Source organism: Vibrio sp. 10N.286.55.E10, assembly GCF_002872555.1.
GTDB lineage: Bacteria > Pseudomonadota > Gammaproteobacteria > Enterobacterales > Vibrionaceae > Vibrio > Vibrio crassostreae.
The window spans coordinates 403,701-461,371 of record NZ_MCSD01000024.1; the positions used below are offsets into that span (position 1 = coordinate 403,701).

At 43.0% G+C, this 57,671-nt stretch carries 56 protein-coding genes, 2 tRNA genes and 1 pseudogene (2 of these 59 cut by a window edge); 26 read left to right on the top strand and 33 right to left on the bottom strand.

Going from position 1 to position 57,671, the window contains the following annotated elements:
- A protein-coding gene (gene clcA / locus BCV39_RS15715) for a H(+)/Cl(-) exchange transporter ClcA (protein WP_048660058.1) crosses the window boundary here: on the top strand, positions 1-520 show its 3' portion. 887 nt of this gene lie to the left of the window's left edge; the window shows 520 of its 1,407 coding nt (coding positions 888-1,407); its start codon lies off the left edge, out of view; it ends in the stop codon at positions 518-520.
- Between the two features lie 206 nt (positions 521-726).
- Positions 727-1,707, top strand: coding sequence for a TDT family transporter (locus tag BCV39_RS15720; RefSeq protein ID WP_170960777.1), 981 nt, complete (start codon positions 727-729; stop codon positions 1,705-1,707).
- Between the two features lie 137 nt (positions 1,708-1,844).
- On the opposite strand, the gene hmpA is transcribed toward BCV39_RS15720, so the two are convergent.
- The gene (hmpA, locus tag BCV39_RS15725; RefSeq protein ID WP_102433489.1) at positions 1,845-3,041 is read right to left on the bottom strand and encodes an NO-inducible flavohemoprotein; all 1,197 of its coding nucleotides are present in this window, start codon (positions 3,039-3,041) and stop codon (positions 1,845-1,847) included.
- Positions 3,042-3,409: 368 nt separating this feature from the next.
- On the opposite strand from hmpA, the gene norR reads away from it, so the two are divergent.
- Positions 3,410-5,002: a nitric oxide reductase transcriptional regulator NorR gene (norR, locus tag BCV39_RS15730; RefSeq protein WP_048660055.1), complete on the top strand. Its 1,593-nt coding sequence runs from the start codon at positions 3,410-3,412 to the stop codon at positions 5,000-5,002.
- Between the two features lie 89 nt (positions 5,003-5,091).
- Positions 5,092-5,451, top strand: a complete 360-nt coding sequence (locus BCV39_RS15735; protein WP_017062638.1) for a glutaredoxin — start codon at positions 5,092-5,094, stop codon at positions 5,449-5,451.
- Between the two features lie 109 nt (positions 5,452-5,560).
- Here BCV39_RS15735 and BCV39_RS15740 read toward each other — a convergent pair whose 3' ends face one another.
- On the bottom strand, positions 5,561-6,196 hold the full coding sequence (locus BCV39_RS15740; protein ID WP_102433488.1) for an OmpA family protein: 636 nt from the start codon (positions 6,194-6,196) through the stop codon (positions 5,561-5,563).
- 269 nt (positions 6,197-6,465) lie between these two features.
- On the opposite strand from BCV39_RS15740, the gene BCV39_RS15750 reads away from it, so the two are divergent.
- The 6 genes from BCV39_RS15750 (at position 6,466) to BCV39_RS15775 (ending at position 12,085) form a co-directional block, all read left to right on the top strand.
- Positions 6,466-7,092, top strand: a complete 627-nt coding sequence (locus BCV39_RS15750) for a thioredoxin domain-containing protein (RefSeq protein WP_102433487.1) — start codon at positions 6,466-6,468, stop codon at positions 7,090-7,092.
- A 76-nt stretch (positions 7,093-7,168) separates the two neighbouring features.
- A complete protein-coding gene (locus tag BCV39_RS15755; RefSeq protein ID WP_019821974.1) occupies positions 7,169-7,642 on the top strand; it encodes an FKBP-type peptidyl-prolyl cis-trans isomerase in 474 nt (157 codons plus the stop codon).
- Positions 7,643-7,829: 187 nt separating this feature from the next.
- Positions 7,830-8,420, top strand: a complete 591-nt coding sequence (locus tag BCV39_RS15760) for a TetR/AcrR family transcriptional regulator (RefSeq protein WP_048662606.1) — start codon at positions 7,830-7,832, stop codon at positions 8,418-8,420.
- 143 nt (positions 8,421-8,563) lie between these two features.
- Positions 8,564-9,595, top strand: coding sequence for an NADP-dependent oxidoreductase (locus BCV39_RS15765; protein WP_102433486.1), 1,032 nt, complete (start codon positions 8,564-8,566; stop codon positions 9,593-9,595).
- A gap of 34 nt (positions 9,596-9,629) precedes the next feature.
- On the top strand, positions 9,630-10,250 hold the full coding sequence (locus tag BCV39_RS15770; protein ID WP_102433485.1) for a glutathione S-transferase: 621 nt from the start codon (positions 9,630-9,632) through the stop codon (positions 10,248-10,250).
- Between the two features lie 152 nt (positions 10,251-10,402).
- The gene (locus BCV39_RS15775) at positions 10,403-12,085 is read left to right on the top strand and encodes an RluA family pseudouridine synthase (protein ID WP_102433484.1); all 1,683 of its coding nucleotides are present in this window, start codon (positions 10,403-10,405) and stop codon (positions 12,083-12,085) included.
- Between the two features lie 165 nt (positions 12,086-12,250).
- Here BCV39_RS15775 and BCV39_RS15780 read toward each other — a convergent pair whose 3' ends face one another.
- The 3 genes from BCV39_RS15780 to BCV39_RS15790 all read right to left on the bottom strand — a co-directional run bounded on the left by BCV39_RS15780 (position 12,251) and on the right by BCV39_RS15790 (position 14,669).
- On the bottom strand, positions 12,251-12,544 hold the full coding sequence (locus tag BCV39_RS15780) for a YkgJ family cysteine cluster protein (RefSeq protein WP_080967419.1): 294 nt from the start codon (positions 12,542-12,544) through the stop codon (positions 12,251-12,253).
- A 174-nt stretch (positions 12,545-12,718) separates the two neighbouring features.
- Entirely contained in the window at positions 12,719-13,903 is a 1,185-nt protein-coding gene (locus tag BCV39_RS15785) for a D-alanyl-D-alanine carboxypeptidase family protein (RefSeq protein ID WP_048606313.1), read from the bottom strand.
- A 178-nt stretch (positions 13,904-14,081) separates the two neighbouring features.
- Positions 14,082-14,669 (bottom strand): DUF4136 domain-containing protein, encoded by a 588-nt coding sequence (locus BCV39_RS15790; protein ID WP_048662602.1) that lies wholly within the window; start codon positions 14,667-14,669, stop codon positions 14,082-14,084.
- Positions 14,670-14,937: 268 nt separating this feature from the next.
- Here BCV39_RS15790 and BCV39_RS15795 point away from each other — a divergent pair, with 268 nt between their 5' ends.
- The gene (locus BCV39_RS15795; RefSeq protein ID WP_017068159.1) at positions 14,938-15,192 is read left to right on the top strand and encodes a YgjV family protein; all 255 of its coding nucleotides are present in this window, start codon (positions 14,938-14,940) and stop codon (positions 15,190-15,192) included.
- A 133-nt stretch (positions 15,193-15,325) separates the two neighbouring features.
- Here the strand turns inward: BCV39_RS15795 and BCV39_RS15800 are convergent, their stop codons facing one another.
- Both BCV39_RS15800 and BCV39_RS15805 read right to left on the bottom strand, forming a co-directional pair.
- A complete protein-coding gene (locus BCV39_RS15800; protein WP_102433483.1) occupies positions 15,326-16,789 on the bottom strand; it encodes a sensor domain-containing diguanylate cyclase in 1,464 nt (487 codons plus the stop codon).
- A 275-nt stretch (positions 16,790-17,064) separates the two neighbouring features.
- Positions 17,065-20,232, bottom strand: a complete 3,168-nt coding sequence (locus tag BCV39_RS15805) for a glycosyl hydrolase family 18 protein (RefSeq protein ID WP_102433482.1) — start codon at positions 20,230-20,232, stop codon at positions 17,065-17,067.
- A gap of 451 nt (positions 20,233-20,683) precedes the next feature.
- On the opposite strand from BCV39_RS15805, the gene BCV39_RS15815 reads away from it, so the two are divergent.
- Entirely contained in the window at positions 20,684-22,270 is a 1,587-nt protein-coding gene (locus tag BCV39_RS15815; RefSeq protein WP_029405430.1) for a BCCT family transporter, read from the top strand.
- A 128-nt stretch (positions 22,271-22,398) separates the two neighbouring features.
- Here BCV39_RS15815 and BCV39_RS15820 read toward each other — a convergent pair whose 3' ends face one another.
- Positions 22,399-22,761, bottom strand: a complete 363-nt coding sequence (locus BCV39_RS15820; protein WP_048660042.1) for a RidA family protein — start codon at positions 22,759-22,761, stop codon at positions 22,399-22,401.
- A gap of 250 nt (positions 22,762-23,011) precedes the next feature.
- Here BCV39_RS15820 and BCV39_RS15825 point away from each other — a divergent pair, with 250 nt between their 5' ends.
- Complete coding sequence (locus BCV39_RS15825; protein WP_017108085.1) at positions 23,012-23,458, top strand: DUF417 family protein; 447 nt, start codon at positions 23,012-23,014, stop codon at positions 23,456-23,458.
- Between the two features lie 168 nt (positions 23,459-23,626).
- Here the strand turns inward: BCV39_RS15825 and BCV39_RS15830 are convergent, their stop codons facing one another.
- The 12 genes and pseudogenes from BCV39_RS15830 to BCV39_RS15875 all read right to left on the bottom strand — a co-directional run bounded on the left by BCV39_RS15830 (position 23,627) and on the right by BCV39_RS15875 (position 31,434).
- Positions 23,627-24,379, bottom strand: a complete 753-nt coding sequence (locus BCV39_RS15830; protein WP_065104713.1) for an alpha/beta hydrolase — start codon at positions 24,377-24,379, stop codon at positions 23,627-23,629.
- Positions 24,380-24,587: 208 nt separating this feature from the next.
- Complete coding sequence (locus BCV39_RS15835; protein ID WP_017108087.1) at positions 24,588-24,872, bottom strand: YciI family protein; 285 nt, start codon at positions 24,870-24,872, stop codon at positions 24,588-24,590.
- A 44-nt stretch (positions 24,873-24,916) separates the two neighbouring features.
- Positions 24,917-25,435, bottom strand: a complete 519-nt coding sequence (locus tag BCV39_RS15840; protein WP_102433481.1) for a GNAT family N-acetyltransferase — start codon at positions 25,433-25,435, stop codon at positions 24,917-24,919.
- Positions 25,436-25,487: 52 nt separating this feature from the next.
- Positions 25,488-25,970, bottom strand: coding sequence for an acyltransferase (locus BCV39_RS15845; RefSeq protein WP_102433480.1), 483 nt, complete (start codon positions 25,968-25,970; stop codon positions 25,488-25,490).
- A gap of 113 nt (positions 25,971-26,083) precedes the next feature.
- Positions 26,084-26,233 (bottom strand): hypothetical protein, encoded by a 150-nt coding sequence (locus BCV39_RS23190; protein WP_162929982.1) that lies wholly within the window; start codon positions 26,231-26,233, stop codon positions 26,084-26,086.
- 93 nt (positions 26,234-26,326) lie between these two features.
- Positions 26,327-26,683, bottom strand: a complete 357-nt coding sequence (locus BCV39_RS15850) for a hypothetical protein (protein ID WP_102433479.1) — start codon at positions 26,681-26,683, stop codon at positions 26,327-26,329.
- Positions 26,684-26,739: 56 nt separating this feature from the next.
- Positions 26,740-27,393, bottom strand: a complete 654-nt coding sequence (locus BCV39_RS15855; protein ID WP_102433478.1) for a DJ-1/PfpI family protein — start codon at positions 27,391-27,393, stop codon at positions 26,740-26,742.
- A gap of 115 nt (positions 27,394-27,508) precedes the next feature.
- Positions 27,509-27,973, bottom strand: a complete 465-nt coding sequence (locus tag BCV39_RS15860) for a GNAT family N-acetyltransferase (protein ID WP_048660035.1) — start codon at positions 27,971-27,973, stop codon at positions 27,509-27,511.
- A gap of 19 nt (positions 27,974-27,992) precedes the next feature.
- Positions 27,993-28,343 carry a hypothetical protein gene (locus BCV39_RS15865; protein ID WP_048660034.1) on the bottom strand — a complete coding sequence of 117 codons (351 nt, stop codon included), beginning with the start codon at positions 28,341-28,343 and terminating at the stop codon, positions 27,993-27,995.
- Between the two features lie 140 nt (positions 28,344-28,483).
- Positions 28,484-28,606: pseudogene (locus BCV39_RS23500) on the bottom strand (AraC family transcriptional regulator); the annotation flags it as partial.
- A gap of 62 nt (positions 28,607-28,668) precedes the next feature.
- Positions 28,669-29,916, bottom strand: a complete 1,248-nt coding sequence (locus tag BCV39_RS15870) for a RidA family protein (RefSeq protein ID WP_102433395.1) — start codon at positions 29,914-29,916, stop codon at positions 28,669-28,671.
- A gap of 633 nt (positions 29,917-30,549) precedes the next feature.
- Entirely contained in the window at positions 30,550-31,434 is an 885-nt protein-coding gene (locus BCV39_RS15875; protein WP_102433396.1) for an AraC family transcriptional regulator, read from the bottom strand.
- A 193-nt stretch (positions 31,435-31,627) separates the two neighbouring features.
- Here BCV39_RS15875 and BCV39_RS15880 point away from each other — a divergent pair, with 193 nt between their 5' ends.
- The 6 genes from BCV39_RS15880 (at position 31,628) to BCV39_RS15905 (ending at position 37,617) form a co-directional block, all read left to right on the top strand.
- Positions 31,628-32,776: an iron-containing alcohol dehydrogenase gene (locus BCV39_RS15880; protein ID WP_055318922.1), complete on the top strand. Its 1,149-nt coding sequence runs from the start codon at positions 31,628-31,630 to the stop codon at positions 32,774-32,776.
- A 234-nt stretch (positions 32,777-33,010) separates the two neighbouring features.
- The gene (locus tag BCV39_RS15885) at positions 33,011-33,757 is read left to right on the top strand and encodes an amino acid ABC transporter ATP-binding protein (protein WP_048662590.1); all 747 of its coding nucleotides are present in this window, start codon (positions 33,011-33,013) and stop codon (positions 33,755-33,757) included.
- A complete protein-coding gene (locus BCV39_RS15890; protein WP_102433397.1) occupies positions 33,757-34,554 on the top strand; it encodes an amino acid ABC transporter permease in 798 nt (265 codons plus the stop codon). Before BCV39_RS15885 ends, BCV39_RS15890 begins: the two co-directional genes overlap by 1 nt.
- Positions 34,555-34,566: 12 nt before the next feature.
- Positions 34,567-35,376 carry a transporter substrate-binding domain-containing protein gene (locus BCV39_RS15895; RefSeq protein ID WP_017093706.1) on the top strand — a complete coding sequence of 270 codons (810 nt, stop codon included), beginning with the start codon at positions 34,567-34,569 and terminating at the stop codon, positions 35,374-35,376.
- 177 nt (positions 35,377-35,553) lie between these two features.
- Positions 35,554-36,480: an amino acid ABC transporter permease gene (locus BCV39_RS15900; RefSeq protein ID WP_048660028.1), complete on the top strand. Its 927-nt coding sequence runs from the start codon at positions 35,554-35,556 to the stop codon at positions 36,478-36,480.
- Positions 36,481-36,672: 192 nt separating this feature from the next.
- Complete coding sequence (locus BCV39_RS15905; RefSeq protein WP_102433398.1) at positions 36,673-37,617, top strand: ADP-ribosylglycohydrolase family protein; 945 nt, start codon at positions 36,673-36,675, stop codon at positions 37,615-37,617.
- Between the two features lie 66 nt (positions 37,618-37,683).
- On the opposite strand, the gene BCV39_RS15910 is transcribed toward BCV39_RS15905, so the two are convergent.
- Positions 37,684-38,568, bottom strand: a complete 885-nt coding sequence (locus BCV39_RS15910) for a LysR family transcriptional regulator (protein ID WP_057623228.1) — start codon at positions 38,566-38,568, stop codon at positions 37,684-37,686.
- Positions 38,569-38,670: 102 nt separating this feature from the next.
- On the opposite strand from BCV39_RS15910, the gene BCV39_RS15915 reads away from it, so the two are divergent.
- On the top strand, positions 38,671-39,282 hold the full coding sequence (locus BCV39_RS15915; RefSeq protein ID WP_102433399.1) for a LysE family translocator: 612 nt from the start codon (positions 38,671-38,673) through the stop codon (positions 39,280-39,282).
- 113 nt (positions 39,283-39,395) lie between these two features.
- On the opposite strand, the gene BCV39_RS15920 is transcribed toward BCV39_RS15915, so the two are convergent.
- From BCV39_RS15920 to BCV39_RS15945, 6 genes are all read right to left on the bottom strand, one after another.
- Positions 39,396-39,956 carry a hypothetical protein gene (locus BCV39_RS15920; RefSeq protein WP_057623223.1) on the bottom strand — a complete coding sequence of 187 codons (561 nt, stop codon included), beginning with the start codon at positions 39,954-39,956 and terminating at the stop codon, positions 39,396-39,398.
- Between the two features lie 215 nt (positions 39,957-40,171).
- Complete coding sequence (locus BCV39_RS15925; protein ID WP_102433408.1) at positions 40,172-40,603, bottom strand: GNAT family N-acetyltransferase; 432 nt, start codon at positions 40,601-40,603, stop codon at positions 40,172-40,174.
- A gap of 120 nt (positions 40,604-40,723) precedes the next feature.
- Positions 40,724-41,218: a GNAT family N-acetyltransferase gene (locus tag BCV39_RS15930; RefSeq protein ID WP_102433400.1), complete on the bottom strand. Its 495-nt coding sequence runs from the start codon at positions 41,216-41,218 to the stop codon at positions 40,724-40,726.
- Positions 41,219-41,265: 47 nt separating this feature from the next.
- The gene (locus tag BCV39_RS15935) at positions 41,266-41,688 is read right to left on the bottom strand and encodes an N-acetyltransferase (RefSeq protein WP_102433401.1); all 423 of its coding nucleotides are present in this window, start codon (positions 41,686-41,688) and stop codon (positions 41,266-41,268) included.
- Positions 41,689-41,823: 135 nt separating this feature from the next.
- The gene (locus BCV39_RS15940; protein WP_004731484.1) at positions 41,824-42,162 is read right to left on the bottom strand and encodes a zinc ribbon domain-containing protein YjdM; all 339 of its coding nucleotides are present in this window, start codon (positions 42,160-42,162) and stop codon (positions 41,824-41,826) included.
- 179 nt (positions 42,163-42,341) lie between these two features.
- The gene (locus tag BCV39_RS15945; protein WP_004731486.1) at positions 42,342-43,505 is read right to left on the bottom strand and encodes a threonine/serine exporter family protein; all 1,164 of its coding nucleotides are present in this window, start codon (positions 43,503-43,505) and stop codon (positions 42,342-42,344) included.
- A 525-nt stretch (positions 43,506-44,030) separates the two neighbouring features.
- Here BCV39_RS15945 and BCV39_RS15950 point away from each other — a divergent pair.
- The 3 genes from BCV39_RS15950 (at position 44,031) to BCV39_RS15960 (ending at position 48,613) form a co-directional block, all read left to right on the top strand.
- A tRNA-Gly gene (locus BCV39_RS15950) sits at positions 44,031-44,105 on the top strand.
- 765 nt (positions 44,106-44,870) lie between these two features.
- Positions 44,871-46,604 (top strand): amidohydrolase, encoded by a 1,734-nt coding sequence (locus BCV39_RS15955; RefSeq protein ID WP_102433402.1) that lies wholly within the window; start codon positions 44,871-44,873, stop codon positions 46,602-46,604.
- A 269-nt stretch (positions 46,605-46,873) separates the two neighbouring features.
- Complete coding sequence (locus BCV39_RS15960; RefSeq protein ID WP_102433403.1) at positions 46,874-48,613, top strand: amidohydrolase; 1,740 nt, start codon at positions 46,874-46,876, stop codon at positions 48,611-48,613.
- Between the two features lie 784 nt (positions 48,614-49,397).
- On the opposite strand, the gene BCV39_RS15970 is transcribed toward BCV39_RS15960, so the two are convergent.
- The 5 genes from BCV39_RS15970 to BCV39_RS15990 all read right to left on the bottom strand — a co-directional run bounded on the left by BCV39_RS15970 (position 49,398) and on the right by BCV39_RS15990 (position 54,915).
- A complete protein-coding gene (locus BCV39_RS15970; RefSeq protein ID WP_102433405.1) occupies positions 49,398-49,817 on the bottom strand; it encodes a hypothetical protein in 420 nt (139 codons plus the stop codon).
- A 253-nt stretch (positions 49,818-50,070) separates the two neighbouring features.
- Positions 50,071-51,705, bottom strand: coding sequence for an MFS transporter (locus BCV39_RS15975; RefSeq protein WP_102433406.1), 1,635 nt, complete (start codon positions 51,703-51,705; stop codon positions 50,071-50,073).
- A 201-nt stretch (positions 51,706-51,906) separates the two neighbouring features.
- Positions 51,907-53,529 carry an MFS transporter gene (locus tag BCV39_RS15980; RefSeq protein WP_102433407.1) on the bottom strand — a complete coding sequence of 541 codons (1,623 nt, stop codon included), beginning with the start codon at positions 53,527-53,529 and terminating at the stop codon, positions 51,907-51,909.
- Between the two features lie 199 nt (positions 53,530-53,728).
- Entirely contained in the window at positions 53,729-54,202 is a 474-nt protein-coding gene (locus tag BCV39_RS15985) for a hypothetical protein (protein ID WP_102431802.1), read from the bottom strand.
- Complete coding sequence (locus BCV39_RS15990) at positions 54,187-54,915, bottom strand: winged helix-turn-helix domain-containing protein (protein ID WP_102431801.1); 729 nt, start codon at positions 54,913-54,915, stop codon at positions 54,187-54,189. The genes BCV39_RS15985 and BCV39_RS15990 overlap by 16 nt, the downstream gene beginning before the upstream one ends.
- A 326-nt stretch (positions 54,916-55,241) precedes the next feature.
- Here BCV39_RS15990 and BCV39_RS15995 point away from each other — a divergent pair, with 326 nt between their 5' ends.
- The 3 genes from BCV39_RS15995 (at position 55,242) to BCV39_RS16005 (ending at position 57,175) form a co-directional block, all read left to right on the top strand.
- Positions 55,242-56,057, top strand: coding sequence for a hypothetical protein (locus BCV39_RS15995; RefSeq protein WP_102433145.1), 816 nt, complete (start codon positions 55,242-55,244; stop codon positions 56,055-56,057).
- 453 nt (positions 56,058-56,510) lie between these two features.
- Positions 56,511-56,585, top strand: a tRNA-Gly gene (locus BCV39_RS16000).
- A gap of 332 nt (positions 56,586-56,917) precedes the next feature.
- Positions 56,918-57,175, top strand: coding sequence for a hypothetical protein (locus BCV39_RS16005; RefSeq protein ID WP_102433146.1), 258 nt, complete (start codon positions 56,918-56,920; stop codon positions 57,173-57,175).
- Between the two features lie 161 nt (positions 57,176-57,336).
- On the opposite strand, the gene BCV39_RS16010 is transcribed toward BCV39_RS16005, so the two are convergent.
- Positions 57,337-57,671, bottom strand: the 3' portion of a protein-coding gene (locus BCV39_RS16010) for a hypothetical protein (protein ID WP_019825867.1). It continues 151 nt past the right edge of the window; 335 of the gene's 486 nt are visible here — the last part of the coding sequence; its start codon lies off the right edge, out of view; the stop codon is at positions 57,337-57,339.

Consider the following 57,671-nt stretch of genomic DNA (forward strand, 5'->3'; position numbering starts at 1 on the left):
TGGTGGCTGTTTTGGCTTGTTGCTGCTTTATATCCCGGAATTGACTGGCGGTGGTATTGGTATCATCCCGAATATCACTAATGGCAGCTACAGCACCAACATATTGCTACTGATCTTTCTAGGGCGTGTTATCACCACTTTGCTTTGTTTTGGCTCTGGTGCTCCGGGCGGTATCTTTGCGCCGATGCTTGCACTCGGCACACTCTTTGGTTACGCATTTGGGCTTATCGCCGCGGCATTCTTTCCTGAACTGAATATCGAGCCGGGCATGTTTGCGATTGCAGGTATGGGCGCTTTATTTGCTGCAACCGTGCGTGCACCAATTACGGGTATATTACTGGTTATCGAGATGACCAATAACTACTACCTTATCCTACCGTTGATCATCACCTGTCTAGGTGCCGTAATCATTGCGCAGATGTTAGGGGGTCAGCCGATTTACAGCCAACTACTGAACCGCACGCTGAAAAACGAGAAGTTAAGACAACAAGACCTGCCTCAACAAGAGGAAGTGCGTTAATTACAAAAGACTCATGAAACAAAAGCACACATTCAACGTGCTTAATCTCCCGATTCCGTATCAAAATCAAAAAAGCAAACGTTAAACTTGGTATCATCCACTCAAAATTAGTTGAGTGCCCTCAAAATCTATTGATGAAATACTTACAGGCTCTAACTAAAGCAAATAATCCAATATTCTGTAATTAACTAAGTCGGAGCAAGTCGTTGAACTGGAGAAGATTAACCCAAGTAAAAAATGTGCCGCCATCTCAGGCGTCTTTAGCACTTGGCGTTATTGGGCTAGGACAAGCTTGGGCGCTATATATCCCGGGCATTGGTGAGATCATTCGTCCCTACCTCGCTTCATTCGGTGCGCTATTATTGCTGCCTGTTTTACTCCGTTATCTAACGAGCTTTAATACCTTCCTTAATGACATACGTCACCCATTAGTGGGTAGCTTAATGGCACCAATGAGCATGGCTTTGCTGATTCTGTGCGACTACTTAGCCGAGATATCGCCAGTCATCGCCTACCCAGTTTGGTTCTGTGCGCTATTGCTGCACTTTACCATGATGGTATTGTTCTTTGGTTTTCAGATCATCAACTTCAAAATGTCAAACATTGTACCGAGTTGGTTTCTGTATCCGGTAGGTTTGATCAGCAGTTCTTTAGCGGGCACACAGTTTGGCCATACGGTATTTTCAGAAACACTTGCGGCCACTTGTATCGGTATCTATTTCCTTATGCTGCCAGTGGTATTGTACCGCTTGGTGTTCGAAGGAAACCTGCCACGCAGAGCAAGACCAACACTGGCAATCATGGCCGCACCAGTAAACTTGTCTTTAGCCGCTTACTTGGTCAACTTTGATAATCCAGATCCTATTCTGACTGGCGCTTTGGCTGGCATTGCCATCACAATGACACTGCTGATCTACTTGTGTTACATCCGCCTAATGCGTCTGAAGTTCCAACCTTCAATTGCTGCCGTCACCTTCCCATCCGTGATCAGCGCTATTGCCATGCATCGTCTAACCACATTTTTCGGCGCGGAATACCCACAATGGTATTGGCTACACAAGTTTGGTTTCTTTGAGCTAACCATCGCGACCATTCTAGTGATTTGGGTTGCAGGTGGTTACGTGAAAATGTACTGGCCTGAGTTTTTTGATTCCGATTACATGTCTAAGAAGACGAAGCGTTCTTAATCAACTCAAGCCCTCTTTTCTAGAGACCTCTCGATTCAGCGCTCCTCCAAACAAAAAAGGCCTCACAATGTGAGGCCTTTTGAATAGGCAAGGTCGTTAATAGTTCAGGCGAGTGTTAATAGAACTATCGAGAACTATTAGAAGTTAGCGTGAGGGCCGAATACTTCGTAGTGCACGCGTGAACGATCAACGTTAAGTGCGTCTAGTTGTTCCACGATGTTCTTCATGAAACCAACCGGGCCACAGATGTAGAAGTCACTCTCTTCAAAGCCTTTAGTGTCTGAGATAGACGCTAGATCCATTTGGCCTTGATGCGTGTTTTCACATGCAGATTCGTCTTTGTTCATGTACCACGTTTTCGCTTCCCAACCTTTGTTGGCAACAATGTCTTTAACACGAGTCGTGAAAGAGTGTTGGCCTACGTTCTCACAAGCGTGAAGGTAAAGTACTGGCTCGTTTTTATCTTCCGTATTTAGGAACTCAAGCATAGACTGCATCGGCGTTACACCAACACCTGCAGAGATAAGTGTTACTGGCTTGCTGCGCTCTTGATACATGAAGTCACCCGCTGGTGCGTAAAGATTTACTTCATCACCAACAGCAACCATATCGTGTAGGTGGTTAGATACAACGCCTTGTGCCTCTTGACCTTGTCCCTCACGTTTGACAGAAATACGGTATTGCTTGCCGTTTGGCTTATCAGACAGTGAGTATTGACGAATCTCGCTGTATTGAGAGCCTTCAGGTTTCACTTCAATACCGATGTATTGACCTGGTGTGTAATCCAGAACTTCACCGCCGTCTTTTGGCTGTAAGATGAAGCTTGTTACTAGCGCTGACTCTTCGACTTTGTCTGCAATCACAAACGCACGCGCTGCTTCCCAACCACCAACAGCTTGCTTACGCTGTAGGTAAAGTTCAGCTTCACGATCGATGAATACTTGAGCTAAGAATAGGTAAGCGGCTGTCCATGCTTCTTCCACTTCTGGAGTAAACGCGTCAGCAGCTAATTCACGTAGTGTTTCAATCAGGTGCAAACCAACAATTTGGTAGTGCTCTGGTTGAATATTAAAGCTTGTGTGTTTCTGTGCAATGCGTTCAACTGCTGTGGTTAGCGCTGCTAGATTTTCAATGTTCTTTGCATAAGCCGCGATAGCTTCAAACAGTGCTACGCCTTGGCGACCTGTTCTTTGGTGAGTCATATTGAAGATATCTTTTAACTCAGGGTTATGTGTGAACATACGTTGATAAAAGTGCTGAGTTAAAGCTGGGCCTGCGCTCTCAAGTAGAGGGATAGTAGATTTGATGATTTCGATATGTGCATTGTTAAGCATGAATTTACTCCGAACACTGAGCCTTATGACCTATATGTCATTTTGACTACTAAAAATTAAGAATGACTTATCGATTTTCTGAAACCTGAGTTATTTTTAGAAACTGAGTTATTTTGACTCGTTTTCATTTCAAAAAATCGCGAAACCTGATTAATGCCACCTGATTGATTGAGATCAAGAATAGTCTGTTTAATCAGCGCTATAATTGGGCTTCGCTGTCTCTTTTGCACAATCAGTGCCAACTTTATCAATCCCCGTCATTACTGGTTTTCCTTTCAAAATACATCTTATAAAAATGTCAAAAAGACCTTTTTTTTAAGTCAATAAGACTCTATTATGTAGATAAACACACACAGTTAGAGTTTTTTATGCAAGATATCTCCGCATCTACCCTCATGGAAATGACCATTGGCCTCGCAAGTGGTGTGAACGATCAAGATCGTTTCAATCGCCTGATCGATGCCATTCGCAAAACCATAACGTGTGATTGTGTCGCGCTTTTAAGCCTTCAAGGCGACACGCTAGTACCTATAGCAATGCAAGGGCTCAGCCGAGATACATTCGGTCGTCGCTTTATCATTTCAGAACACCCTCGTTTTGATGAGATTTGCGCATCACGCTCTCCTGTTCGTTTTGATGCTGATAGCTCGCTACCTGATCCTTTCGATGGCTTACTGATCGATCATGACGGCGATCTACCAATGCACGCCTGCATGGGTTTGCCTCTGCTGTTTGGTGACAAATTGTTAGGGGTGCTAACCCTGGACAGCCTAAAACCAGATGTATTTGCGAATATTCCTGCCCGCAACCTTGAGGTGCTGGCAGCTATTGCAGCGTCAACTATGCAGATGGCACTGACCTTCTCGCAACTTGAGCATCAAGCAAAACAGTCAAAGCAATTACTGGAAGAGTTGAACGTAGAAGCCTGGGAACGTGACGGCGGCGAGTTAATTGGTAACAGTGACACCATGGTCGCGCTTAAGAACGACATTGCCGTTGTCGCACCGTCTGAATTTAATATCTTGATTCATGGTGACACTGGTGTTGGTAAAGAGCTTGTTGCTCGTACCCTGCACCATCAATCGCAACGTAAACGTAACCCGTTGGTCTACGTCAACTGTGCTGCTATTCCTGAGAACTTGGTAGAGAGTGAACTATTTGGTCACGTTCGTGGCGCGTTTACTGGCGCAGACAAAAACCGCTTAGGTAAGTTTGCGTTAGCCGATGGTGGCACACTGTTCTTAGATGAGATTGGTGAATTGCCTTTGGCCGCGCAAAGTAAACTACTACGTGCTCTACAAAACAACGAAATTCAACCTGTTGGCCAAGACAACATTCAAACCATTGATGTGCGAGTATTGGCAGCGACTAACCGAGATCTAAAGCAAGAAGTTGAAGACGGGCGATTCAGAGCCGATTTATATCACCGACTGAGTGTGTACCCTATCGCAGTACCTGCACTAAAAGATCGTGGTGACGACATCAGCCTATTAGCGGGTTTCTTCTTAGAACAAGCACGTCGTAAACTTGGTATCAACCAAGTTAAGTTCCGCTCTGACGTTCTTTCTTTCCTAAATCGTTATGGTTGGCCAGGTAACGTTCGTGAACTTGAGCACGTGATCAGTCGTTCAGCATTGAAAGCATTGGCGCGTAGCACGAATAAAAACCTGGTGACAATTACCAAGGAAGATTGTGGTCCACTCGACCAAGACCAGCCAATTGCGACGACACAGGTGAAGAACACACCGTTATCGACACCAACGATCGATCTTTCTGCAGGGCTGCGCGGTGCAACAGATGATTTTCAACGCAGTATCATTACTGAGGTATTGGAAGATGCCAATTTTAACTGGGCACAAGCAGGCCGTATTTTGAAAACAGACCGAGCAAACCTGACTCGACTGTCTAAGCGTTTAGGGCTAAATGTGGCTAAGTCTCACACGATCGAACGGACAAAATAGATATTAGCGGTTTGTTGCAAGCATCTGGCAAAACTTGTGTATATAATGCTGCAAATTGTAACGCTAATTTTAAATATGTAGAGAGAGTTATGAAGTTTATCCGTTGGTTCTTAGGTCGTGTCATCTTGTTATTGAATTTTGTTTTCAGCCCACGTGGTGTTAAGCGTTCTCAAGAAGAGCAAAGCAAAGTAAACGAGCAAGCAAAAACGCACACGTTATACCAATTCGAAGCGTGCCCATTTTGTGTGAAAGTGCGCCGCGCGATGAAACGTCAGTCGGTTCAATTTGAACTTCGTGATGCAAAAAACAACGAGCAACACCGTGCAGAGCTTGAAGCTGGCGGCGGTCGTGTGAAAGTGCCTTGTCTACGTATCGAAAAAGACGGCAAAACTGAGTGGATGTACGAATCTTCAGATATCGTGACTTACTTAGAAAAGCAGTTTGCATAAGCAATAAAGCGACAAAATCTAGATACAAAAAATCCCTCAAATGTGAGGGATTTTTTATGTCTATTATTTAGCATAAGCCGTTTCAAATGAGGTACGAAAGTTCAAACGACTACTTCGCTACGATCAGCATCAATTCTACACGGCGGTTACACGCCTTGCCTTGCGCAGAGGCGTTGGTACAAGCTGGAACATATTCACCAAAGCCACGAGTATAAATGGAGCGACTCGACACATAGTTACTCTCTAATCGAGTCTTCACTTCTTTTGCGCGCTTCTCTGAAAGCGGATCGTTGATTCGATCTGTGCCCGTATTATCAGTATGCCCTTCTATGACCACATCAATATCTTGGCGTTGAGCAAGATAGCTGCCTAGCGTATCTAGCCATTGATTATAAGCAGGCTCAGGGAATGCAGAACCTGTTTTAAAGTTCACGTGCTGCTCAAGCTTTACCATTACATGATTGCCCGGTAAAACTTCAAAATCGATACGGTTTTGTCTGAGGAAAACTTCTAGCGGATCATTGGTTGATACGCCTCGACCATAGTTGGTGGTAATGGTTGTTTGCTGACGAGAGTTGCTCTGTATTGTGTAGCCACGATTGCTCGCGACATGAGTCGTTTGAACCACACCCCATTCAGGATGCATCAAGTCGTAATCGGTTTGCGGCGCAGTTTCTAGCATATCATCGCCCAACATACCTGTTGGTAATGTCGTTTCACACCCTGCCAAAGCTATGCTTAACATTATTGCTAAATATCTCATTACTTCACCAACCACTCATGCAGATAAATCATTCACTAATGTCTATATCGGCACTGAGGGGAAAACTTTAGACGAAAACTTTCGACAAAAGAGCCTGCATCAAAAAAAGTGCTATTGATCACAGTTAACCGTCAACTAGACTGTCTTAACTCGCTAGTTCGAACTGTTTGCATTTATTTACCTTATAATTGTTTTCCAATTCGTCCTAAATAGTTAGAATCTCACGACTTCTCAACGCTAGAGCAAACATTATGTTTAAACCATTTACTAAATTCATCACAGCACTCGCTGCCGTACTTATCATCGCGGGTTGTAGTGAAACAGACGAGCCACAAAAAGGTGCTCAATACGAAGTGCTTCCTACTGCTCTAACCGAATTTAACTTATCTCCGATCACTGAAATCTTCTCTCTTAACTGTGGTCACTGCCGTCAAATGGAAAGTGCAATTCCAGAGATTGAATCTCTAACAGACCAAACCATTGGCAAGATGCACGTGACGTTTAACGAAAGCGCTCAAATCAGCGCAATGATCTACTACACAGCAGTGATGCAGCTTGATGCGACGCCTGACCACGCGTTCATGGACGACCTATTTGGTGCCGTTCAAATGGGTGCAGATGCAACACCTGAGCAGCGTCAACAAGCGCTGGAGACAGCGTTTACTTCTCGTGGTTTGGTTAGCCCATACCAACTGAACAAAGAACAGCAAGTCGCTCTTTTCGACTACGTTAAAAAAGCAGAAGAGATCTCAGTGAAAGGTCAGATCAACTCAGTACCAACCTTTATCATCAACGGTAAATACCAAGTGCTGACAGCTGGCCACCAAGACGTTGCTGGTATCGCGAAAACGATCAACTACCTTTTGACTCAACCATAATCACGGCTTAAGCCGACTGATTAACACATTCAGTTTTAACTACGAAATTCAGCACTCAATATAAATAGGTTTTACTATGTCTAAATTTGTCATCCCGGTCATTGTCTTTCTTTTGGCGGGTTTCATGATTTACCGTACTTGGACGAATCATAAGTCTGGTGCAGAAAACTTCGAACAAGGTCAACAGTTCCTTATCGAGAATGGAGCTAAAGAAGGCGTAATTACGACTGAAAGCGGCCTACAGTACCTTGTACTTGAAGAAGGTACTGGCACAGAACACCCAACTAAGAACAGCAAAGTAACGGTTCACTACCACGGTACGCTGATCGACGGCACTGTTTTCGACAGCTCTGTTGAGCGTGGCGAGCCAATCTCATTTGCCCTTAAGCAAGTAATCAAAGGCTGGCAAGAAGGCTTAACTTACATGGTTGAAGGCCAAAAAGTTCGTCTATTCATTCCAAGCACTCTAGCTTACGGCAAAGGCGGTTCAGGCCCTATCCCACCATCATCGACTCTGATTTTTGATGTAGAACTCATCTCTATCAAATAATCGAAGAGACTGATTTAAGCCCCAACATACGCGCTATGTTGGGGCTTTTTTATATCTGAACATTTGAAAGCACTTTAGCTATTTAACTATTTAACTATTTAACTATTTAACTATTTTAACAACGACCAAATATACCCTCAAAACCCACCACTAGACGACTGGTCTAATTTAAACTATAGTACCGACCATGAACGAGAAAACGAATGACACACGCCTGCATATTTTAAATGTCGGCTATCAATTAATAGTGAACAACGGCTTCAATGGCGTTGGCTTATCACAGTTGCTTAAAGAAGCGGACGTACCGAAAGGTTCGTTTTACCACTACTTTAAATCGAAAGAGCAATTTGGTGAGGCGTTAATTCAGCACTATTTTGAAAACTACATCACTAAGATTGAAGCAATTTTAGTGCACGGTGAAGGTAATCATTATCAGCGAATCCTGAGCTATTTTTCGCTATGGGCGAAGACCGAAAACGGTATCTGTAATGCTCATAAATGCTTGGTCGTTAAGCTCAGTGCCGAAGTTTCTGACCTCTCTGATCCAATGCGCCAAGCGCTGTTAAAAGGTGCTGAGAAGGTGACGAATACCATCGAGCAGTGCATTGTCGGTGGTATTACAGATGGCTCTATAAAGGTTGAAGATAGCCAAGAAGCAGCTCAGAACCTTTATTCTATGTGGTTAGGCGCAAGCTTATTAAGCAAGCTGAGCCAGAGTTCACATAGCTTACAGTCAGCTTTGAGCCTTACCGAACGAATTTTAAAAGGTGAAAGCTAATAACGCGCAGCGCGCTTTATTGGCTTTAACTTAAAACAAATCACCCGCCCTCTTATCAATTTGATGATGGCGGGATTTTTAGACAACAAGACTAGACGACTGGTCTAATTCTAAATATATAAAACATAAATTAAGGATATCCAATGACTCAACAAGGCAATCGCCGCATCGTATTGGCTTCTCGCCCAGTTGGCGCACCAACTCAAGACAACTTCCGTTTAGAGTCAGCAGCCGCGCCAAGTATCAAAGACGGCGAGATGTTACTTCGCTCAGTTTACCTTTCTCTAGACCCATACATGCGTGGTCGTATGAGCGATGCTAAATCCTACGCAGACCCCGTTGCGATTGATGAAGTGATGGTAGGCGCAACCGTATGTCAGGTTGAAGAGTCAAACCACGCTGATTACGAAACTGGCGAATGGGTTCTCGCTTACACAGGTTGGCAAGATCTTGGTGTGTCTAGCGGTGAAGGCCTAATCAAACTAGGCAAAGAACCGACGCACCCTTCTTACGCACTGGGCATCATGGGTATGCCTGGTTTTACTGCTTACATGGGCTTGCTTGATATCGGCCAACCTAAAGAAGGCGACACGCTAGTCGTTGCGGCAGCAACAGGTGCTGTAGGCGCAACCGTTGGACAAATCGGCAAACTAAAAGGCTGTCGTGTTATCGGTGTTGCAGGCAGTCAAGAAAAGTGCCAGTACGCGAAAGAGGTTCTTGGCTTTGATGAATGTATCGACCACAAAGCTGACGACTTCGCAGAACAACTGGCGAAAGCGTGTGACAACGGCATCGACGTTTACTTTGAAAACGTTGGCGGCAAGGTATTCGATGCAGTCATGCCTCTTCTAAACACAGGCGCTCGTATCCCTGTTTGCGGCCTCATCTCTCAATACAACTCGACATCACTGCCTGAAGGTCCAGATCGCATGTCTAGCCTTATGGGGATGCTGCTGGTTAAACGAATTAAGATGCAAGGCTTCATCATCTTTGATGACTACGCACACCGTTACAACGAGTTTGCTGTTCAAATGACAGAGTGGCTATCTCAAGGCAAGATGCACTATCGTGAACACTTAGTTGAAGGCCTAGAAAACGCGCCACAAGCATTCATGGGCCTATTGGACGGTCAGAACTTCGGCAAGCTTGTTATCAAAACGAACGAAGCTAAATAATTCAATAAACTGAACCCGTTAACTAGGTAAAATCATGATTACTTTACATCACCTGAATAAATCACGTTCGAAGCGCATCATCTGGCTACTGGAAGAGCTTGGTGTCGATTATCAAATCAAACCTTACCAACGAGACAGTGTCACTTTCCTTGCACCACCAGAGCTCAAGTCCGTTCATCCGTTGGGCAAATCTCCTGTCATTGAAGACGATGGTGTCGTGATCACTGAATCTGGTGCTATCACGGAATATTTAATCGACAAATACGGTCAAGGTAAGTTCGCACCAGCACGCGGTACAGCAGAATACGTCGAATATTCACAATGGCTTCACTTCGCTGAAAGCTCAGGTATTTTACCAATGTTGCTTAAGATCTTTGTGATGAAAGACGGCTGCGAGACTAACTTCCTAGGCGGTTATGCAGACGATGAAAATCAAAAGATCTTAACCTTCGTTAACGAAGCGCTTGAAGGCAAAACTTATCTTGTAGGCGAAACTCTCACTGGTGCCGATTTCATGATGTCGTTCATCGTAGAAATCGTTGGTAACTTCGGTGCAACTGCGCTTTACCCTAACATTGCTAAATACGGTAAGCTTTTGACTAGCCACCCAGCTTACCAAAAAGCAGAGCAATTAGAGTTAGAACACTCTAACTAATCAAGATTTGTTCCATTCACTGCTTTCATAGCATGAACATGACAATCTAAATGAAGCCAAAGCCGATTTATCTTCCGCTTTGGCTTCTCATTTGTCTTTATTTCGACAACAATACCGAGATCTAAACTGAATACCCATAGAGTTTGATCTTCATGTCAGCAAACCTTGCTCAATACACGCCACTGCGCACGTTAAACCAAACAGCGAATCAAGACTTGTCGCTGCCAGAGCGTTTTACATTCCCGTATTACTATACTCCGCATCCTTTGTGTGAATTAGCGATGCAGCAGCTTCAACAGTCGCTGCTGGACTGTGGTTTAAACGAAATATCGCAAGGTAACCTCTACGCTGTTCTGCTTGTTCAGAATCCAACTACGCAAGAGTTAGGCTACCTTTCTGCGTTTTCAGGTTTACAGTTAGATCCGGCTTTGGTCTCTCAGTTAAACAACATTCACTTTGTTCCACCAGCCTTCGATTCAGAACAGTTTCAATCTCAAAATAGTGCAAACCTTGCTCGCCAGTTGCAACTAGCGGATGACATTGAAAAGCTACAACAGTCACACAACCTAGACGCATTATTAGCCGAGCTTGAAGGGTTAAAAATCGAATCAGCACAAGCTATCGAAGCCTTTCAGTTAGCAATGGCCGAGAACAAAACTCAGCGAAATGAAGTCAGAGAGCAAGCAAACCAAGAAAAGGCATCGGGGAATCTAGAATCGGCGGCGAATTTGCTCAAACAATTGGGCAATCAAAGTAGCCAAGAGAAACGCGACCTAAAAGCACTTCGTATTGAGTGGAAACAGAAGATCGCAGAACGTCAATCACAAGTTGACTTGATTGAAAACGAACTGAAAAGCCGTAAGCAAGATCACCAAGCAATTTCAGAACAGTTAGAAACTCAACGCCTCTCTCACTATCGCTTTATCAATCAAACGAAGCAATCTAAAAATTTACTTGAATTACTCGATGGCAAAGATGCGCTTGAAGGCTCTGGTGACTGCTGCCTACCTAAGCTGCTTAACTTCGCTTTTGAGCACGGGTTTAAGCCGTTAGCATTATCTGAGTTTTGGTGGGGATTGCCGCCTACAGCTATCATTCGACAACACGCAAACCTCTACCCGGTTTGTCAGAGTAAAAGCTTTGAAATCCTCGAACACCAGCTAAGTAGCATTGAGTTAGAAGATAACCCACTTATCGTGAACCCTGCGGTTGGTAAGTCTTTTGATATTGTTTATGAAGACGAAGAGATCGTGGTCGTCAATAAGCCTGAAGAATTCTTGTCGGTTCCCGGCAAGTTCATCGAAGATTCTGTTTATACACGAATAAAAGCGCGTTACCCGGATGCTACTGGCCCTTTGATTATCCATAGATTGGATATGTCGACGTCAGGTTTGTTGATCTTGGCGCTCACAGCGGAGTCAAACAAGCACATTCAGAAGCAGTTCATTGATAGAACAGTAGAGAAGCGCTACACCGCTTTGTTAGATGGTGAGATAACTGGCGAATTTGGCGATATCAGCCTGCCCTTGCGCGGTGACATCACAGACAGACCAAGACAACTGGTTTGCCATGAACACGGCCGAAACGCAGAAACCCATTGGCAAGCGGTAGGCACTCATAATGGGAAAACCAAGGTTCACTTGTACCCTAAAACAGGGCGAACCCACCAGTTGCGAGTGCACTGTGCTCATCCATTAGGGCTTGGTGTTCCGATTCGTGGTGACGACTTATACGGATACAAACGCGAGCGCTTACACCTGCACGCTGGCTACCTAAAGTTGATTCACCCAACAACTGGAGAATGGATGGAGTTTGAAGTGCCTTCTGAGTTCTAAGTTATTTTGTCGAACTAAAACTCTTATCTCACTAAATATTCGATCTCGTAAAACGCATCAAGGTTCTACATCTGCTTCAGATATAGAACCCTGATATTTAATTTTTAATGTGCTTATCACAGCTCAGTAGCGTATTTTCGTTACTAACTTCAATACTGCAGACGCCTAGCCCATTACATCTTTGCGCTGATCAACGCATTCAAAAGAGCCCATTTCGAACTCACGACAGATCCATGGTCGGTTTTCATAGATAGTACACATCAGTGTTTCTCTATCTACCGCAGAACACCAACCGTCATCTAAGCGCTTCATGGTTTCACCGCCCCACTCATCGTAAGCGATGTGCTCTTCAGGTACGCCCGTATCTGTGATGATCATAACCTCTAAACGACAACAGCATGCCTGACAATTGGCACAGGTTACTTCGGGTTCGGTTACGTTCTTTATCTCTATCGTCATAAGTGACTACACTGCTAAATTTTGCGTATAGTAATCGAAACCGCCCGCTACGGCTAATAAAGATGGTACGAAGCGGTGTTTTCATTGATGTAAAAAAAACAATGGGCGCTGTGATTCACTCACAACACCCATATGTTTCCACTTTTGATTGCGGCTTATCGCTACAAGCTCTATTTAGAATAGGCTCGCGAAGAACAGCTTAACGTAGTCCATTAAACGTTTGAACAAACCGCCCTGCTCAACCGCTTCCAGCGCGATCAAAGGCTGAGTTTGAACATCTTCACCATCAACGGTGTAATGAACCACACCTAGAGTTTGACCTTCTGCAATTGGCGCTTTCAGTTCAGAGTTAAGCTCGATAGATGCAGTCAGCTTTTTACTGTCTGATTTAGGCAAGGTAATGAACGTGTCTTCTGCCACACCTAGTTTCAATGTGTCTTGCTCACCAAACCATACTTTCTCTTCAGCCACTTGATCGCCGCCTTTGTGCGGGTTTAGTGTATCGAAGAAACGGAAACCATAGCTCAACAGCTGTTTACTGTCTGATTCACGGCTCTTAACGCTTGATGCGCCCATCACAACCGCAATAAGTCTCATCTCACCTTGTGTCGCTGAACTCGCCAAACTGTAGCCAGCACCAGAGGTGTAGCCCGTTTTCATGCCATCAACGGTTAAGCTTCTATCACGCAACAAGCCATTACGGTTGTGCTGTGTGATGCCGTTGTAACTAAAAGAACGCTCACTGTATAAGCCATACACATCCGGTAAATCACGAATAATGGCACGACCGAGTAGCGCAATATCATAAGGAGTCGAATAGAGATCATCGGCGTCTAAACCATGTGCATTGGCAAAATGGGTATTTTCTAGCTTCAGAGATGTAGCCCAAGAGTTCATAAGGTCGACGAATGCATCTTGTGAACCTGCAACGTGTTCTGCAATCGCAACACTCGCATCGTTACCGGATTGAATAATCAAGCCACGATAAAGGTCCATCATTGCTACATCTGTGTTTACTTCGATGAACATTTTTGAAGAGTCTGGGAAGTTCTTCGCCCACGCGTTTTCGCTGATTCGTACCTGATCATCAGCAGAAATGTTGCCTCGCTTCATCTCTTGTCCAGCTACATAGCTGGTCATCAGTTTGGTCAAACTCGCTGGGTTTAACTTAGTGTGTGCATTTTTTTCTACCAGCACATCACCAGAATTAAAATCAATTAACACATACCCTTTTGCGCCTAGGCTAGGTGGGCTTGGTACTATAGAAGGTGCTGCGATAGCTGCATTACTTACCATCGCTGCGTTACTTACAATGAATATACTTAATAGAGGGAGAGAGTATTTGGAAAACAGTTTCATTGAATCAAACCTAAGTTAACGTTTTGAGCAGTATAGACAAATGCCAGCAAAAGAAGCGCGAACTTTACGTTGCTTTACGTATTTGTACCGTTCGTTACAAATAAAAAAGTATAATCTGCGATCTGACCATATTTTCAACAACTAATATTGACTCAACGAATGTGTCCAACACCTAACTCTATCGCTCAGGCATGCGTCTAAATAACATTTCAACAAAGCCAGTAGCGCGCTGTTTTCTTTCGCTTGGCTCTAAATCAGTTTGGATGCCAGACTGTGCTAATGCTTGCCATTGTACGACCTCAGAGTTAGGCACGAAAAACGCAATGTACAACGAACCTTTCTCCGCTACTTTACCTTCACCATCATAAAATGGCACACCAGTAGATAGCTTGATCGCATCAAAGATCGACTCATCGTTCAGTTCCGATTCTTCCGCCAACCCAAAACCGACAACAACATCGCCAACACCATCCTGTTTTAACTGGTAACCTTTATTAGAGAGTTGCTCTTGAATCGACTCACGCACTAAATCGGTAACCACAGTTTCATCGTATTTTTGAGAAAGGTAAACCTGCTCTGATTCAGGGTGCCACGAGTACGTCATCACTCCGTGTTTCATGAACTCAAAATCACCACTGGTGACCACACCATAATTGTGCGTTGGCGGCAATTCTTGAGTGGTACATGCTGTCAGTCCAATCGCTATCAAAGCTAGCTGCGCTACTTTTCTTATGCTTTTTGTTGCACAAATGGATCGTTTTATCATTCGTGGAGCCCTTACCCATATAAGAATAACTATCAATTCAACCTCCAACATAAATAGTAATTATGTTAATAGAAAGGTCATTAAACGTTTGCGTAATCGCTAACCTTCACTTCTGTCTGTTTTGGGGGTTTAATCACAAAAACAGAGTTGGTATAGTTCATCCCGTTAAACAAAACCAGACCATTCGAGGCACGGAGCTTCCTCAATCATCTCATGAAGAGAAGAATTGGTACCGACAAAGTATCGGCAAATTTAAGAGGGTCAAACAATGGAATTCAATATGGTTGAAATTTTAGGTTACGCTGCGTCTATTATGGTCGCAATTTCATTAACAATGAAAGATATCGTTCGTCTGCGTGTCCTTAACTTTATTGGCTGTGCACTCTTCACAGCATACGGCATCATGATTGACGCATGGCCAGTTGCAGCCACCAATGGTTTTATCGCTTGTGTAAACATCTACTTCCTTGCAAAAATGCAAAAGGAAAAAAAAACGGAAGCGATGAAAGCAGCGAAAGCTTAAATTAGCGATTAGCATTTCAAATAATTCTGAAAAAGCCCAAATAGAGCGATCTATTTGGGCTTTTTTGTATCTGTCGGTCTCAAGCACGATTTGTGTACATCAAATCTTCACTCACATCGAAGGTTTCAACCACTCACATGTAAGCAACGCGATATTCACTCTCTCGATACGCTTGAGTGTTATTGCGTCCACTCTCTTTGGCTTGATAAAGCGCTTTATCGGCTTTATCGATAGCGGTTTCAATATCAGTCAGTGCCGGAGCATGGCAACAACCAGCGCTGATTGTCACCGGAGACACCAAGCCTTGAAGTTGCTCAACACATAGCCGTAACGCCTCTGATAGTTCAAATAACTCATGTTCATCACAATCAAACGTCACTAAAATAAGCTCTTCACCACCATATCGTGCAATCAAACGACGGCGGTTAGCAAATCTCTTGAGTGATTTTGCGACCGCACAGATAACCCGGTCACCTTGAGCGTGACCATATTGATCATTCACCCGCTTGAAATGGTCAATATCAAGCAAGATGATACCAACATTCGTTATCGGATAAGGTGAACTTTGAGTAATCTTCAGTTTTAGGTGCTCGATAAAGCTCCGTCTGCTAGGAAGCCCTGTAAGGTAATCAAGACTCGCAACATCCAAAACTTTGAGATGGCGATGCCGCAGGTAAAGCACCAACACGATAATAATGCTCAGTAAACTTACAACCAAAGCCATCAAACTAATAAACAGGAGGCTGTGATTTCGATTAAGCTCTTGTTCTAAGATACCTGCAGAAATGACCCAATTCAGATAAGGGTAAAACTTGTAGAAGATGTTTTTATTTGTCGTGCCATTGTCACTAGAAATCGAATAACTGAAGTGACCTTCGGGTTTGGTGGCGACTCGATCAATAAGCAGTTCAGACGAGTAGCCTATTAAGGATTTCAATGATTTATGTTCATAATCCGGATGAAGCACTAAGTTACCTTGCAGATCAACAATGTACACATATCCGCTCTCACCGAACGCGTACTTTCTTAGCTTGTCTTTTAAACCTTCAAGATCGACCAAATACATCAATTCTTCTTTATAAGTCGTCGCGACCAATGTATTGCCACTCGGAAGCCTCATCGAATAAGCGACTTTGGCTCGGCGGTTTATTTCATGAGGATTGGCGTGAAAGTATTCGATCATACCAGAGCCAATACTGAGCTGTTTTTGAATATGAGTAAGGTGACCGCGCTTCTTACCTTGTAAGAATGGATGATAGAGGTGGACACCTTGCGGAGACATCAAATAAATATAACCCGATTGTCCAATGTGCAATTCACTGGCAATTTGGCTTACCTGTTCAATTTCTTGCTCTGGCGTGGCATGCCATACATGAGACGCAACGGTATCCGTGATTCCTTTAAGATATGTCTTTATCGCCTCATTAACTGTGGTATCGACAATATCGTAGCTCGCATTCACAATCGTACGAAAAAACAGTTGGTTAGATTCTAATAATGACCTTTCAGTTCGATTAAATTGAACAGCGGAAAGAATCATCGACACGACGGCGAGCGCAATGGAAAAATTAAGAATGTACTTACGTCTGACCTTCAAGATTACCCCATAGATTTATAATTTCAGGTAACGCTGTGATTTCTTTTATATACAGATTGTTTTATATCATATTTTTATTTTTTACTGAACGGGCGTCGATATTTTGAGAGGTTTCTATACGCAATCTGTGACTTATAACAAAAACGCCGAGCTGGATTCAGTTCGGCGTTTTAATTTTACGCTTCAGTTATGTATTTAAATCAAACTAAGATACTGATAAATAAACTTAAAATCATTCGCATTCGTTACCTATAAATACATGATCTAGCGTTAGATTAAGAACAAACCTGAGTCCAGCTACCGTCGCTACCCGGTTCAGAGCTTGTCCACCAGTTAGCTTGGTAAATACTGCCGTTGTGAACCACTTGGTCACCCGTGTTTGCATGGCTTGGATTACCAGCCCAATCTTTCTGAGGTAGATCTGGGTAAACCGTCAAACCTGCAGTGTCGCATGTACCAGGGTTTGTGCCACCATCGCCAGGGTTACCGCCACCTGAACTGATATCACCTAATGGTAGGTCTGGTTGCTCAAAGCTAAAGGCATAATCGACACCATTCACGCTCACTGCATAGTTTGCAGGGCCTGAAATTGGCAAGTAATACACCATGTCTAGTTCATACACACCACCAGCAGGAAGATCTTCCCATGCAGGCAACGTGAACGCTACGCGGTGCATAGTACCGTCTAATCCGCCGATGTTATCCGCACGAGTATGACCCGAAGCAATCACAGACAAACCACCGCCCGATTGATCTTTCGCGTTATCAGGAGCTGATACTGGGATATCGAACTGGAACTCAGTTCCGCCCGGAAGTGCTTGCCCTGTGTTGTTCGTAAACGTGATCTTAGGGTTGATTGGGTAGTTTTGGTCACCGACTTTGAAGCCACCAACCGATACTGTGATATCTAGCGCTTCTGTTGGGATAGCGCCCGTCGCGACTTTGTTTCCATATGGTGTTGCAGACTTAAACTTATCGTAGATAGCTTTCGTCATTGTGTTACCCATGTGGAACTCACCGTTACCGCTGTTACACGCTTGTTCAGTGGTATCGATTGAAGTTCGGTTGCCGCTCGCATCGAGTACATAACAGTTATAATCCCCTGCTAGTTCCCAAAACATGATGCCGCCGATTTCTTTATCGATAACGTAGTCTGCTTTCACATCGATAGACTGCTTATCTTCTGTAGAGAGGAATACGCCCTTCTCTGCGTTCCACAACCAAGGTGCAACCGCCACGCTGTCGTAGTTACGCGTGTAAGTACCCGTTAGAACATCCGTTGGATCGTTGACAGGATCAAGCTTGTAAGCATCCGCATAAGAACCCCAAATACCTTTCTCTAGGTTCTTCGCGTGCCACATTGGGTTGGAACCCGCACCCATTTCGTTGCCTTTCGGATCGGTATCGTGCCACATGTTGTCGATACCAATTGCGCCATGACCACAGTTATTCTTCTCGCCTTCGCCTGTACCCGCCGCACATTCAGATTGATTTGGTAGCGCAGCTCGGCCCCAAAGACCATTTTCGCCACCCGTTACACCTTGCCAACCACGCGTGTAGTAAGGCACACCGATGTTAATACGACCAGCTGGCATAGAACCGCGGAAGTAATGGTAAGCCCAATCCGTGTTCAGATAACCGATACCACCGTAAGCCGCAGTGCCGTAAACGTTCCATTGTGCTAACTCTGAATCTTTACCTGTATCAAACAATGCAGCGTTATGACCAACGTGATCGTTCCACGCACCGTGAAGGTCGTAAGACATGATGTTTACGTAATCGAGGTACTTGGTGACATCAAATGTTTCCATACCGCGCAATAGGTACCCAGAAGAAGGAGCCGCGATAGTTAACATGTAATGATTGCCATCTTCAGCAGACGCTACATCAAGCTTCTCACGCAGCACTTTCATCAATACTTGGTACGAAGCCCATAGGTACTCACGACGCGGTTCCATGAAGTCTTTGTCGTATGGGTTACCCGCACCGGCCATTGACGTTGGGTACTCATAATCAATATCTAGGCCATCGAATTGATATTTACGCAGCATTTCAACCGCTGAAGTCGCGAATGTTTCAATGCCTTGATGGTTGATAGATCCATCAGCATTGGTCGTCATAGTATAGAAGCCACCATCAGCAACTCGGCTTCCGTCAGTCGCGAAGTGACCGCCCGTTTCAGCCCAACCACCAATTGAGATTAGCGTTTTAACACCATGTTTTTTCTTCGCGGTTGCCAGCGCACCAAAGTGACCTTTGAATCCTAATGCAGGGTCTACTTCTACACCCGGCCACTCTTTACCTACAGCAGCATTATTTGGATCGTTTACGTCACCAACGTTCACTTTGCCATCTGAACCGATGCTCACAAACGCGTAGTTAATATGTGTGAGTTGTTCCCAAGGAATATCATTAACCAGATAAGCCGCTTGCGGGTCGTCTCCTGCACGCCAGCTGGTGAAGTAACCAATCACACGACGAGGGTGATCCGCGCCCATTTTCTCACGGCCTTCATCATCGTAAATTGTACAGTAAGGAACATCGACACCTTGCGTTTGATACAAGCCATCAGGACGACAAGTGCTCACCGTTGGAGCGCCGTTAACTGTCAAAGAAGCCAGTGCTGAATCAGTCGTTGCGCCTTGGTTGTCTGTCGCTTTCGCGTAGACCGCTAGAGAGCCAGCTTGAGTGGTTGTGTAATCTAGCGTGTATGGGCTTGTTGCAGCTGTACCCACAAGAGCACCCGCTACGTAGAAATCAACCTTATCAACCGTACCATCGCTGTCTGCTGCCATTGCAGTTAGTGTAACTACACCACCAACATCAACAGATGTCGCTGAAAGGGCAACTGAAACTGTTGGCGCTTCATTACCTGGTTGTGCTGAATCAACAGAAACAGAAACCACACTTGCAACACTTGCTGCGCCTTCATTATCCGTTGCAACAACTGAAACTTGATGGTTGCCAGACGTTGCAGCCCAAGCCGCCTCAAATGGTGCCGCTGTCACTACTGCAACCGACGAACCATCGACAAAGAATTCTACCGAAGCAACACTGCCATCAGAGTCGAGTGCTGTTGCGCTAAGTACCACATTATCACCTTCAACAATCACATCGGATGCCGTTGGCGCTGTTAACGAAGCGGTTGGCGCTTCATTTGGTGTACCGCCGCCTCCATTGCCACTACACACATCCAGTTTTTTCCACTGTGCGTAATCACCTTCAAATTGGCTCGGGTTGTTGTTTTGATTCCAGTAATTCGCTGAGTACGCGCTGCCGTCATGTGAAACCTGATCACCACCGGTGTATACCGTGGCTGAGTCCCACGTTTCTAACGTTGAACAATCAACAGCCGCATAACTGTTGAACGCCATTAAGCATGACGCGGTTAGAGTACTGAGTGTAAAAACCTTCTTGGCCACTCTTCCTTGGTTTAGGTGCATGTTAGCTATCCCTTAAGTTGTTGTTTCAAGATGTTTAATCTAAATGGCATTTTCCTCACCACTTAAATCTCTTCGCAAAACAACTGTAGGTAACAGCGCCAATTAAACACCTAAAATATTCAGTATTTATAAAATGACTCGCATTAATTTGTTTATAGCATGCAATGAGTCGACACTTATTTTGCACCAACAACTAATATTAATTTATTTCGGAAAGCTAAAAAATAATATCTCAAAAATCGGAAATGTGATTTGGATTCGAGAAAAAAATCCGTATCAAAACTAGCCAAAAAGTAGTGATTTAAAGGCGATTTGGGATTCTTTTGGGAATTCGCCCACTTTTTGATAACAAATGTGTTAGTATCGGCGGCTTTTTTGACGAACCTCACATTTCCATGCAAGTGTGGGAGAAATACATAGGCTTGAAAGAGCCAAATATAGCGAAGAAATAATGTCCAACTTGACGCAAGTCGCCAACGAAAACATCAACGCAGAATCTACTTCTATCGATTTCAATAAAGCTCAATCTCTGGGTGAAAAACTGGAACTCGGAAACCCAGTCTTTTGGCTTAGTGGCAGTTTTTTAACCCTCTTTGTCATCCTCGCTTTTACCAACACCTCCGTGTTGTCCGAACTTGTTAACATCGGCTTCAGTTACTCAACTAAGTGGTTCGGTGCTTTCTGGCAAGTCCTACTACTTCTCAACTTCATTATCGGTTTAGTGCTTGCACTAGGTCGCACCGGCCACGTTCGCTTAGGAACGCTTGCCCTACCTGAAATGACCACCTTCAAATGGATGTCTATCGTCCTATGTACGCTGCTAGCTGGCGGCGGTGTGTTCTGGGCAGCTGCAGAGCCTATTGCTCACTTTGTTTCGGCTCCGCCACTTTATGGCAACGCTGATCCACAAGCGATGGCGTTTAACGCTCTATCACAATCTTTCATGCATTGGGGTTTCCTTGCATGGGCAATCTTAGGTGGCTTGTCTTCTATCGTGTTAATGCATCTGCATTACGACAAAGGCCTTCCTCTTAAACCTCGCACTCTTCTTTACCCTCTACTTGGCGACAAGGCAATCAACAGCTGGGTGGGTAACGTAGTAGACGCATGCAGCATTGTTGCAGTAGCCGCAGGTACTATCGGCCCTATCGGTTTCCTTGGTCTACAAATCAGCTACGCATTGAGCGAACTGTTTGGTATTTCAGACAGCTTTGCAACTCAAAGTGTCGTTATTATCTTTGCTATCGCTATGTACACATTGTCTGCATTAAGTGGCGTGAACAAAGGCATCCAACTGGTTAGCCGTTACAACATCATCTTGTCTGTGTGTCTAATCGGCTACATCCTTCTAGTAGGCCCAACAAGCTTCATCGTTGACGGTTACCTACAAGGCATGGGTGAAATGATTGATAACTTCATCCCAATGGCGCTTTACCGCCAAGATACAGCATGGCTAGGTGGCTGGACTGTGTTCTTCTGGGGGTGGTTCTTAGGTTACGGTCCAATGATGGCTATCTTCATTGCTCGCATCTCTCGTGGCCGCACTATTCGCCAAATGATCGTATCTATCAGCATCGTTGCACCGCTTGTAACGTGTTTCTGGTTCAGCATCGTTGGTGGTAGTGGTTTAGCGTTTGAATTAGAGAACCCAGGTGTGATTTCTAGCGCGTTCGAAGGGTTCAACCTTCCAGCAGTTCTTCTAGCAATTACTGCGCAACTGCCGTTCCCTACTCTGATTGCGATTCTGTTCCTTATCCTGACGACCACGTTTATCGTGACGACAGGTGACTCAATGACTTACACAATCAGTGTAGTAATGACGGGCACAACAGAGCCGAATGCAGCAGTACGTACCTTCTGGGGTATCATCATGGGTGCCGTAGCTATTGCACTTATCTCGATGGGCTCTGGCGGCATCTCTGCTCTACAGTCATTTATTGTGATCACAGCCGTTCCTGTATCGTTTATCTTGCTGCCGTGTTTATGGCACGCACCGAAGATCGCGAAGCAGATGGCAAGAGATCAAGGCATCGCTTAATTCCTAATCCGATTTAGTCTCGGTTAGCCTTTAAAACGAAAAAGCCACTCAAGTGATTCACCTGAGTGGCTTTGTTTTATCTGTTCGTTACTTGTATTGACGAAGCTTATTTCTACCGATAGTTCGGCTTATTGAAACTTTTCACCCGCAGCAACCATAAACGACATCTCAACCAATAGCTCTGGGTTTGCCAGTTCAGCTTTTACACACGCTCGGCTTGGTGCGCTACCTTCAGGGAACCATGAATCCCACACTTCGTTCAGTGCATCGAAGTTCGCGAAATTTGTTAGGTAAATTGTCACCGACAATACGCGAGATTTATCGCTGTCGACCAAGCTCATCATTTCTTCAGCTTGATCAAAAATTTGCTGAACCTGGCTCTTAATTCCTGCCGATGTATCCGTCTCTGGTACTTCAACAAAGCTTGCGATGCCATTAAATACGGTTACATCTGACCAACGCTTGGTCGGGTTAATTCTATGGATTTTCACGTGCGATTCTCTTCTTATAATTAGGATTTACGTCAGCGTAATCTAATCCAAATTCCTAATATTGAAAACAAAAATTAGAAAGCTCCTCTTCCCACCTAAAACCTCCCCTTTGTTACCAAGCATCTTACGACTCGATTTGTCAGGGCTCGAACCTGCGCTCGCTAAAAAAGATTAAGTATTGTTCTCACAGCGAAATTAATTTTGCACTAGTGCGGTCATATTCAGGGATTTTATTAAATGGAGTACTTTTATGCATGTTCAAACCTATGATTTAAAACAGAGTAATGTGGGATATAACCTTGGTGTGATTGGCGTAGCATTAGTGCTCGCTTGGATTGGTATTTACAAGTTTACGCCAACCGAAGCGATGCTCATTGAACCGCTAATCGCAAATCATCCTGCAATGAACTGGCTTTACAATCTGTTCTCAGTACAAGCGGTGTCTAACATGGTAGGTGGCGCGGAGATCATTGTCGCGATTGGACTGATCGTTGGATTTAAGAAACCGACAGTTGCTTTCTATTCAGGCATTGCTGCAGCGGCTATCTTTGTTGTGACACTCAGCTTCCTAATTACAACGCCAAACGCTTGGAAAGTATCGGATGGCATCTTAGTCACTAATTTCTTCCTAGTGAAAGATATCCTGTTTTTGGCTATCGCGATTAGCGTAATCGAACGTAACAAACCTCAGAAGTAACCGTAAACCTATAAGTGGCCGTAACTAGAAGTAACCTTAAACCTTGAAATAAAAAGACTCGAAGCTGGCTAGAAGGACGCTGCCAGCTTCTAATATATGAGGCGATAATCGATTAGCTCGGTCGTCTATTCCGAATACAGATATCACGCCCTAATGGTTTAGATGTTTCTACTCAACTTTTACTCTCAACTCTTCGCACGCTAAGCCATCCAAAAAGCCAATAATAATGTCATTCGTACTTTGCTTCGCGAGATTAGAACCATAATCGCTTAAATCCATATGTTTAGAGTCTGGAATCTCAACAACACAACTACCATATTGCTTCTGCTCTGATTCAGTTGGCAGTACACCCTCTTTGGTAGGGTATTCCGTTGCTCGAATGGAAAGCACTCGGATACTTTCGCTTTTAGGTAAAGTGACTCGTTTATGGTCGAGCGTAATTAGCTGAGAAACATAACTTTTATTTTCGTTACTCAACCATGTAGAAATATCGCCACCGTTCGAATGCCCGACTAAGGTTAACTTGTCAAAATCATAAACAGGGAAACGACTCGCTAGCTCATGTTGAAGTACGTTGAGAGTTTGTGCCCCTCGCGTCCAATTTTCAATTCGTGTTTTATACAAGTCACCAGTCTTCGATAAAGGAGGATCATTTGGTAGTTCGTGATCGACATAAATGGTCATGTAACCCCTATCGTTCAGCATTTCTCCAACAAAACTATATTTGGTGAATGGCACTCGATTACCGGCACTAATAAAAGCCACGCCACACTGTTCTGTCGTTGTACAACTATCAGAATCCTGCGGTAAAACAACCTCTAGAGGTATAGAGCGGTCTCTTGTTGAATCAACAATGACCATTGACTGCGCTGTCGCAGACAGAGATAAGGCACCTAAGCAAACACCTATTAAATACTTCATATCACCTCGAACTCATACACATAAGTAATGCCGCCATTAAGACAAGAGAAATTATGCCTCGAATCTTCAAAACTGCCCTGCCAAATTTGCGGCTAGTATTACTCATACAAGTTCACTTCTCAAGCTGCCAGTGGCGAGAGTTCAGATTATAAAGTTCAATTAAAATAACAAGTTAAAATACCAATTAACTTCGTAGAATAAATGCACCCTATAACAAAAACTCAAACTCTTGAGACGCCTTCGTCGGCAACATTTCGATGACTTCATATTTAGCGATATTCTCTCGATGAAAAGGATCCTCGGTCAAAATCATGTCTAACTGTTCCCTGTTACTAAGCGTAGACAAAATAACACCACCAGTTCGAGGGCTCTTACGACCCGACAACTGAAAGTGCCCGAGTTCATACTGCTTGTTTAAAAACTCAACATGTTCTGGAATGAAACGATCGACTTCCTTCAAAGGCACTTGGTATTCGAGAGAAACAATAAACATAATATTTCCTTACTGTAAAAGAGGTTAGTATTGAGAGTATTCAGTTACATAGATAACACTTTGCGATAATAATAAGCATCTTGAGCCTTCCCTTTGAACACGGCGTAACTTTCAACGCGCTCAACTAAATCAAATCCTGTATTGGATAGGATTTTATTTGACCCTACATTACCCACTAGCGCATAGGCATCAACATATTTAAGGGAAGAGTGCTCGGCCAAGTAGATAAGTACCTTCCTCACCGCGTTGGACGCAATACCTTTAGAACCAAATGCGTGACCTACTCGATAACCTAGTTCTCCAGTTTCAGTGTTCTGGTCGATATCACGAACGTTGATTCGCCCACAAATAGTGCCATTAGCGTCTTTGATCAACATAGGAATCATATCGCCATTGTCATATTCTTTTAGAAAGCTTATAACTTGCTCGGCAACACCCGCATTTGAATAAAAACGGTCTTCTCTAGCTGGAACAAATTGCTCAAACCATTCTCTATTTTCGACTTCAAACTCCAATAAATTACTGACATCGCTTGGGTGAAGTAAGTGTAAAAATATATCCATAATCAATACTCTGATGCTTATCTAAAAAGCCGCACCTTACGATTCATACATCTCAGCTTGTCTTCTGAATATAAGGTAAGTCTCTTAACTTCTTAGCAGGGTTACCTGCATAGATACCTTTCTCGGTGATGTCTTTGGTCACCACACTGCCCGCGCCGATTACCACCCCTTCGCAAATGCTGACAGACAACACTGTCGCATTGGAACCGATGGTAACGTTATTTGCTATAACAGTTCGTCCCCAACTGTCTGGGTTTGGATCTGGCTTGCCATCTTTAAACAAGTCATTCGCGAACATCACCCCGTGCCCAACAAAGCAGTCACTTCCGATCGTCACATACTCACAAATAAAGGTATGAGACTGAATCTTACTTCTGTCACCGATAACCGAGTTCTTTTGAATCTCAACAAAAGGGCCAACGAACACATCATCTTTAAACTCACAGCCATAAACGTTGCTTGGTTCGATGATAGTGACATTTTCGCCACACGTAATATCAGTAATCTGCGCCTTTAAAACTCTAGGACTTGCCATACTTCCTCTCGACATTGGCGTCATAATTCAACCTAAGCGATTGTGTCTTATGCATTAAAGTGCATCAAATAGATGTATTGAGAGTTGGCAGTGGATCAAAGATTCTGCATAAGTTAAAACAAGCCAACCAACACGACTGACAACAGTATGCCTCCGATAAAACTTGGGGCATGAAATGGGCGAGCTTTAGATTTTACGTACTCTTTCTGAAGGTCTTCTTGGTAAGTTTTGACAGCAAGTTCTTTTACATAGTTATTTTGCATAATAAGCTCCTTTTCAATGAGTAAAAGAAGCTTAAGACTTGAAGTTAGGTTGAGGTAAAGTGAAAATTCAAATTAATCGGCATGTTTGTCTTGCTACTCAATAATGACTCTGAAGACATCGTTATTCACACCGCCAACATCCACCAACTCTCCGGGCTTCATAAGAAGCGAAGTATTTAATTGTCGAGTTGAGCGTGGCTCTTTCTTTTCTCGAATCACTAACATATCGACGAAATAGCCAGAGTCTTGCTTACGTATTGAACCCGAAAACGTCACGCTTTCAACCCTATCCGCGAGCACTGAACTAAATGTTTTATCTTCTAAAACACCCGCAGAGATCGACGTATTACCATAAAAAAGAGTGACAGTTGTTGGGTCAGGAGCTAACTCTGGTTTGGATGAACAACCCATCAGGGCTAGGCACAACAGTAAAATAATTCGAAATTGCATAAACTGGTTTTCTTTCTCTCGTTAAACGCTTTTTGTAAAAATACCATGACGATGATTTAACTCACCGCGTCTGTAAGCTCAGCTTTGAATGACTTGTTGTGTAAGTTATCAGCCTCTGCAGACTGGATGGTTCTAGAGATAAGCTCTTCGAAGAGCTCTAGCTGCCCTGCAGGGATGAGCTGATTTTGTATCGCCCTACGTTTGTTAGAATCAAATAACCGCTCGGCCACCCAACCAATTAAGTAGACCAGAGAAAGGCACCCACCAGCTGTAGCAATGTTGCCTTCGATGACTAGAGGTAGATCTTGAACATCTCCACCCATCGCTTCTAATGTTGGTTTTGCATGCGGATTTGTTGTTAGCCTCTTGCCTTTAAGTAAACCGAGTTCGTGCAACACAAAAGATCCAGCGCAAATCGACCCGATTAGCTGCTCGCTCGGATCCAACGGTAATGAGTTCATGAACTCTGGTTCTCTCAATGCAGCCGGAATACCACGATAACCACTTGTGATCAGCACAACGTCTTGCTGCGCAACTTCACTCAAATGACCATCGGTTTTCACGGTCATACCCAAATGTGAGCGATGCTCGAGCTTGGTTCCGAGAACCTTAACCTCCCAAGAGTCTGTCGTTCTTCCTAGTAAGTCATACATCAAGAAGAAGTCTACATCGGTGAAGTCATCAAATAATACGATTCCGACTTTGTACATAATTCATGCCCTTGCTGATTACTCTCGAAAGATAAGAAGCGTTAATAGTGATGCGTTTGATAGAAAGGTGATATTAACCACCACACACTTGAGGTCAAACTCGATCCACAATTATTTATGACCCCAAGGTAACAGCGACGAAGTTAGCCCATTTTCTTTTTACTTCAGGAGTCAACGCTAGTGTAAATTCATAACCTAAGTGATTCTCACGTGTTATTTCAAACCCTAATCGCTTATGAAACTGCACCGACAGTTCATTTAGGCGTAAAACATTGCTTACTAATACCCTTGAATCGCGCTCTTTCAGTATATTTACAATGCCACGAAATAAAGCAAGAAAAGCGGCTTTACTTCTATAGTCTGGGTGTACCACAAACATAGGGACAAACCACTTTCCATCCCCTAAATCACTCAACGTTGTGTAGCCAATTAGCTTATTCTGTCGCCGATATTCGACAAGCAGTCCTTGTTCCATTGATTGAGTGCGCGATGCTAAATACACATCTCTATCTATTGGAAAGCCCGCTTCTTTTGAAATTGACTCTAATGTCATCAAGTCCAGCTCTAAATATTCTTCCATTACTGCCTCTTACCCGTACTTAAAAGAATTGCAGAACAAAGCACGCAATAAACGCCGGTAAGCCAGCAATGAATAACACTAAGCCCGTTTGATAATTCATTCGATAGTGTTCTTGTTGGTCTTTAGCAAAATCGTGCCCGTCGACCATTTTGTAGACTTTGTCTGTAATAGGATCATCTAAGCGCGTTGTTTTGCTATGAACGCCTCCCTCCCACAGAAGTTTTGCCAATATCCAAATGACAATAACGACAAAAAATAAGAAGTCGACGAGTCGAGTAGAAGCAAAGAAAGGAAAAAACTGCGACAGCACATAAACGACCATTGCAGCCATCAAATTGATAAGCACCACTTTCTTTAACAAATCGAGCAAATGAACCTCCTCCAGAATCTTAGTACCTCAATAACAGGTATTTATAAAATTTAGATTTCTCGGTCAATCAAAAATTATGCGCAAGATTGCACTATATGAAGTGCCGCATGTTTAACAACCTTTATTGCTGATAGGAAGCATTACACCGCTCGTGGGGATGTATTGAGGTGGCGCTTACATTCGCGCCCAACTTGTGATGAATTAGAGTCATTGATTCGGTATACACTGTCGCTTAATCGCAGGCCTTCAAACTGAATCAGCTCTAATTCCAAGTTAGGAACTAGAGCCGAAATTTCAACGCTGTTATCGATGTGTGTAACGATGTTTAAGCAACAATGTCTTGTGGAGGTGTACCTTCGCAGTTAGAAACGACGGCATCAATTTGAATTAAAGCGTTCATAGGAATCTCTGAAACCCCAACCACCGTTCTTGCCGGTAAATCAGCATTAAAGAACGTAGTGTAGATTTCGTTCACCGCATCAATATCTGAAACATCTTTAAGCTGAATATTAATTTTCACCGTATCGTCCATGCTGTGGTCAACACTTTCAATGATCGCCTTAATATTCTTAAGACATTGTTCAGTTTGCTCTTTTATACCACCAGCAACCACTTCATTGGTTTTCGGATCTACAGGCAGTTGACCTGAAATATGATTGTAGTGAGAGAAAGCGACTGTGTGCGAATAAGCCATAAATGGCGCATCAACCGTATTATTAGCTTCGATAACCAGTAAGCGAGTGTCTTCTGGCAGTTGTGGCGGTGTACCGTCGCCATGTGAAACGGATGTATCAATTTGAATTAAAGCGCCCATTGGTAGTTCAGCGGCATTAACAACCGTTCGCGCTGGAACATAACTTGGGAAGAACTTAGCGCAAACTTCATTTACCTTTTCTGCATCTTCAATATTTTTAAGGTAAATAGTAGTTTTAACCACGTCATTCATGACATGACCGATGCTCTCTAGAATCGTTTTAATGTTTGCTAAACATTGTGTCGTTTGTTCTGTGATACCACCTGAAACCAACTCACCTGTATTTACATCGATAGGCAATTGAGCTGAAAGGTTGTTGTAGTGAGAAAAAGCCGCTGTTTGCGTAGAGACAACACTATGCGGAGCGTTATCTGTATTTCTTGATACCTTTACCAGCGCGCAAGGTGCTTGTGGTTTAGTGCCTTCGCCGTTTGAAATCAGCGCATCCATTTGAACTAAAGCGTCGCTATTCGGTAGCGCAGCTACGCCCACAACTGTACGTGTAGGAAGACTATTGTTGAAGAAGCTTTTGTAAACTTCATCGATAGCTTCGATATCAGAAATATTCTTAACGAAAATATTAATCTTTACGACATCATCCATAACATGGTCGATGCTTTCAACAATGGCTTTAATATTATTTAAGCATTGTGCTGCTTGGTCTTTAATATTACCGATTACGACTTCACCTGTTTTAGGGTCAACAGGTAATTGAGCTGAAAAGTTATTATAATGAGAAAAAGCGACCGTTTGTGTAGATACAGAATTAATTGGTGCATTTTCAGTATTTCTTGAAATTTTAATGATATCGCTACTCATCGGAATTATCCTTTTAATAATATAGGAATACGTATTTATATTGAACAATCGTATTGGAAAGAATGATTAAAGTAGCGCCATGTTAAGTGAATTATTTTAGGGTAAATGTGATATCCATCAGACTCTCAGTTGACTATAAATCAGCAAGTTATAGAATAATTAGTCATCACACGACTAAATATCCGTCACATTTGGCTTTATCAACTGATAAATTATCTTTAATTTTTAAACTATTCAATAATCTTGAATACTCTCTCAAGTAGTGTGATACGTAAATTACGAAATTTAAATGCAGTTTGATAGGTTGTTCACAATAAAACAGCCTTATTATCAGAACCATTGAACTACCACTAAAATATCCTGCATAAACTCTTAAGCAATTTAACTAATTATTTTAAAAAGTCTATTTTATACAAGTACGTTAATAATATGTTCGATACTCAAATGCCAATAATCTGACAAAGCCCATGATTAGATACATTTACTCATATAATTAAACAAGCGAGATGTTTAGGGTAACTGGGTGAGAAAGGTGGTTGTGATACTAAGAAGTGCTGTTTTCTGAAATGAAGATGGCGTCAGACGAATTATCGACGCCATAGCTTTTGGGACATGGCTTTTTTGAAAGAAGAACTAAACAGCTCTAGGGGTGGTATTGAAGTGGCGCTTAAACTCGCGGCTGAATTGGGATGGGCTAGAGTAGCCGACCCGGCGTGCAGCATCGCTGATTCGTAGGCCTTCTAACTGGATCAGTTCTTTGGCTTTGTTGAGCCTAACCTTCTTCAAGTATTGCAGTGGTGATTCAAAAGTGACGTTACGAAAAGCATTATGGAAAGCAGACACACTCATGTTGGCTTCGTCGGCAAGCGATTGAACAGTAATAGTTTGGTCATACTCTTCATGCACTTTAGATAGTGCTTTAGCGACACGTGCGTAATGGCCGTCATGATGGGCCAAATCAAACAGCACTCGCCCTTCTGAACCGGTTAAGGCACGGTAGACAATTTCGCTGACCATGGCATCACCCAATATGTTGGCTTCGATGTCGCAATGCAGCATTTTCACCAATCGAGTAAAACTTTCTAGCATTTGCTCTTCCATCGGCGTGGATTCTAAGCCGCTAGAATTCTGTTTGTGCTTATTGCAGTAACTCTCAAGAAAGCCTTGGTCTTCTAACTTTTTTACCAAGCTGTGCAAACGTTGAGAGTCAATGTTGATAGATAAACCAAGCAATGGTTCGCCATTAACAGGCAAGGCCTCACACTCCAACGGCATTGGCACACCTACTACAAGGTAATCACCTGCTGCGTAAGTTACTGGGCGTTCGCCAATATAGATGTTCTTTTTTCCTTGCCCGAGCATTATGATGCCAGATTGGTAAGTAAAAGGCTGACGCTGATTGCCACCGCTGCTTCTATATAACCACACGCCGTCAATTTCTGTTTCTCTGATCCCTTCAAGATCATCCCAACCTTTGTGTTCAACGTAAGACTGCATTAACTGAGCGAGTGTATTCATAACTGGCGATATTCCATTCAAGGTGCGGAGTGTATTTGCACAAAAGCCCAAAAAGAATAACAAGTTTGTAGAAATAGGCAATTAATTTGGAGAAACTGGCCTTCACCACCCTAAATTCCTGTACTAATATGCAAATATAGAAATTGAGCAACACATCAGAATAAAAAATCTAGCTTTACACAAGGAACCTACAATGCAATTTACTTATGTTAACCCTACAGTCATCCACTTCGGTCAAGGCCAAATCAACGCTATCAGCCAAGCGGTTGATACTTCGAAGAAAGTACTTGTCATCTACGGTGGCGGCTCAATCAAAAGCAATGGTGTTTACGACCAAGTAGTCGCATCTCTTAAAGATCACGCTTGGATTGAGTTTTCTGGTGTTGAAGCAAACCCAACCAAAGAGACGCTAGATAAAGCCGTCGCTCTTGTTAAAGAAGAAAACGTAGAATTCATTATCGCTGTTGGCGGTGGTTCGGTAATCGATGGTTCTAAGTATGTTGCTGCAGCGGCTAAATACGACGGTGACGGTTGGGACATCCTAGCGGGCAAACACCAAGTAACAGAAGCAACGCCAATCGGCGCAGTGCTGACGCTTCCTGCTACAGGGTCTGAATCTAACATGGGTGCAGTAATCACTCGTAAAGCAACTCAAGAAAAATTGGCATTCATGAACCCTGCGGTACAGCCTAAGTTTGCAGTAATGGACCCAGATGTAATGAAGTCTCTACCAGAGCGCCAATTAGTGAATGGTCTGGTTGATGCTTGGGTACACGTATGTGAGCAATACATCACAATGCCAACAGACGCGATGGTTCAAGACGGCTACGCAGAAACTCTGCTGAAAAACCTACTTGTACTGGGTAAGCAATACGACGAGCGTGACAACGACGCATGGCGTGCCAACCTAATGTGGACAGCAAACCAAGCGCTTAACGGCCTAATTGGTACGGGTGTTCCTCAAGATTGGGCAACACACATGATTGGCCACGAGTTCACAGCACTATGGCACGTAGACCACGCACGCTCACTTGCGATTGTTCAACCTTCACTACTTCGTAACCAAATCGAAGCGAAGCGTTGCAAGCTTGAGCAAATGGGTCGTAACGTATTTGGCCTAGAAGCGGGTGCTGATTTAGCCGAGCGCACAATCGCGGCAATCGAAGCGTTCTACCACAGCCTAGACGTTGCAACTATGTTCGACGGCTACGAAACAAACAAAGAAACAGCGATCGACAATGTTGTCGCTCAACTTGAATCACATGGCTACCTGCAACTTGGCGAAAACCAAGCAATCACGCCAGAGAAGACTCGTGAAATTCTAGAGTCTGCGATTCAATAGCGTTCAAAATTAGAGCAAGGAAAACAAGGTTCTAAGGAAAATCGTCATAATCTAAAAATTTATGCCGTGAAACTGAACCAAATTCTTTGCCCTTGCGTATATCCTCAAGCAGCGTCCAAATCAGGCGCTGCTTTTTATTTGCCCTACAAGATGCTATTAAATTCTCATAAGTCCCTAATTTTATGTGCAATCATATTTCTATATTGTTAAGGTAAACCTGTCTCTTTACTAGGTATGAACAACGATTTGAACAATCTCAAGGAAATGGTTAAGTTTAAGTCACTTAACAAGTGGTATGGTGATTTTCATGCCCTAAAGGATATCGATTTAAATATTGAACAAGGAGAGATAGTGGTGATTTGCGGGCCGTCAGGTTCGGGTAAATCAACCTTGATCCGTTGTATCAATCAGCTAGAACCTTTCGAGAGTGGCGAGCTTTCTGTGTTAGATCAAGCACTTCCGAGCAAATTCAACACCCCAGGCCAAGTTGGGATGGTGTTTCAGCACTTTCATTTATTCCCCCATCTTACTGTGCTTGAGAACTTAACTTTGTCCCCAATTCGTACGCTTAAAAAAAGTAAACACGAAGCCGAGAAGCTTGCAATGCACTATCTTGAGCGTGTACACATCGCAGAACAAGCCAACAAATACCCAGTGCAACTCTCTGGCGGTCAGCAACAACGCGTGGCTATCGCCCGTTCTCTATGTATGAAGCCGGAATTACTCTTGTTCGACGAACCAACTTCAGCGCTTGATCCGGAGATGATCAACGAAGTGCTCGATGTAATGGTTGAACTGGCGAGTGAAGGTATCACCATGGTGTGTGTGACCCATGAAATGGGCTTTGCGAAACAAGTGGCCGACCGTGTTATCTTCATGGATGAAGGACAAATTGTGGAATCGAATACGCCACAAGCGCTCTTTGAAAACCCGCAACATGAACGTACTCAAGCGTTCCTAAATCAGATCCTGACTTATTGATGTTGCTTCGAATTATTAAACCCGCCCTATCCGCTTTGGTACAAATTATTGTGCTCGTGGCTGCGGTTGTCTGGATCCTCGATTCTGGCGCACAAACCATGGGATACAGCTGGCAGTGGGAGCGCGTGCCGGACTATATTGCTTTCTATGAAGATGGTGAATGGTGGCCAGCAGAGCTGGTTGAAGGGCTACTGGTTACCATCAATATCTCTTTGATTTCTTTGGTCGCTACGTTGATCATTGGTTTAACGACAGCGCTATTGAGAAACTCAAACTCTGTAGTCGGACGCACCTTAGCCACCAGCTATGTTGAGTTGATTCGTAATACGCCGTTATTGGTACAAATTTATTTGCTCTATTTTGTATTTGGCCCCGTATTAGGGCTGGATCGCTTTAGCACTGCCGTTTTAGCCTTGGCACTTTTCCAAGGTGCTTACACCGCCGAGATATTTCGTGCCGGTTTAAATGGTATTGCGAGAGGACAATTTGAAGCAGCTCAATCCTTGGGCTTATCAAAGACCTATACTTACTGGGATGTGATTCTTCCTCAAGTGGTGCAACGCACCTTGCCACCTTTGACCAATGAAGTGATCTCTCTTATTAAAAACTCTTCGATTGTGAGTGTCATGGCTATTTTCGACCTGACAACCGAAGCCAGAAACATCGTTTCTGAAACCGCGATGCCATTCGAGATTTGGTTCTCTGTGGCGATCATTTATCTTGCTCTTACACTTTCACTTTCTTCCGTTGCTGCTTGGCTTGAGCATAAGCTCGGAGCTAACTGGCGAACACAATAAGGATTTATCAGCATGAAGCTATTTAAAACCGCGATTACAGCCCTACTTGCGCTTGCCGTAAGTTTGCCTGCACTTGCTTCTGAAACGCCTAACCTCGATAAAATCAACGAACGTGGCTCACTGCGCGTTGGTATGTCGACATTTGTTCCTTGGGCAATGCGTAACAAACAAGGCGATCTTGTTGGCTTTGAAATCGACGTGGCGAAACGCCTTGCCGAAGATTCAGGTTGGAAAGTCGAATTTGTACCTACGGCATGGGACGGCATTATCCCTTCTCTATTATCGAAGAAGTTTGATGTGATCATCGGCGGTATGTCTATTACTGAAGCGCGAGCTAAAAGCGTACTGTTCACTGAACCATACTCGCACTCTGGTGTTCAACTGGCTGCTAATAAAGAGCTAGCGGAAGGTTTTACTCAAATCTCTGATTTTGATTCTCGCCGCGTGAAAATTGCCGCTCGTCGTGGTGCGTTCACCGTTCAAGTGGCTCGTGAAACCTTCCCTAAAGCGAAAGTTCTACAGTTCGATGACGATGCTCAAGCATTCCAAGAAGTGTTAAACGGCAACGCGCACGCAGTTATCGCGTCTAGCCCGAAACCAGAACACGAAGCGATTAAAAACGCAGATACGCTATTTATTCCATTTGAAGAGCGTCTATCCAAAGGTAACGAAGCATTTGCAGTTCGCCTAGGTGAAACTGACAAGGCAGAATTCTTCAACGAATGGATCAAAGCACGTACTGAAGACGGTTGGTTGAAAGAGCGTTACGAGTACTGGTTCTCTACTCTGGATTGGCAAGATCAAATTGCTCAAGGTCAGTAATCTGAAGTTGAGCTCACTTTTTAATATGAGCTAATCTGTCGAATCTGAATCAAGGCAGTGCACTGTTTGCACTGCCTTCTCATCGACGATTTAAGTAGCCTTTTTAAGTAGCTTTATTTGATTCGTTTTAGATCCAAGCAACAACCCAATAATAATTAATGTTTAAACAGGAATGACGTGAGTAGTACTAGCGCATTAACAACACCTAAGCCCAACGTTCATATGAAGCCTTGGTATCAACGCCTTACTCTTTTAGATGGTGTGTTACTCGCTGTCATTTGTGTGTTTGCAGGCTGGCTTTATTATCGCTCTGCTGTTGGTATTAACTACCAGTGGCGCTGGGAAGATGCGTTTACCCTGATTTTTATTCCGCCATCCGAAGGTAACGTCCCGTACTTTTTCCAAGGCTTGATCGCCACACTGCGCTTGAGTGTCTGGAGCATGGTGTTAGCACTCTCTTTTGGCACATTACTTGGCGTCGCAAGGCACTCCAAAATCGCTTTCTTCAGAACGCCTGCACTGATTTTTATCCAGTTGGTTCGAAATATTCCGCCACTGGTGTTTGTCTTCATCTTCTATTTCTTCGTTTCTAACCAACTGATTCCATTACTTGGTTTAGAAAGTATCTTACGTGAACATAATGGCGAGATTAACGCTGTTCAAGGTTTCCTATTCGGCCCAGCTAACCTTTGGGAAAACTTAGCATCTGGTGTTATTTGTATTGGTTTGCTCTCTTCGGCTTATATTGCGGAAGTGATTCGAGCGGGTTTAGAAGGTATTCCTAAAGGCCAATGGGAAGCCGCCGATTCACTTGGCTTGTCTGCATTGTCTAAGTATCGATTTGTGGTTGGCCCACAAGTATTGACTGCCATCACCCCACCATTGGCTGGCCAAGCAATATCTTTGGTTAAAGACACGTCGATTGTGTCTCTAATTTCCATCCAAGAGATGACTTTTGTTGGTACTGAGATGGCCAACTCTTCCGGTTTGATCTTCGAGATCTGGCTGATTGTTGGCTTCGTATATTTTACTTTGTGCTTTGCACTTTCGCGTCTATTCAAAGTGATTGAGCAGCGTTCTAGCGCCTACCTTAACCATCAGTAACACCATTAATCAAAAGTATCGACTCGCCCGACTATTCATTGCCCTTATCAATTTCACCTGATTGGTTTAAGCTATTGACTAATCAGGATTTATCTCTTCATATTTCTTCTTAGAAACACAGCAAAATACTCGCCTAATCACTATACTTAAAGTATCGAACTGCGTTGATTCTTCTCAAGGACATCACTCAACATGGACAATCATAAAGAAAGAGCTTTTTACGCTGTTGTTGGCGCCTTGGTTGGCGACGCCGCTTCAATGGGGCTGCACTGGCTGTATGACCAAGAGAGAATCTTACACGTAGCGGGTTTTGAGCCAGAGTTTCGCTCACCGAATCAGTTCGATTACCAAGACAAGGGCAACTTTGCGCACCAAGGTAAAACCGCAGGTGAACAATCGCAATACGGTGCTCAGCTCTTGGCGATGGTCGACAGCTTAGTCGATAATAAAGAATACGATGAAGCGAGTTACATCAAACACTTCCGCTTCTGGTTTGATTTTGGTGGCAGTTGGCGAGGTTACATTGATAAAGCCACTCGTATGAGCTTGCTGAACATCCATCAATTAGAACTAGAGAACGCCCCAATTACAGCTTGTGGCGCAGACGACACGCAGCTCCCCGCAGTGTCAAAGATCATTCCATTAGTGGCGTGTACTTATACCTCTCATACCTTACCAGCGATGGTAGAGAACGCGGTACGAGTGACCAACAACAACGACAAAGCCGTGGAATGGGCGCAAGCCATCACCCTGTTGATTCAAGCTGCGATACAAGGTAATTCACCACTACAGTCGGTAGAAATAGTGCGACAAACTTGCAGCAGATTTATACATGATCAAATCGATGAAGCATTGACTGAACCTGAGCTTTCAATAACAGATGCCGCGAAGAAGTTCGGATTGCATTGTGAATTGAGTGCCGCGTTTCCACTGTTGATTCGCATCATTGCGGGTGCTCAGAGCTTTAAACAAGCTATTCGAGATAACATCTTATGTGGCGGTGATAGCTGCGGTCGTGCGATCGTGATTGGCGCGGTATTAGCGGCTTGCTTCTATGAAGAAGACGGAGCGATTCCAACAGAATGGCTAAACCAAGTCGAACTCAATGGTGGTGTTTTGTCTTTGCCGATTGAGTGATTCCCACAATAACGAACTAAAGTCTGACATAAGACAAGCACACTTCTAGGTCGGAGACTGTCGTTCCTATAAGGTTGGAACACACTGTGACAACTCATTCTTTAGCCAAACCACAAACGGGCTTTCTGGTTCATCGTGCTTGTCATCTTGTGTGAGCAATATGTACTGATGACCGGAAGGCACAAAGCCGAACGGTGCGATTAAGTTGCCTCTATTCAAATCATCAACCACCAATGGATAAGAGCCAAGAGCTGCTCCTAACCCATCAACGGCCGCTTGAAAGCAAAAATAGAAGTGTGCAAAGGTTTGGTTTGAAATAGCTTGCGGCACCATTCGGCTATCAAATTCACTATCTTTAGTGATGGATGCCCAGTGGCTCCAAGCGTTTGGTCGCGTGCTGCTGTGCAGTAATTTTACATCAGCTAACTTGTCTTTGACCTGTTGCCAGTAATCAGGCGAGAACACAGGGCCAACCCACTCTTCAACTAACGGAATCTGTTTATAATGCTCGATTACGTTGAAGTCGTCTCGGCGAATGGCCATATCTAATCCAGTTGCGCCTAATGTCACAGGTCCACCTGCGGTAGACAATCGGACATCAATTCCGGATTCGTTATAGAAATCACCGAGTCGAGGCATTAACCAACGCATGGTCAATGTGGGTTCGCATGAAACCTCCAACGCGTGATGATTCAGCTGATTAAGCTTGTGGACTCCAGTTTCCAAGGCTTGGAACGCTTGCTCTGTGTAACCTTTGAGTAATTCCCCCTCTTTGGTGAGACACACATTCCTGCCCTGTTTATAGAACAAGGCGTGAGATAAGTGATTTTCCAATACCTTGATCTGCTTACTCACTGCGCCATGTGTGATATTGAGTTTATCCGCCGCATCACTGTAACTGCTCGAATGCGCTGCTATGTGGAAAATATGAAATGCTTTCAAATGTCTCATGTGTGATTTTTTCTCACAGATAGGTGGAGTTCATTTCGATTATAGGCAGCAATAAAAAACCATACAATACTCGCTCATCAAATATAAAGAGTTGGAGTCATTATGGAGTGGTTAAGCCTAGCAGTATTGGGACTATTGATTGTTATTAGTCCAGGAGCTGATTTCGTTTTAGTTTTGAAAAACAGTGTCAATCAAGGAAGACAAGCAGGGATTTGGACTGCAATAGGTGTGAGTTTAGCGATTTGTGTTCACATCAGTTATTCAATGCTTGGGATCAGTTACTTAATCTCACAGAATGAGCAGCTGTTTGACATGATCAGATACACAGGTGCAGCCTACCTTATTTATCTAGGGCTAAAAGGTATCTTGAGTGCGGACAACAAGCTTGCACCGATGGAAGATGCAAAACAAAGCACCAATGTTTGGCGCTATTTAGCCCAAGGCTTTTTATGTAACGTGCTCAACCCAAAAACCATGTTGTTCTTCTTGAGCATCTTCAGCCAAATCATCTCACCTGATGCAGAAAACCAGCATGTCGCACTCGGCTATGGACTTTACATGATCGTTCTTCACGGCTTATGGTTTGGAATTGTCGCTATGCTGTTTACTTCGAATACATTGCAAAAGCATCTATTGAGAGCAAAGAAAAGGCTTAATCAAGCGTGTGGATTTGGCTTAGTGACGTTCGGAGCACTATTGGCGGTTAAGTCTTAAATAGAAGCTAAAACTAATAAACTCAATGATACAGTGTTCCATTGAGTTTATTTACAATTTCCAGCTAAGTTAACCAGTTTTAAGGCAGCTAATACTTTAGAGCCAACGAACGATTAGAGCTGCTGACTCTTAGGAGTTTCTATATTCCACCCTTCACCGATAGTATCTGATACCGCAAGCAGACCCTCAAGGTAAATGGAAACTTCTTCACTTGATTCAACTGTGAAATAAAAGTCCTTCTCAGTTTCCTGAGCAGCAAAGATTAGGTCATCAGTTAAAGTCAATGTGTTGGGTTTAACCATGTACTCACTCGACATTTCGATAGAGTGGTAACGTTTATATCCGTCTACAACGATCCCTCTTGGAACATTGCAGCGTGCTTCTTTAACAACGTAACTACCTGGCTTGATATTATCAAACAATACGTACTCTAGATCTTCGTAGACTGTCATTCTCAACGTCTCCGGTTCTTGAGCGAGTTCATCACCAATCTTTTCGTACATTAGAATCGAAAAAGTATCACACGGATAAACACTACCAACCTTAATGATCTTCGTAGTAATACCAATAGCTCCATCTCCATGAGGAGCAGATAGAGTATTCGACGCATTATGAGGTAACGTCATACAACCCGTTAAGCTAGCTACCAAAGCCATTGGCAGAAAATGTTTCATATAAAGCCTTTATTCTTATCAATATAATTATTCGGCGACCCTATCATTAAAAATCCCAGACCGAAAACAAAGATTGATAAAATCTTGATATAGTTAGCATTATTTTATAATTCAGCTGACAGTTCTCATATTTACACGTCCTCTGTTGGCAGATGAAGGCAACTATCTGATGGAGATACAGGCTAAAGGAATGAGTTAATCTCAATTATTACAAACTATTCACGCCACATATAGACAAACTGATCGTTTTGCGAGGTGATTTCGAAGCCAAACCTTAAATACAACTCCCCAACTCGATTACCTTGTAAATAACACAACTCTACAGGCTTATTGAGTTTGGCTGCTTGAGCTAAGCAATCCGTTAAAACTTGGCTGCCAATACCTTTGCCATGATATTCAGGCAGTAGAAAGAATCGGCAAAAGTAGAAGTTATCACCTTTGTCTTGCAACAACACACTGCCAATCGCTTTACCCTGATATTCAATGATTTCAGGCCGTTCTTCTACCCACTCTTCGGCGTGTATATCTCGTTGAATTTGCTCATCCCAGCCAAAAACAGCTTTGATTGGCTCAAATTCAGCCGCCTTTTTTAGCTCGAACAGAAATTCATAATCTGATGACTGAGCGGGTCTTGTCGAATACTTCAAAATATCTCCAACAATAATCAATGAACTATAACCAATGAATAGAAACAACAGCGGCTTCATTTCCAAAAAGCTCGCTCACGACAAGTAAGTGAGAATGAGGAAGGTGCCATGCTTCAGTGTTCATTTAGGGTTTAGTTGAAAGCGTAGAACTTCGTGTTTATCTTGCTCTGAGTAAAAGGTATTTAAGAACTGCCCGCTACACTTCTCAATTACTTTTTGCGAAGCAATATTGCCGTACTCGCAGGTAATAATAGCGTTTTCGGTCAGTACGTGACGTTGAACCCAAGACAACATATGACTTGCGATACCTTGCCCTCTCGCTTGTGGCAAAGTCTCGTAGCCTATGTGTCCGATAACGTTATGAATGTATTCACTGGTACCATGACGAACTCTTATCACACCAAGGATTTGACCAGAGTCGATACAAAAATACGTAGAAGCAGGCGTCCAACCTTCTGGAAGTTCCTCACCTTTTGAATAAGCGACTCGCCTTTTTAAATACGCATCACTACTGTCAGAAATACCGGTGTAAATAACTAACCCATCCTCAGAGCAAGCATTCACATAATGATGAAAGGCACTTGAGTACGAAATATCAGCTTTGACCATGTCCATATAGTTTCGATTCCTAGTTACTGCTCTTTCGGGTTGAGCTATCAAGCCTAAGCTAAGTGCATGGTGTATTCTTGATGCCCTGTATGTTCATCAACTTGTTCATTCACAATAGAGAATCCTTGGGACAAGTAGAATTGAATCGTCGCTTGGTTCTCTTTATACACATTCAATGACAAGTTCAGACATTCAAGCTTAGCGTGTTGGATAAGTTGCTTACCAATACCACTGCCTTGATGTTCTGTACTGACAAAGATCGCCGCTAAGATCCCTTCATAAAGCGAATAAAAGCCACGAACCTCACCGTCTACTTGATACACGTAAGTTGTTGATGCCGGAATATATAGGTCACGCATATTGGCCACTTGCGACTCCCAAAACTCAGGAGCCACAAAGTCATGGGCCTTTATCGAGGCGGTTAACCAAATATCTAAAACAGCTTCAATATCATTTGGGTTGTACTCTCTAATCATCTTAATTCTCAGGCAATTAATATTGTTTAATGGGCTAACCAGTATGCCAAGAAGCGACTTAAACCTATTGAAGATTTACGACAATGTCCCAGTCAGAATTATTGAACGGCAATGATAGATCAATACCATTGGCCGCTATTGCTTCTTAACGTACTTCGCCGTAACAAGCATTTCACCGCCACCATCCAGCTTGCAATCTAACTGGTGATCTTTGCCTTCATTGATTCGTCTGATTACTGCTTTAGTGCCGATTTTCAGTACAGAAGAACTGCCTTTGATTTTTAGATCTTTAATGAAGGTAACTTTATCGCCACTTTCCAATACAACGCCATTTACGTCCTTAACACGCGCGGCTTCTCTTTCTAAACGCTCTTCTTCTGGATTCCATTCATAGGCACACTCAGGGCAGATCAGGTTGTTTTGGTCTGGGTAGACATATTCAGATTGGCATTGCGGACAAGGAGGTAAAGACATACGTTAATACTTCATTTAAATAGAATTTGTCCCCATTTTAATGACTCTTGTTAGGCTTAGCGAGCACAAATCGAACCAATTTTCGGTAGCGTAACTTAACGTTGAAAAGAACAGCACCTAAAACGAACAAACACAGCCATTAAGCTGTGTTTGTTTAAAGGCCTAGGAAGCGGAACCGATTAACGTTCGACTTTTGGCGAATAAATCGAGTAAGCGGTGATTTGCCCTGCCACAATTGCAGAAAACATGAATAACGCCGACAAACCAATACTTGGAATAGGCAAAATAGATTGTTCAAACACCGACTGGCTGGCACTCACTAATACTCGGCTACCCGGAACCAAAATGATGATCCCTTGCACGATATAAATAGAGCCTGTGAGCTCCATCTTCTTGGCAATCCAAGTTCCGTACAGAGTAATAAGAACCGTGGTTACCCAAGTACCCACAACCCAACCACTATCAAAACCGAGGTAGAACGGCCCCCACATGCCAAGAACCGCAACTGGCAAGCCAAGCAAGATGTCTTTAGGGCGCGCATTGAACATCACACCGATAGATACTGAGATCAACACCAAGCCTGATATGTGCATCCACATCGGTACCGCATTGGTATAGTCGATGGAGACCGCTTGTCCCCATATTGCTTCACCAATATTGAGACCCATGATAATCCCAACAAACAGCTTGATCAGCGTTAACGCACTCTGCCCTAGTAAACTAGTACCAGAGACGAGATCGTTAAACGCCAAACACTCTAATGCGTTGGCTATGGATAACCCTGGTACAAATAAGACGATCGAGGCGATACACAACGCCCACACCGGAATCGGCAACCCTGTACTTGCCAGAAACGCCACAAAGATACCCGTTAACAATGCAGAGATGAACTCAACCGCGATAGCGCGACGTGAATGAAGAACTTGCTGACAGACCCAAACCATCAAACCCAATAACGCAGAAAAGCCCACAGCTTCCAACGTACTGCCCACCAGCATCAAATACGCAGGCGGAATCCCCATATTGGCTAGTGCAGTCACAAATTTAGAGTAACCGACAGGCTCTGGTACAGGCTCACTGCTCGGTTGGTTAATACGAATGATCGTATTGGCCAACAAACTCAGGTTAATTGACGCAGGCTTTAGACGCTTAAGAATAACGGCGTTGTTATCGTCTGGAAATTGATAGTTAATCGCAGTTGGCGTTGCTTGGATCATCACGTCAACACCATGCTTTTTTGCATAGAATTGAGTGTATTTCTCTAGCTTGTAAGGAGCACAGCCACTGCGGTGAAGAGTGTCACCAATTTCAACAATTTTGTTAATTCGGAACTGAGAAGGCATGGGTATTTTAGGGGAGACAAAATGTGCGGCAAATGTACCAAACGATAGACGGAATGACGAGACTTTTGCGTAAATTATCAACTGAACTCGTTACTTTTTTCTGCAAAGGCTTAGAAGTGCCTATATCTCTACTCATTTGGGATTAGTTTACTGAATGTTTTGACCTGCTGATAAGTTAAATTTATGCATTTAGATTGTTATTAACGGGCGCCAAAACACGCATGAAAATCAGTTTATGTTAACACTCCAAATACCTTAATTTTCATGAGATTTATGACAACTGAGCACCACTAAAACAGGTTTATAAATTAAGGTAGATTTATCATAGAAATAAGCATGACATTTACTAATATTTCTAGCCCTCCTTTTAACGAGATTTTAGTCACATTTTATTCACTATGAAAATGCCGAACATGATGGAAAAACTAGCGGAGTGGTGGTTATGCGAGCACTTAGAATAAAAATGAAAGAAAAAGGTTTCGTTTTCAGTTAGATGTGGCATTATCAAACTCGTTAAGACGATGTGCGTGCATCGTATAATGGCTATTACCTCAGCCTTCCAAGCTGATGATGCGGGTTCGATTCCCGCTGCACGCTCCAAGCCCTCTTGACTCCTCTCTCTTACAAATAAATAATTTTATAGCCCCCCTTTAGATAGCACCTTAAAAAAAGCCAATACAGAACTTATCCGTTGTATATTCATGTTTTGTCGAAATAAATTGGGTCAGATTGGCAACAATAAACTGCCTTTTAACTTGAACAGACCAGTAACATTCGCCAAAACCTGTGTTACTTAGAACACCACGCATCCGCCAGTCTCACACGACCACCAAAAATCAGCACGTCCCTACTCGATGAAACCTCAACAGACTTTGCTAATAATTATGGTCACACGACCCAACCCATAAACAGCCATTAAGGGACCTCCGCCCTAGCAGCACTAGCAAATTGAATTTAGACTTATGATGTCATTTATCTCTTGAAGTATAAGTTGCGATTGAGTTTTTTTTATAACTTCAAGACAGTGCTACTCGCACAAAGATGAAATAGCCCCCTAGCCAATCGTTTGTTGAATAAACTTAATACTAAAAAATAACTCTTTAATCGCCCCGCTCTGCGAGAGCAACAGTAAATACAGATGATGCGCCAAATTCTTAACACCACTTAACCTATTGATATAAATGACCATTATAGTAGCTAGCGGGCTTCAGTTTATATTTATTTTGATAGCCACTATTTTTCATTATTTCTATTCATTTTCCCGATCTTTATTTCATTTCTTAATTCTCGACCACGAATGGGCATAGGGGCAAAGTGAACTGGCAGTTAACTTTGATTAAACCCTACACCAATGTGGAGCATATAATGACAACACAATCACAACTTAAACCGGGTCTGAGCTACAACGACGAAGCTGTCCTTTATACTGGCAATTTCATTACCGTCAATGAACAACAACCAAGTGCATCAGCAATCGTGGTACAAAGTGGTAAAATTCTTTTTGTTGGTACTGTTGATCAAGCAGAAACTTTCCTTGCTAACGAATCGATTGCTTTCTCGCTGAATGACGAATTCAATGGTAAAACCATTGTTCCTGGTTTTATCGAAGCGCATATGCACCCGCTAGGAGCTGCATTATTTACAGCACGCTTTGGTTATGTGGGGCAAATTGAACGCAGTGCAGGTGGCGGCGAAGTATTAAGTGCAAGCCTAACCAAGCAAGAATTGAGCAATAAGATGCAAAGCTTTGTTGATGCTCATAACGCAGCAGGCAAACAAGGCGAGTGGCTTGATATGTGGGGGCTAGACCCACTTCTAATGACCGAAGAGGTGGTTATTGACCGTGACTTCTTAGATGCAATCTGCTCAGATTCGCCGTTGATGGTGATGCACGCATCTTGTCACGTAGCGGCTTTTAACAGTGCTGCAATTGAAAAAGCAGGCTTTAGCCTTGAAGATAACGAAGCATTTGTATTTCGCAAGGATGGTCGCCTAACAGGTGAAATCGCAGAAATGCCAGATATCTTACGTGCTGTAAAAGTGGGTGGTTTTAACTTAGGTACAGCAGAAGATGCCGTTGCAGCGATGATTTCATATGCAGACAGCACCAGCCGTCTTGGCGTAACGACGATGTCTGATTGCGGTATGGGCTTACCTCATAACCCATTCCCGCTATACCAAGCGCTATCGACAATGCCAACATTCCGCTCGCGCCTAGCCGCTTACCCACTAGTCCCAAACTTTAGTGAAGAAGAGCTAGCTGGCTTTAAAGCACAAAGTAACGATCGTCTATTTGCAACAAAAACAAAATACCTAAACACTGATGGCTCTATTCAAGGCTTTACAGCGGTATTGGAAGAAGGCGAGAAGTACTATAACGGCAAAGCAAATGGTCACTTCCAATTTGACGATGAGAAAATGTGGACTGACGTCTTCTATGCTCACAAACTAGGTTACAGCATCTCTTTCCACTGTAATGGTGAAGGTTGTACAACTAAGTTACTAGACTTAATAGAAAAAATGCAAGCACAGTGCCCACAACCAAACGTTCGTCACTGTCTAGAGCACAACCAAATGGTAACGCCAGCGCAGATGGATCGCATGAAGAAGTTAGGCGTGCTACATAACTTGTTTGGCACACATATTCCATTTTGGGGCGATGTTCATGCCACACAAACTGTTGGTCCAGAGCGCGTTAAAACAATGAACCCATTCCAAACATCGGTGAAGAAAGGTATTCCTTTCTCTATTCACTGTGATGATGTGGTAACACAAGTAAACCCACTATTCATGATGTGGGGGGCAATGAACCGCCAATGTGTTTTCTCTGGTAACGTCTACGGAGAAGAAGAGCGTCTAACTGCAGAGCAAGCATTGCACGCGGTGACGATGGGTGCTGCTTATTTGATGGAGCAAGAAGATATGATTGGCTCTATCGAAGTGGGTAAGTTGGCAGATCTAGCCATTCTTGATCAAAACCCATTAACCGTTGATAAAATGGCAGTCAAAGAGATTAAAGTGCACGCCACTATGCTAGGTGGAGATATTCAAGTGCACCAAACATCAGAGGTTGAAGCTAAGCAAACAGCTGAAGCTTAGCTTTCGTCCAGTATTAATTTGTGAAAATTAATTCAAAATAGATAAGCAGTGCCACTAGTGGTGCTGCTTTTTAATTTTACACAACCGTCAGGATAAGTTTAACTCATTGTTTTAAGTTAACTTTTATCTTCATCACTACTCGATTCGTCAATATTACTTTTTATAATTTAAATTGACTTATAAAGTCTCGACCCAAAAGTGGCCGATGTGCAAAGTAAGTGGGTAATTGATTTTGATTACCCCCTACACTAAGTAATGTGGAGCACATAATGACAACTCAACCATTTTTAAATCCGGGTCTAGAAGCCAATAAAGAAGCTGTTTTATATACGGGTAACTTTGTTACTGTCAATAAGGAACAACCTAAGGCTTCAGCCATCGTCGTACAAGATGGAAAAATCCTTTTTGTTGGCACCCAAGATCAAGCCGAAACCTTTCTTGCTAATGAGTCTATCGTTCACACACTAAATGAAGAGTTCAAAGGTAAAACCATTGTTCCTGGGTTTATTGAAGCACACATGCACCCACTGATGGCTGCGCTGTTTACCGGTATGTTCGAATATGGCGGTCAATATGATCGCCTTGGTGCTGAAGGTAAGTTACTAAAAGGGTGTTGCACTGAAGACACTTTAAAAGCTTTGCTTAAAGAACTTAAAGCAAAACATGATGCCGCAGGGAAAACTGGCGAGTGGTTAAATCTATGGGGCTTAGACCCACTTTTGATGACCGATGGCTCAGTGGTTAATCGTGATTTTATCGATTCAGTGATTGATGATTCACCCGTATTCTTTATGCATGCCAGTTGTCACTTAGCGAGCTTTAACTCAATGGCGCTTGAACAAGTTGGCTACAGCCTCGAAGATAACCCTGAATTTGTCATGCGTGAAAATGGCCGCTTAACTGGTTACATTGCAGAGCTACCTGATCTATATCGTGCCTTAAACCAAGGTGCTTTTAACTACGGTACTGATCCTGCAGCGATAGGGAAAACGCTAATAGATTACGCCAATATCGCGCATTCGTTAGGCGTTACCTCGGTTTCCGATTGTGGTATGGGATTGCCAACTAACCCATGGCCGCTTTATCAGGCGCTAAGCCAAAATCCGGCGTTTAAATTACGCATAACAGCTTACCCATTGGTGAGTAACTTCTCTACCAGTGAAGTGCTAGATATGAAAGCATCGGATAACGATCGTCTTAGTATTTCTAGCGTGAAATTTGTCAGTACTGATGGTTCAATTCAAGGCTTCACCGCCAATCTTCTTGATGATGCTCCTTACTACAACGGCAAACCGAGTTGTTCACTTATCAAAGATGAAGAAACCATTTTTGCAGAATGTTTACCTTTCCACCAAGCCGGTTACAACATCTCGTTTCATTGTAACGGCAATGGCACCACCGAGAAGCTCATTAACATCATTGAACGCTTACAAGTAGACACGCCAATGCCAAATGCACGCCATTGCTTAGAGCACAATCAAATGGTAACAGATGCGCAAATGGATCGTATGAAAGCAATCGGAATTTGCCATAACCTATTTGGTACTCATATACCGGTATGGGGCGATGTACACGCAGAACAAACAGTGGGCCCTGAGCTAGTAAAACGCTTAAATCCATTTAAGAGTTCAGTGAAAAAAGGCGTGCCTTTCTCAATTCACTGTGATGACGGTGTGACGCAAGTTAATCCATTGTTTATGATGTGGGGAGCCATGAACCGCCAGTGTATATTCTCGGACAACGTGTACGGCGAAGATGAATGTTTGAACGCAGAGGAAGCACTTCACGCAGTGACATTAGGTGCCGCGTACTTAATGGGTCATGAGAACATGAAAGGATCTATCGAAGTCGGTAAATTGGCCGACTTGGCTATCTTGGATAAAGACGTACTAAGCGTAGATAAACAAGAAGTTAAAGATATTCATGTCCACGCTACCATGCTAGGCGGCAATGTAACCGTTCACCTTGGTAAAGCAGCGGTGAAACAAGAAGAGCTTTCCATTGCCTAATTGATGTTCTGAGTGATTTTTCATTCAACATCAATAAAAGGGTATACCTGTGGCAATACACCAATTTTGTATTAAAAACATCAGCCTAGCTCTTGAGCTAGGCTTTTTTACTATGATAATAGCGATCAAGCTAAACCTGACCAGCGTCATGTCTGTTGCCCATTGCCTTCTTACAAATAAACCCATTGCAGCATCTGAGATATTTGGCTTTTCTCATGTTTGAGTTTTACCGACTGCATTAGAAAAAGTGGATGAACAACTAAAATATTAGGAACAAGCAAAACAGGCCAATGCCAGTTCAATATGCCGATAGAAAATCTTTTTATATTCAGTAAATCGATACTCTTAGGCAAGCGCCCTACACTATTTTTGCGTTAGAAACGTTCTTCATGGTCTTACTCATTAGTACATTATGATTGCGGCAAAGGCCCTATTGGACAGCAAGCAAAAAAAAACTTTCTACGACGACATCACGAGTGATGCCACTTACAGTAAGTGCTCAGAAATAGCGTGGGAAAAGGCTAGAGAACAAGGCGGGAGAAAACGAGAAACACAGCGAAAAATGTTAGCGCCATGTCCTCTACGAGGATATTTATACCAATCACAGTAAGTAAGTGTTCAAAAATGGCGTACGAAAAAAGCTTGAGAACAAGACAGAATTTTTCGATAAGTAGTTATTCTACAATCAAAAATTCTAACGAAGTTATCGAGGTTTTTAACAAGCGAGGGTGACCAGTTATTTACTACGATTGGTATTAGTCAAGCAATTCAGATAATAGGCTCGTTAGCTTATTACCGCTTCAGCATTGCGTTTATTGAATGCCTTACCGATAACTGCTTCAATGAGAAGAATTGACATGATGGTAAGGTAGAATGCCACAACACCACTGGCCGGTCCGCTAAACTGCACTTGCTCACCAAACATAATCACAATAGCACCCATTGCTGCGACTTTTGAACCAACAAGAATCAACCACGAAGTGAACACACGCTTTGGCTTAGCTAATGAGCGTTGTTTTAAACAAAATTCTGAAGTCATTTTTTCAAACGCCACTGATAGCTTCACAATCACCGCCATGATAAGGGCAGAAATAGCGCCCATGCCAATACTCTCTACGGTGACCCAGTCCCAAGCTACTCCATAACCTACCATCACCACAGTACCAATAACACTGCATGCCGCCATTTCTTTAACCATTTTCATAATGCATCTCTCAATCAATTATCAAATTATAGGGTTGGCAACAGGTCTGATATTCCGCTGCCCTAATTGTCGATATGGCAATTGTATAAACAAGCCAATCAATAAAAAATGCGGAGAAAATAGAAATGGGTTTTTCCTACTTTTTAGGTTTTTTTTTAATTTATATCATCACTCTATTTCAATAAATTCAAATAGTTACACCACAAGCTCGCGTATTGTTAGTTCTAAAGTTACGACTATTAATATGTGTTTATTAGCCACTCTCCCCCTTTAATTTGCCTTGCTGTGTAGCGGGTACAGATAAGCGATAACTGGTTAGCACTCCTAATGCTGAAAGAAAAATCACCATCATCAAAGCGTTTTGAAAACTGGTTAGCCGAGAATGGGCATTAAGAGTTAATAAGGTCGCATGCTGCTGATGATCCATACCATAAGTATCAGAGAGATTGGCAATTCTAATATCGTCTAAATAAGGTAGGGTCGGACTTTGCTCGATCTGGCTGATAAAGTGGTCCGGAAAGATCTGTTTCGATTGTTCACTGTGCTGCCTGACCGTATGCTCTAGTGCCCATTGCTGTGTCCCGCCAATCAAGCAAATCCCGAGCACTAAACCCATATTTCGGATGGTGGCTTGTAAACCACTCGACTGAGCGGCATCGGTTTCACCAAGCGCATTGGTGATGATGGCCGGACATTGTGATGCAAGTATCCCCATTGAAGAACCCGTGAGCAGCATACCTAGATAAAAAGGCGACAAAATATGATGAGATTGACTAGAAAAAAATAAAATAACTGCAGAGCTAGCCAGACCGATAAATGCCGTTAAACATAAGGTCTTTGCCTTTAGTGATTTAAACACCAAAGGTGTAATAACTGAAAACGCGATCATGCAAATGGAGAACAGAAGAATAATAAAACCTGAGTGCGAAGAGCTTAATGAAATGGCAACTTGGAGATAGGTTATGATGATAAAACTCACACCACCTAAAATCATATACATGAAGGTAAGAAGCAGAAAACCAGCTCGACACTGGCGATTTTTCAGCCAGCTAATCGGTAATAAAGCTGTTTTTTGCTGGGCTTCTCGTTGTCGCTGTTGAAAATAAAAGGCAAATAGTGACACTAGCCCTAATGCTATAACGGCCAACGAAGGGCTTAATGACGTAAGGCCGGTAAACCAAGTAGGAATATCAGCGTTGCTGTTGGCGCTTAATAGGCCCCAACTGGGTGCTTTGATCAGTGCCAGCACCACCAAAACGATGCCCGATGAGCTTAGCAGCGCCCCAATAAAATCAAATGAGCTCGGGCGCGGATTCTCCACTGGCGGGATTCCTTTAATAGCAAACCAACTGGTAATGAGGTAAAAGGCACTGATAAATGTCAGGGGTAGATACCAAGCAAAATGGTCCATTAGCAAACCACTGCTCATCGGCACGACGGCGGCAGATACTCCACCGGAAGCCGCTAACACGCCAAATGCTAGTGCACGAGATTTACCAGGAAATCGGGCAGAGACTAGAGCTAGAATAGCAGGTAAAAGCAGTGCTGATGATATGCCTGTCAGTGGCCGAGCCAAGTAGGTGACAAAGGCTACATTAGGAGCAAGAATAAATAAAATAGAAGCGACTAAACCAATAAAAGCCCCGGTGATGAGCATGATACGCCAACCGATAAATAGCCCAATAAGGCCTGCGGGTAACATTAACGCTGCGCCAACTAGAGGCTGAATTGTCCCCAAGGTTTTGATGGCACTAATGTCTGTTTGAAAATGGGTGACTAACGTAGCTGTTGCGATAGATAAGTTGGCTATATCAGCCGAGATAGAAAATTGAGCAATACAAAGAATGAATAGGAGACGCTTTTGAGAGGCAGTAATAGAATTTGTCATAATTATTGTTCTTTTTGCTTGGTGAACTACTGATTGATTGCACCTGTGCTGAAAATCAGTATTTGGTGCATAAACGTAAAGAGGGTGTTGGCTCCATAGTTGATTAAAGAGTAAACATCAGTAAGTTCACTTTACCGATGTCGATATACCGACATTTAAGTGTCTACGAAAAAGCCCCAACCTGAGTTGGGGCTTTTAAATTTAGTCTGAGTTAGCCATTAACGAACGAGTTGGTAATTTAGAACAAAGAGCTAAACCGCCCATCATTAAGGCAATGAGAGTATAAAGTGCATATTGAACCGATGTTAGGCGAGAATCTGCCATTACAGCGACAACAGTGTGTTGCTCTTGTGCCGGAACTTCTGCGCTTACCATAAGCTCAAGTGCCATATCATTTGACACGAATGGTAATGACGGTGTGTCAACAATCATCTGCTTGGTTTCTGCTGAAATAGCGTCGTGGTCCATAACGCCCTTCTTGATTTCACCTGTTAGGGAGAACAGCATTACCGTACCAAGAATCGCTACACCGAACGCCTGGCCAATGTTACGAGAGGTTGCTTGGATACCACCTGATTGCATTGCTTCTTGCTCACTAAGCGCTGAAGTCACAACAATAGAAGCCTGAGAAGCTAGTAAACCTGCGCCAATACCAAATACGAGTAGTGAGATGTATTGCCAGAATGTAATGCCGTCTTTGGTAAAGCCTAAGAACATTAATGCAGTACCTAAAGCTGCAATGATGAAGCCTAATTGACAGATACGTTGACAAGATAAGTTGCCCAATTTGGCGGGTGCACCAAGAGAACCGATCATCATACCTAAAGCAAATGCACACAATGCCATGCCTGATGCGAATGCACTCATGCCAGCAACTAACTGCATGTACGAGACATTAATGAAGCCCGTAGCACCAAAGAGCAAGAAGATAGTGGCACAAAGTACTAGACCAACAACCACTTGTGGGTTTTCAACATATGAGCGAGGGAGAAGTGGCGTGTTACCAGCAGCTTCAAAACGACGTTCCCATACCATCAATACTTTTAGCAGTATGCCACCCACAAGACACATAGGTAGAGCCGGAGATATACCAGCAACAGTGAAATCAGTCAGTGGTGCAACGAGACCCCATTCAGCAATTTTTAGCAGACCAGTAACAAAACACAGTAGACCAGTACCCGCAAGTAATACACCAACGATATCAAACTTACCTTTGAACGTGGCTTTTGGAAGCTCAGGTAACTTCATGCTACCGAACATAACTAATGCACAGTAGACACCAAGACCTGCGAAGGCAACGCCAAAGCTAGCGACATCAAGGATGAAGCCAAAGATAAGCGGAGTTAAAGCACTTGCCAAGCCAACTAGAGCAGCGATAGCAGAGAAGGCAATCGCTTGATCTTTACCCTTATAGATACCAGCGACATTAGCTAGAACCGCAGGAATAAGTAGACATGCACCTAGACCAGAACCAACGCGAGCACCATAGTTCAAAACTTCCATGTTTGGAGCAAATGCAGCTGCAAATGAGGCAAGCGATAAGATACCTGCACCGATGATCATTTGTCGTTTCCAACCAATGATTAGGCCAATAAGGCCACCAGCAATCATACCAGCACCCGCAATTAGAGGATACATAGCATTAGCCATTTGAATCTGAGGCATGGTCGCACCGTGAAGAGCGATCAGTGCTTCTGTTGAAATAGAAAGACCTGTGTTGTCTGCCATGGTTGAGAATTGAGCTGCAAGAAGAACCAGAAGCGGGAACCACTTGGCCATGCCAACTTTTTCTTCTGCTGGATTAGTTGAAACTGATACCGTCATTGGGGATACCTTCATTTGTTGTAGAGCCGTTGCTCGGAGGTTGTTTTTTCAAATAGTTTTGAACACAACCATTAAACCGTGCGAAGAACCGACTCATCCAACAAAAAAAAGTATTCTTGAAATAAAAAAAATAATATGACGATGAAAAAATATATAAAACTCTATATATCACAAACTTAGCATTGCTTGGGGTGGTGTGTTAGCGCTTTCTTTTTACCACATATGAAATGCTATCTTCACCAAGCGAATTGAAATTGAAAAAGATCTCATCCTCTTCTAGTCGCCAGCCATTGAGCTCGATTAGGGTGCCAGAAACCGGAACTCGAATACCTGTTTCTTGCTCAAATCGCTCCAAGCCAGTGACTTCTCTATCGACTAATTGCAATCGATTATATTGTTTGTCGGTATAGTGCAGTTCAAGTTTGGCATCGAAAGCATAATTACTGTTGCCACTTTTATTATTGATAGATAAACGGATGTTGTCCTTATCAACCACCATGGTTGCGTAGCTATCAATCGTGTGCTGATCAAATTGAATGACAGATTGGCCCGTCCATACCCCTTCAAACTGTTGGTTATGTGCTTTGATTGGATCATGAAGATAATGGCCAATAGTTAGAGCAACAACCGGTAGCATCACAGCAATAGCGCGTTTGATTATTGATTTTTGCATACCGTTATCCCCTCTTCAACATGACAAATTCGATAATTACTGTCGTTTTTCATAATAATGGATGGGGTGTCATCACTGAGGTTCAGTGAATTGATTTCTTCGCTTGTAGCATCAAATAACAACCAATGTTCACCAGCCTTATAGCTAATGCGCTCGAATGACGGGCTGAATATGCCGAGGTATCCGAGTGTGAATAGTAATAGGCTTATTACGCCGATACCGATTAACTCGTTGCCTGAGAAAAAAGTTCTCCAACCTAATGCTTTGCTGTTCTGAGGTGTGTCAGTCAAGGTTACTGACTCTGAAGAGTTAGCGGTACTGTCAGGCACAATACCAGGAGCCGGCTCTTTCGCCCCCGCCATATGATGAGCAGTGTAAGACTCAAGGATATATGGCTTACTGGAAAGCACATAACCTTGTTTGGGAATGGTACGAATTAAAGAGCGTTGATCATCATCGAGGGAAAAACGTAGCGCTTTAATGGTTTGGTTAATGGTTGCATTAGTCGCATAAGAACCTTTCCAAAGTTGCTCTTCAATCGATTGACGCGACAAAATATCGGGGAAAGAGTCAATTAATGCCGTAAATAAATTGGCCTCACGCGCCCGTAGACGAATCACTTTACCTTCTTCATTCTTGATGGCTCCGGAGGTGGGAGAGTATTGCAGTCCTGCCACTTGATAAATGGGCGGTTCAAGAAAGGGTTGTGTCATACCGAGGCCTCTAGGTCATAGAAATTACAGGAGATAGTACTGTTAATTAATGATAAATTATTTTGATCTACAACAAACTAACTATTGGTTTGATTAACCATTTAATAAATAAATTATAAATTATTCTCTTGGTAGAGTAAGAAAAGGATAGCGGATATGTGAACCCCACCAAGTAAGATTAGGGTAATTATCCATTATTAAACAACAAGTTAATTAATATACTTACTTTTTATCATTTTATCTTTTTTTATTTGGTTATTCGTGGGCGAAACATTTACTTAAGGTGATAGTGAAATTCTTGAATTGAATAACTAACAGGTTTTACTATGCCAATAACGAAGAAATTACCACTACTCACTTTATTGCTTCCATTATCTGCTTTTGCCAACGCACAAGATGCGACTGAAGAAAATGCACCCGATCCAGGCGATCACACAAAAGTATCTTCAGTTGTAAGTGCAACTTATGGTAAACAAAGTTTTGGTGAAGCTGATAATGACTTTCTTCAACTGCAAGGTCAGATTTCCGGCGCAAAAGACAATGAAAACCTATTCCTAGGCTCGTTGACTGTGACAGGGCAAGACAATGGTAAAGTAGGAAGCGAGGATTTTAACCTATCTCAGGTTCGAGCTCGTTACTTCGAAGTAACGCGAACTGATTGGGCCAATGCGCCTATGCTAGGTATGTCGTTTGACTACATTGAATCTAGCTTTACCAATGCAACTTCTGATCGTTTGTTTGCCGTAGGCGGCTTGATCCGCATGAACACACCGTTTAAAAACTGGTTATCATTCCCAATCATCGCCGCTGCGGTAGGTCAAAATAACAAAGATTACAGCAATATTGGTCTAGTGGATAAAATGACATATGGGGTACAGTTTAATTTCTTAAACTCTATCTATCTGCATGAAAATGGCACTCACATTCAACTCAACCCACAATTTAGCAGCTTAGATCTTGGCGGTACGGTTGGCACAGTAAACCAATTACAAATGGATACTGTATTGCAAATGCCATTAAACAGTAACCGTCGTCACTGGGGTAAGTTAACTTACACAGAGTACTTTGATGACACAGAGCAAAGCTTTGGTCATAACCGTCAAGGTACAGAGTTAAAGCTTACTTATAGCTACTATATGTAGTACCACGAAAAAGGGCTCTCTAAATGGTGAGCCTTTTTGCATTCACTGAAGCGGTATTTCAAGCAATAATCTTGGTTTTGATTGCAATGGACACTATAAATCCCCTTTAAGTGGATTGAGGTTATAAAACTGTCCCCCTTTTTTTAAACATAGCGCACCATTTAAAGCATAAGCCGCGCGAGCTAATGATAAATCTTTATATATTCGTTAGAAGGATACTTTGGCAGCAAAAATGGCTATTTTTTAGTAGGGTTACAATAAGTTAAACCTTATTGAGCTGGTGTATTTCTATTGGCGATAGTGTTTCGTTTTATAGCTTTTGTTAAAGATGCCCTTGCCCACTGTGTAGATATCAAACAAATAGCACAAAAGTCATGCAAATAGCTCGCCAAGCATGAGTTAATGCTTTTCTTTTGCTTTAATTATGGCATATTAGTTCAGTCTTCACGATGTGCGTGCATCGTATAATGGCTATTACCTCAGCCTTCCAAGCTGATGATGCGGGTTCGATTCCCGCTGCACGCTCCAACTCTTCCTCCAGTTTTATTATGTGTATCTCTTTCAGCAACCCGCTCCCCAAGAAAATCCCTCTGTACATTAAGCCATCTTCATCGATATCGTTTAAACCTATATCTATTAAACCTATATTGCGTTGACTTACATTGGTTATGCCCCTATCGACTATTCATAGCTATTAACGCCTTAAATCGTTTCACATTTTTACACTTGTCCAAATCACACATTGCAGAGCAACTTTCAATGATTTTCAAAATTGTTCCAATTTAATAATCTTGGTCAATATCTGCCAAAATCATTGTGTTAATGTGCGCGCATTAGCAATAACCCATAAATAATAAAAAATGTTTAAAAGCAATGAGTTAACGATTAGCATCGAAGCAATCAATGTCGCGCTAGCAAAAGTTGAGAATGCCAATAAAATTCAGCTAGATACGTTGAAAGGTTATGTGAACAGCGAACCTGAACAAGCTGTAATGGCTTTTCGATCACTGAATGAAGCAGAATCAATCGACGACAAGTTTAGAAAGATCATGGCAGAGCTGCCGCACCTAAGCGGTGAAGCACACCACTTGCTTGAAACTTCTATCTTGCTACAGTGATTCTAGCTACAGATAAGCCTCAGCCAATCCAAGTTAGTTCATGTATTCCTGGGCAGGTTGAGGCTTATCTTTAACTGAACACAGTATTTAATCAATGACTTAGCGGTCACACAAAGCTGTTCTGATTGGTTGAAATGAATAGGTGATGTAAGGCCCTCGCATTACTCCCAAAAGTTCCACCACTTTTTGCTGTTTTCTTCACGCTGCTGTTGGCCTTTTTCTGACCCTTTTCCTTCTTCTTTACGCTCTTGTTCCGCTTTCTTTTCTTTCTGCTTTTCTAATCCCGACTTTTCTTCGTCATTATCCATATCATCTTTAAGCTTTTCTTTCTTATCCTTGAGCTTCTCTTTACTCTCTTCGAGGGCTTCTTTCTCGTCTTCCAAATCGTCGAGCTCTTTATCTAGCTTCTGCTTATCTTTTTTATTCTTACTTTTTTTGGCTTTCTTCTTTTTCTCTTCGATCATTGAATCAAGCTGCTTCTCACGATCGTTAATTT

What these genes read in the sequence shown, in the direction of transcription:
- hmpA (WP_102433489.1), bottom strand. Translation starts at nt 3,041, where the DNA reads ATGCTTAACAATGCACATATCGAAATCATCAAATCTACTATCCCTCTA.
- norR (WP_048660055.1), top strand. Translation starts at nt 3,410, where the DNA reads ATGCAAGATATCTCCGCATCTACCCTCATGGAAATGACCATTGGCCTC.
- BCV39_RS15735 (WP_017062638.1), top strand. Translation starts at nt 5,092, where the DNA reads ATGAAGTTTATCCGTTGGTTCTTAGGTCGTGTCATCTTGTTATTGAAT.
- BCV39_RS15740 (WP_102433488.1), bottom strand. Translation starts at nt 6,196, where the DNA reads ATGTTAAGCATAGCTTTGGCAGGGTGTGAAACGACATTACCAACAGGT.
- BCV39_RS15750 (WP_102433487.1), top strand. Translation starts at nt 6,466, where the DNA reads ATGTTTAAACCATTTACTAAATTCATCACAGCACTCGCTGCCGTACTT.
- BCV39_RS15755 (WP_019821974.1), top strand. Translation starts at nt 7,169, where the DNA reads ATGTCTAAATTTGTCATCCCGGTCATTGTCTTTCTTTTGGCGGGTTTC.
- BCV39_RS15760 (WP_048662606.1), top strand. Translation starts at nt 7,830, where the DNA reads ATGAACGAGAAAACGAATGACACACGCCTGCATATTTTAAATGTCGGC.
- BCV39_RS15765 (WP_102433486.1), top strand. Translation starts at nt 8,564, where the DNA reads ATGACTCAACAAGGCAATCGCCGCATCGTATTGGCTTCTCGCCCAGTT.
- BCV39_RS15770 (WP_102433485.1), top strand. Translation starts at nt 9,630, where the DNA reads ATGATTACTTTACATCACCTGAATAAATCACGTTCGAAGCGCATCATC.
- BCV39_RS15775 (WP_102433484.1), top strand. Translation starts at nt 10,403, where the DNA reads ATGTCAGCAAACCTTGCTCAATACACGCCACTGCGCACGTTAAACCAA.
- BCV39_RS15780 (WP_080967419.1), bottom strand. Translation starts at nt 12,544, where the DNA reads ATGACGATAGAGATAAAGAACGTAACCGAACCCGAAGTAACCTGTGCC.
- BCV39_RS15785 (WP_048606313.1), bottom strand. Translation starts at nt 13,903, where the DNA reads ATGAAACTGTTTTCCAAATACTCTCTCCCTCTATTAAGTATATTCATT.
- BCV39_RS15790 (WP_048662602.1), bottom strand. Translation starts at nt 14,669, where the DNA reads ATGATAAAACGATCCATTTGTGCAACAAAAAGCATAAGAAAAGTAGCG.
- BCV39_RS15795 (WP_017068159.1), top strand. Translation starts at nt 14,938, where the DNA reads ATGGAATTCAATATGGTTGAAATTTTAGGTTACGCTGCGTCTATTATG.
- BCV39_RS15805 (WP_102433482.1), bottom strand. Translation starts at nt 20,232, where the DNA reads ATGCACCTAAACCAAGGAAGAGTGGCCAAGAAGGTTTTTACACTCAGT.
- BCV39_RS15815 (WP_029405430.1), top strand. Translation starts at nt 20,684, where the DNA reads ATGTCCAACTTGACGCAAGTCGCCAACGAAAACATCAACGCAGAATCT.
- BCV39_RS15825 (WP_017108085.1), top strand. Translation starts at nt 23,012, where the DNA reads ATGCATGTTCAAACCTATGATTTAAAACAGAGTAATGTGGGATATAAC.
- BCV39_RS15830 (WP_065104713.1), bottom strand. Translation starts at nt 24,379, where the DNA reads ATGAAGTATTTAATAGGTGTTTGCTTAGGTGCCTTATCTCTGTCTGCG.
- BCV39_RS15835 (WP_017108087.1), bottom strand. Translation starts at nt 24,872, where the DNA reads ATGTTTATTGTTTCTCTCGAATACCAAGTGCCTTTGAAGGAAGTCGAT.
- BCV39_RS15840 (WP_102433481.1), bottom strand. Translation starts at nt 25,435, where the DNA reads ATGGATATATTTTTACACTTACTTCACCCAAGCGATGTCAGTAATTTA.
- BCV39_RS15845 (WP_102433480.1), bottom strand. Translation starts at nt 25,970, where the DNA reads ATGGCAAGTCCTAGAGTTTTAAAGGCGCAGATTACTGATATTACGTGT.
- BCV39_RS23190 (WP_162929982.1), bottom strand. Translation starts at nt 26,233, where the DNA reads ATGCAAAATAACTATGTAAAAGAACTTGCTGTCAAAACTTACCAAGAA.
- BCV39_RS15850 (WP_102433479.1), bottom strand. Translation starts at nt 26,683, where the DNA reads ATGCAATTTCGAATTATTTTACTGTTGTGCCTAGCCCTGATGGGTTGT.
- BCV39_RS15855 (WP_102433478.1), bottom strand. Translation starts at nt 27,393, where the DNA reads ATGTACAAAGTCGGAATCGTATTATTTGATGACTTCACCGATGTAGAC.
- BCV39_RS15860 (WP_048660035.1), bottom strand. Translation starts at nt 27,973, where the DNA reads ATGGAAGAATATTTAGAGCTGGACTTGATGACATTAGAGTCAATTTCA.
- BCV39_RS15870 (WP_102433395.1), bottom strand. Translation starts at nt 29,916, where the DNA reads ATGAGTAGCGATATCATTAAAATTTCAAGAAATACTGAAAATGCACCA.
- BCV39_RS15875 (WP_102433396.1), bottom strand. Translation starts at nt 31,434, where the DNA reads ATGAATACACTCGCTCAGTTAATGCAGTCTTACGTTGAACACAAAGGT.
- BCV39_RS15880 (WP_055318922.1), top strand. Translation starts at nt 31,628, where the DNA reads ATGCAATTTACTTATGTTAACCCTACAGTCATCCACTTCGGTCAAGGC.
- BCV39_RS15885 (WP_048662590.1), top strand. Translation starts at nt 33,011, where the DNA reads ATGAACAACGATTTGAACAATCTCAAGGAAATGGTTAAGTTTAAGTCA.
- BCV39_RS15890 (WP_102433397.1), top strand. Translation starts at nt 33,757, where the DNA reads ATGTTGCTTCGAATTATTAAACCCGCCCTATCCGCTTTGGTACAAATT.
- BCV39_RS15895 (WP_017093706.1), top strand. Translation starts at nt 34,567, where the DNA reads ATGAAGCTATTTAAAACCGCGATTACAGCCCTACTTGCGCTTGCCGTA.
- BCV39_RS15905 (WP_102433398.1), top strand. Translation starts at nt 36,673, where the DNA reads ATGGACAATCATAAAGAAAGAGCTTTTTACGCTGTTGTTGGCGCCTTG.
- BCV39_RS15910 (WP_057623228.1), bottom strand. Translation starts at nt 38,568, where the DNA reads ATGAGACATTTGAAAGCATTTCATATTTTCCACATAGCAGCGCATTCG.
- BCV39_RS15915 (WP_102433399.1), top strand. Translation starts at nt 38,671, where the DNA reads ATGGAGTGGTTAAGCCTAGCAGTATTGGGACTATTGATTGTTATTAGT.
- BCV39_RS15920 (WP_057623223.1), bottom strand. Translation starts at nt 39,956, where the DNA reads ATGAAACATTTTCTGCCAATGGCTTTGGTAGCTAGCTTAACGGGTTGT.
- BCV39_RS15930 (WP_102433400.1), bottom strand. Translation starts at nt 41,218, where the DNA reads ATGGACATGGTCAAAGCTGATATTTCGTACTCAAGTGCCTTTCATCAT.
- BCV39_RS15935 (WP_102433401.1), bottom strand. Translation starts at nt 41,688, where the DNA reads ATGATTAGAGAGTACAACCCAAATGATATTGAAGCTGTTTTAGATATT.
- BCV39_RS15940 (WP_004731484.1), bottom strand. Translation starts at nt 42,162, where the DNA reads ATGTCTTTACCTCCTTGTCCGCAATGCCAATCTGAATATGTCTACCCA.
- BCV39_RS15945 (WP_004731486.1), bottom strand. Translation starts at nt 43,505, where the DNA reads ATGCCTTCTCAGTTCCGAATTAACAAAATTGTTGAAATTGGTGACACT.
- BCV39_RS15955 (WP_102433402.1), top strand. Translation starts at nt 44,871, where the DNA reads ATGACAACACAATCACAACTTAAACCGGGTCTGAGCTACAACGACGAA.
- BCV39_RS15960 (WP_102433403.1), top strand. Translation starts at nt 46,874, where the DNA reads ATGACAACTCAACCATTTTTAAATCCGGGTCTAGAAGCCAATAAAGAA.
- BCV39_RS15970 (WP_102433405.1), bottom strand. Translation starts at nt 49,817, where the DNA reads ATGAAAATGGTTAAAGAAATGGCGGCATGCAGTGTTATTGGTACTGTG.
- BCV39_RS15975 (WP_102433406.1), bottom strand. Translation starts at nt 51,705, where the DNA reads ATGACAAATTCTATTACTGCCTCTCAAAAGCGTCTCCTATTCATTCTT.
- BCV39_RS15980 (WP_102433407.1), bottom strand. Translation starts at nt 53,529, where the DNA reads ATGACGGTATCAGTTTCAACTAATCCAGCAGAAGAAAAAGTTGGCATG.
- BCV39_RS15985 (WP_102431802.1), bottom strand. Translation starts at nt 54,202, where the DNA reads ATGCAAAAATCAATAATCAAACGCGCTATTGCTGTGATGCTACCGGTT.
- BCV39_RS15990 (WP_102431801.1), bottom strand. Translation starts at nt 54,915, where the DNA reads ATGACACAACCCTTTCTTGAACCGCCCATTTATCAAGTGGCAGGACTG.
- BCV39_RS15995 (WP_102433145.1), top strand. Translation starts at nt 55,242, where the DNA reads ATGCCAATAACGAAGAAATTACCACTACTCACTTTATTGCTTCCATTA.
- BCV39_RS16005 (WP_102433146.1), top strand. Translation starts at nt 56,918, where the DNA reads ATGTTTAAAAGCAATGAGTTAACGATTAGCATCGAAGCAATCAATGTC.